We start from the raw sequence: 57,671 nt of genomic DNA, 5'->3' as shown, positions 1-57,671 counted from the left end.
TGGAAACTCACGAGTAAATGGCGCAAACTCACGAGTAAATAGTGGAAACTCACGAGTAAATGGTGCAAACTCACGAGTAAAATGCAAATTCACGAGAAAATGGTGCGAACTCACGAGTAAAACGGCGAGAATTCACGAGTAAATGGTGCAAACTCACGAGTAAGCTACAAATCTCATGAATTAAACAGAGCAAACTCCCGGTAAAACGTCTGATTTCAGATCCTAGCAGGAAAAAAGGGCATTTACATAGAAGCTAAAGGAGAAGGAGTTGATGTATGGATGCTAAAACCGTGTGAAATGCCTATGAAAATGCTCAAACTGGAGGCATTAAGCAGGAGGCTCTCAGCAAATCATCCAAAACAGGAAAGAATCAGGAACGATTTTCAGAAAATCCGTACAGGATATAACGGGGAGCGGAGAATCGGAAAAGAGCTGAAGAATCTTCCGAAAGAATATTGTGTATTTCATGATTTGAGATTAAGCCCCGATGGGAGCCGTTATTTTCAAATGGATTTCCTAATATTCACCCGGAATTACTGTATCATCATTGAAGTAAAAAATTTTGCCGGAACGCTCTATTTTGACCGCACCTATCCCCAATTGATTCGGACAAAAGATGGACAGGAACAGGCATATCTGGATCCGCTAATCCAGGTTGACGTGCAAAAATCCCGATTAAATGATTGGCTTACTTTTAACAAATTTCCCTCGCTGCCGATAGAAACGCTCATTGCCAATGCAAACTCGAATGCCATCATCAGGACTACCCCAGGTTTTACCCCCATTTTCAAAAAAATCACGGGAAAAGAAACCCTGATTACCAAAATTCACACCCTTGAAGAAAAGTATCCTTCTGAGCAATTAACCCAGAGGCAGAGCAATAGACTCTCGAATACGATTCTGCATAAAAACACTCCGCATAATCCTGATATACTCGAATTGTATCAAATTGATGAGCAAGATCTGCTCAAAAGCGTTCAATGTCCTGAATGCTCTGCACCCCATATGCAATATCACTGGGGCAAATGGTCATGCAGTCAATGTTCTTACGCCGCGAAAGATGCCCACATTCAAACTCTTCGTGATTTTGCTCTCCTCATAAAACCCAATATAACAAATAAACAAGCACGGCTCTTTTTACAAATCGATTCAATTGATATCATGCAACGGATGCTATCTGCTTTGGAATTGCCTTATTCGGGGCAATTTAAAAATAGAGCTTATAAACTTGATGGATTAATTCGCGAGTAAATGTGCAAACTCACGAGTAAATGGCGTAAACTCACGAGTAAATGGCGTAAACTCACGAGTAAATGTGCAAACTCACGAGTAAATGGCGTAAACTCACGAGTAAATGGCGTAAACTCACGAGTAAATGGTGCAAACTCACGAGTAAACTGTGCTAATTCACGAGTAAATCGTGAAAATTCACGAGTAAACACGCCAAGAGTAAACGATCCAAACTCACGAGTAGATACCCCAAACTAACGAATAAACTTCAAATATTCCTATTTAAGTAACATTCCGCATTATAGATTCGTAAATTATAGTAAGGTTGAGCAATAGTCAGCCAAGGATAGAAAGTAGTGAGGGCTTTGAAAGATTTATTGTATGCAAAGAGGATGGAAATGCTTCAATTAGTGGAGCGGCTAGTGAATATAGATAGTGGTTCTCATACGAAAAAGGGTATTGATGAAATTGGTTCGATTTTAAAAACGAAATTTGAAAGTCTGGATTTTATTGTGAATACCGTTGAGCAACAGAATTATGGCAATCAGCTGGTCATCCAGCATCGTGATGCGCATCAACCGCATATTCTGGTCGTCGCCCATATGGATACGGTTTTTCCGGAAGGCACAGCGCAAAAGCGTCCTTTTAAAGTGAAGGGAAGTCGGGCATACGGTCCTGGTGTAGCGGATATGAAGTCCAGTTTAGTTGAGCTTTTTTATGCGATCCTTTGCTTGAAACAGACGGGGCAGACAGGCTATAAGCATATCCAAATCATTCTTAATAGTGATGAGGAGATCGGGTCTCCTTCGTCTGCTTCACTCATATCGGAAAAAGCGGCCAATAAGAAGTTCGCGTTAATTCTTGAACCGGCTAGGACGGATGGTTCGCTTGTCACGGCAAGAAGGGGCTGCGGTCAGTTTAAAGTGGATATCGTCGGGGTGGCCGCCCATTCAGGAATCGAACCGGAAAAGGGGCGAAGTGCAATTGAAGAATTGGCCCATAAGATCATCGCCTTACACCAATTGAATGATCAGCAGAAAGGAATCAGCGTCAATGTCGGCATGATTGAAGGAGGTTCCGCTGTCAATACGATCGCTTCCCATGCGGCTGCTTTTGTGGATGTGCGGATTTCGGAAAAAAGGCAGGAAGGCTTCATCCTCAAGCAACTGAAAAAAATCTGTGCTGAAACCTATATTTCAGGAACGATAACGACATTAAGCGGGAAAATGGACCGGTCTCCAATGGAAAAGAATGAGAAAACGAACTTGCTTTTAGAGACGATCCGTCAGGCTGGGCAGGAAATCGGCATCGAAATCACGGATACGGCCACGGGTGGAGGTTCGGATGCTTCCATCACTTCAGATTTGGGAATCGCGACAGTGGATGGACTCGGGCCAATTGGGGGCAATGCACATAGTGAAGAGGAGTATATGGAAATTCCAAGCCTGACGGAAAGAACCCTTCTATTGGCAACCGTCATTCAAAAATTATCAAAAATGACCTAATGCACCAATTCCGATTAGACTGCTCATATTTCGCTTGTCATTAATGATGTTTATGATATATTGTTAATTGGAAAGCTAAATAAGAACAGAATTTATTGGAGTTGAATATATATGCTGCATCAGTTTTCACGAAATGAATTGGCAATTGGCAAGGAAGGAATCGATATTCTGAAAAACACGACCGTTGCTGTCCTGGGTGTAGGAGGCGTTGGTTCATTTTCAGCCGAAGCATTGGCACGTTCCGGGGTAGGCCGTATTATTCTTGTGGATAAAGACGATGTCGACATCACAAATGTAAACAGGCAGATCCATGCTCTATTATCAACAGTTGGTCAACCGAAAGCGGAATTGATGAAAAATCGCATTCAAGACATCAATCCCGACTGCGAAGTGATCGCTCTTAAAATGTTCTATACAGAAGAGACGTTTGAAGAATTCTTCAGTTATGGCTTGGACTATGTCATTGATGCATCGGATACGGTCATTTATAAGATCCATGTGATGAAGGAATGCCTGAAACGGAATATCAAGGTGATTTCAAGCATGGGGGCCGCTAATAAGATGGACCCGACGCGTTTTCAAATTGCCGATATCTCCAAAACGCATACCGATCCGCTTGCCAAGGTCATTCGTACTAGATTGCGTAAAGAGGGCATAACAAAGGGAATTCCCGTTGTTTTCTCCGACGAGAGCCCTATTGTCATTCGTGAGGATGTCCGAAAAGAAGTCGGCAATGATGAGGCAAAAATCCGTAAAGCCCAAATGCCACCGTCTTCGAATGCTTTCGTACCATCCGTTGCGGGTTTAATTGCAGCAAGCTGGGTGATCAATGATATATTGAAAGACATTGAAGTTCGCCGTGTAAATGATTGATAAAAATCAACTGACTCTATAAAGGGTCAGTTTTTTTGTGTCAAATAGTAGATATTCCTTTTAATAACTTTTTTATCCATATCATATAGACGGGGTCGAAAGAATGAGATACACTATATTTTCAGAATATTATTTTTATTCAGATATTCTATTTGTTTAAAAGAACACACAAAACAAGGGGGTTTCAAATGAAGAAGAAAAAGCTAGCAGGAGTGTTTCTATCACTTTCATTGGTTGCAGGGGCGCTGGCAGGTTGTAGCGGCGACTCGAAAACTAGCAGTTCAAGCGGGGGTTCATCAAAATCGGATGACACAATTAAAATTGGGGCCAACCTTGAATTGTCTGGAGGTACGGCATCATTCGGCCAATCGGCTGCAGATGGTTTGAAACTGGCCATCAATGAGATTAATAAAGAGGGCATCGACGGTAAAAAACTGGAAATCGTGAAGGTTGATAATAAATCAGATGCAGCAGAAGCCACAAGCGGTTCGATCAAGTTAGTCAGCCAGGACAAGGTTGTGGCTGTAGTCGGATCTGCGACAAGCACGAATACATTGGCACAGGTTCAAGTCGCACAGGATAATAAAGTTCCTCTACTCACACCAACTGCAACAAATCCCGACATTACCAACAAAGCTGGAAAATTAAATGATTATGTGTTCAGAACTTGCTTTATCGATCCATTCCAAGGTACGGTGGCAGCCAATTTCGCATCTGACGAAATAGGGGCAAAGACGGCTGCGATCTATGTGGATAGCGCAAGTGATTATTCTAAAGGACTGGCCGCAGCTTTTAAGAAAGCGTTCACTGCCAAGGGCGGTAAAATCGTGGCGGAAGAAGCTTATGTAACGAAAGATACTGATTTCCGCTCTACATTGACACGTATCAAATCCGCAAAACCGGAGTTCGTTTTCCTTCCTGGTTATTATGAAGAAGTCGGATTGATCTTAAAACAGGCACGTGAAGACGGCATAGACCTTCCATTCATGGGCGGGGACGGCTGGGATTCCCCGAAGGTCGTTGAAATTGCCGGAGCGGATGCTTTAAAAAATACTTATATCACGAATCACTATTCCCCGGAAGATGAAGATGCCAAAATCCAGGATTTCGTTGCAGCCTTCGAAAAGGAATACGATAAAACTCCGGATGCCTTTGCCGCACTTGGCTATGATACTGGGTACTACCTGGCAGATGCCATCAAGAGATCTGGAGATGCTTCTCCCGAAAAAATCAGACAAGCATTGGAAGATGTCAAAGATCTTCAATTAGTTTCCGGAACACTGAACCTTGATGAAAATCATGATCCGATCAAATCGGCGACCATCCTGGAATATGTAGATGGCAAACAAAAGTTCAAGACAAAAATCAATCCATAATACATTACGTGGATAGGGGGCAAGTTCCCCCTATTCTATATTCACTTAAAAAACACCTTAACGGGGAGAGTGCAATATGGAACTGATTCAGCAATTGGTAAATGGCATTTCACTCGGAAGCATTTATGCTTTGATCGCGCTTGGTTATACGATGGTATATGGAATCGTCAAGCTCATAAACTTCGCCCATGGAGACGTATTCATGGTCGGTTCATTTGTAGGGTTTTACGCCATTACCGTAATGGACTTATCCTTCATCCCGGCTTTATTGATTTCGATGGTCACATGTGCCATCTTTGGCGTTTTAATTGAACGCATTGCTTATAAACCCCTTCGTAATGCAACACGGATTGCCGCCTTGATAACGGCCATCGGTGTTTCCCTTCTGATAGAAAATGGGCTGATTTACATCCGGGGCGCCCAGCCGGAAGCCTATCCAAATAATGTCCTTCCAATGGATAAACTCGATATATTGGGAGTTTCCATCAGCAGTCAATCGATATTGATCTTATCTGTTTCCATCATATTAATGATCATCCTACAATTCGTTGTCCATAAAACCAAAATCGGCAAAGCGATGCGTGCCGTTTCATTCGATTCCGAAGCGGCAAAGCTGATGGGAATCAATGTGAATAATACGATTTCAGCTACGTTCGCCATAGGTTCGGCCCTTGCAGGGGCGGCTGGTGTCATTTTTGGAATCTACTATATTAAAATCGAACCGTTGATGGGTGTCCTTCCTGGCCTTAAAGCATTTGTTGCAGCCGTCTTGGGCGGCATCGGCATCATTCCGGGAGCGATGGTCGGCGGTCTGCTGCTTGGAGTGATCGAAGCTTTAGTCAGTGCAGCCGGTTACTCATTATGGCGCGATGGAGTGGCTTTCGTTGTACTTATCTTGATTTTGATTTTCTTGCCGCAGGGACTGTTCGGTAAAAATAAAAGAGAAAAAGTATAGGGGAGACATGGCGATGACTACTTTAAAGAATTCAAAGGGTTTTTGGCTCTCGATCGTGCTCGCACTTATTTTTTTCGGAATCATGCAGTACACCATTTCAAGCGGTATCCTTAATCCATTTTATATCAACACGCTCATGTTCATCGGCATCAATATCATGCTGGCGACGAGCCTTCATTTAATCATTGGAATAACCGGGCAGTTCTCGATCGGACATGCAGGTTTTTTAGCGGTTGGGGCCTATGCTTCTGCAGTCATGACAATGAAGCTGGAACTTCCTTTCATCATAGCTATATTGGCTGGGGGCGTCATCGCCGCTGTTGCGGGTATGGTGATCGGAATACCCAGCTTGCGTCTGAAGGGGGATTACTTGGCGATAGCTACCCTTGGATTCGGGGAAATTGTCCGGATCGTCCTTTTAAATATTGACTATGTAGGCGGGGCAAGCGGGATGCAGGTATCCCACCTGACCACTTGGCCATGGGTTTTTGCCTGTGTCATGATCACCGTCTTAGTCATCAGGAATTTCACGAATTCGACTCACGGGCGTGCATGCATATCCGTAAGGGAAGATGAAACGGCAGCTGATGCGATGGGAATCAATACGACCTATTATAAAGTGGCGGCTTTCGTCATCGGAGCTTTTTTTGCCGGAATTGCCGGATCGCTTTATGCCCATAATTTTTATATTATCCAGCCATCGAATTTCGGTTTCCTGAAATCGTTCGATATACTGATTTTCGTCGTACTTGGCGGTCTTGGAAGTCTTTCAGGCTCGGTGTTGGCCGCAATTCTACTGACGATCGTGACGACATTCCTTCAGGATTATCCGGAAACGAGGATGATCATCTACAGTCTAGTCCTGATCCTGATGATGATTTTCCGCCCGCAGGGTTTAATGGGAACAAGAGAAATCACATCATTGTTCACACATAAAAAAACGAAAGGGGGCAAAAAGGATGGAAGCCACAATACCGTTGCTTAAAGTAGATTCGGTGGGTATCCGTTTTGGCGGATTGAAAGCGGTGTCCGATGTGAACGTCGAATTATTTCCAGGGGAACTAGTAGGCTTGATCGGACCGAATGGAGCTGGGAAAACGACCTTCTTTAATTTATTGACGGGAGTGTATGTCCCTACAGAAGGAACGATTGCCTTGAACGGGGAAAATCTAAATAAGCAGCCGCCATATAAAATTACCCGAAAAGGGATTTCAAGGACCTTTCAAAATATTCGCCTCTTCAGTGAGCTATCCGTGATCGATAACGTGAAGGTTGCTTACCACTCGCTTGCCAAGCATGGAATTGCAAGCTCCATATTCCGGGTGCCGGGATATTTTTCCGGGGAAAAGGAAATGAATGAAAAGGCGCTGGAATTCTTGAGGATATTCAACCTTGATCATTTTAAGGATGAAAAAGCGAAGAATCTTCCATACGGACAGCAAAGGCGGCTGGAAATTGCCCGTGCTCTTGCCGCCAATCCGAAACTTCTTTTACTGGATGAACCCGCAGCCGGGATGAACCCGCATGAAACGAAAGAATTGATGAACCTCATTGCTTTTATCCGGAGGGAATTCAATCTTACCGTTTTGCTCATCGAACATGATATGTCACTGGTCATGGGGGTATGCGAACGGATTTATGTTCTTGATCATGGACAGCTTATCGCTCACGGAAAGCCGGAAGAAATCCGCAACGATCCAAAGGTTATCGAGGCCTATTTAGGGGAGGAGGTTTCCTGATGCTGAAAATAGAGGACATCAATGTTTATTATGGCAATATCCAAGCGTTAAAAGGGGTTTCCATGGAGATAAATGAGGGGGAGATCGTGACTTTGATCGGGGCGAACGGAGCTGGAAAAAGCACGTTGCTCAAAACGATATCCGGTCTGTTAAAACCAAAGCAAGGAAAAGTTCTGTTCGAAGGCAATCCGATCGGGGGAAAAGCTGCACAGTCCATTGTGAAAATGGGCATATCCCATGTACCTGAAGGGCGCCGTGTCTTTGCTAACATGACGGTTGCCGAAAACCTGGAGCTTGGGGCCTATTTGCGAAAAGACAAAGAGAACATTAATAAAGACATGAAAAAGGTCTATGAGTTATTTCCGAGACTGCTGGAGAGAATCAAACAGCAGGCTGGCACGCTTTCCGGCGGTGAACAGCAGATGCTTGCAATGGGTAGGGCTTTAATGGCGAAACCACGTTTATTATTGCTCGATGAACCTTCGATGGGCCTTGCACCGCTTCTGGTGAAGCAAATATTCAACATCATCCAGGAAATCAGTGAGTCCGGCACAACGATCCTTTTGGTCGAGCAAAACGCCAACCTTGCTTTATCCATTGCAGATCGGGCTTATGTCGTTGAAACGGGCCGAATCGTCCTCTCGGGCAATGCCGATGAACTCACTTCAAGTGAAGAAATAAAAATGGCCTATTTAGGAGGCCATTGAACCGCCGGTTGGCAGTTTGAGTTTGTAGTCAAAAGGAGTTGTATTTAAATTTTAGGCTTTGATAAGTAGCATTGTTGTTTTTTAGGTATAAAATATGGGAACATCCGATTTGGACGTTCCCGTTCTTATTCCATTAAAGCCCCCTATAATGGAATAACTGTAAAGTTAATGATGCTTTTTTAAAAGCTGCGTTTCGCTGCCCAAGCTCCTTGCATTTTACTAAGGAATACAATTTGCCCAATATGATATGCGTCGTGCATTGCTAAACTCTTCAGTTCAAGCACTAATGAATTATCTTCTCCTGGGATCTGTCTATACAAATCTTCATGTTCTGATTTTGCTAGTATTTTTCCAAGTTCACGATGAACATAAAAGTATTCTTGTTTTGTTTCCTTCCAATTTTCTAACGTCTCAGTTGGTAATCGAAATGTAGATTCATTATTTTCTGCCTGTGGTTCATTCGCTGTTTCACCAAGAAATCGCATCAGAAATCTCTTTTCATAGAAAAGTAAATGACAAACTAATTCCCAAATGGAATTCATTGCCCCATCAGCTGGTTTCCAAATTGCCTGTTCAAAAGTGATATCCTCTAGCACTTTTTCAAGTGGTGGAAACCAATCTTCTTCATCTAAGCAGCTTGCCCATTGCTGTAACAAAAGTGTCTTTACATCCATTTTCTATTCCCTCCAATTTAATCCCTTTACTAGATAATCCCGTTGGTCAAAATTCATTTGCGGCTTGTTGTAGAGAGGTCACTAATTAAGGTGTCATGCCAATTCCTTGTTCAATTAAACTGGCCCTTTAACGGAACAATGAACGTTCCGTTATTTGGAAAATTCTGATAACCTTAGTTTATCATAAGTTGTGTTAACTGAGAAAGAACAACCGTCTAAAACCATTTTGGTTATCGTAAACGCCGTTTGGCGGTTTTTTTGATTGATATGCATAATATACAGGAAGATAAAAGCAGAGGATATTCATGCATGATTTTATACATCCAGTATAGTATTATTCAATTTTGATATAGGAATTAAGACTAAAAAATAACGAAAAAACTGGGTTTAATTCCCTATCAATATACTGGTATTTTGGTAAAAATGTAAGTAATAGGATGAAAAAAACAAGAGAATGAATAAATTTTTTTGAGCAATAATTAAAGAATTTACAATATCAATATAATTAAATTATCAGTTTTTTCTGATTATATCGCCTATTTTCGCAATATTTAAAATATATAAAGATAAAAATGATATAGTACTCCCTGTGAAAAATATCCTATTTAGCGAAATCTTCTCACAATTATTGTATAGACGGAATGAAAATTATGCGGTAAACTATTTTTCGAAATATTAATTTAATTTGAAACATTTCATCTAATCAATTTTTTCTGAGGCATCTTGAATAAATATTCATGCATCAGAGCTTGATTACAAAATGGGGGGATTATTTATGAAAAAGAAAAAGTTAGCAGGTGCATTCCTTTCTCTAACACTTGCTGCAGGAGTGCTGGCTGGTTGTTCCGGCTCTGGTTCATCAGAAAAATCAAGCGGGGATGGAGATACGATCAAGATCGGTGTCAACCTTGAATTATCTGGCGGCGTAGCTTCGTATGGACAATCGATTGCAGAAGGCCTGGAGCTTGCGACTGCAGAAATCAATAAAGAAGGCATTGACGGTAAAAAAATCAAACTTATAAAAGTCGATAATAAATCTGAAGCATCTGAAGCGACAAGCGGAGCGATCAAGCTGACATCACAAGATCAGGTTGCAGCGATCGTCGGTGCAGCGACAAGCACGAACTCAATTGCACAAGTGCAGATTGCCCAAGATAATAAAGTGCCGGTCATCTCACCATCTGGTACAAGCCCTGAAATCACTTTCAGCAAGGATAAATTGAACGATTACATTTTCCGGACAAGCTTCATCGATCCGTTCCAAGGGACGGTAGCTGCGAATTTCGCCACTAAAGAAATCAAAGCGAAAAGTGCAGCCATCTATATTGACAGCGCAAGTGATTATTCAAAAGGGTTAGCCGCAGCCTTTAAAGAACAATTCGAAAAAAATGGCGGGGAAATCGTGGCTGAGGAAGCTTACATTGCGAAGGATACTGATTTCCGTTCCACATTGACTCGTTTGAAATCGGCAAAACCTGATTTCATTTTCCTTCCTGGTTACTATGAGGAAGCTGGTCTGATCGTGAAGCAGGCACGCGAAACTGGACTTGACGTTCCATTCATGGGCGGCGACGGCTGGGATTCTCCTAAGCTAGTTGAAATTGCCGGTGCAAAAGCTCTAAATAACACGTTCATCACGAACCATTATTCTTCAGGTGACCCTGATAAGAAAATTCAGAATTTTGTGTCAGCATTTAAAGCGAAGTACAAAGATAAATCCCCGGATGCATTTAACGCTCTAGGATATGACACAGGATACTTCCTTGCAGACGCGATTAAACGTGCTGGTTCAGCGGATTCAGAAAAAATCAAAGAAGCGCTGGAAAAAACGAAGGACCTTGAGCTTGTAACAGGTACATTCACATTGGATGAAAAACATAATCCAATCAAATCTGCTACCATTCTTGAATTTAAAGAGGGAAAACAAGTATTCAACACAAAAATCAATCCTTAATTTCGGAGAAAAACTCCAACCCTTTCGCCGGCCCTTCGTGAATAAGAAGGTGCTGGCGAATTCTCATTTTCAAAGCATACCAGGTCGCTGAACTTCCCCAGTGCGGAATGAAAAGAGTCTGGACTAATCACTCATAAAATTAGATTTTCAAGGAGAGTCGAACATGGAATTGATACAACAGTTAATAAACGGGATTTCACTAGGAAGTATTTATGCCCTTATCGCTCTCGGATATACGATGGTTTACGGGATTGTTAAATTGATAAACTTCGCACATGGCGATGTATTCATGGTCGGCTCATTCGTTGGGTTTTACACGATAACGGTTCTGGATCTGTCATTCATTCCCGCCCTATTAATCTCGATGACGGTCTGTGCGCTATTTGGGGTTTTGATCGAGCGTATCGCGTACAAGCCATTGCGTAACGCAACACGTATTGCTGCACTTATCACTGCCATCGGTGTTTCTCTTTTGATCGAATACGGATTCATCTACGTCCGGGGTGCACAGCCGGAAGCTTATCCGAATGATGTATTGCCGACAGACAAGTTCGATATTTTTGGAGTTTCCATCAATAGTCAATCAGTTTTGATTTTTGGAGTGGCCGTAGTTCTAATGATCATCCTTCAAATCATCGTTCATAAATCAAAAATAGGAAAAGCGATGCGTGCCGTTTCCTTCGATGCGGATGCAGCTAAGCTGATGGGAATAAATGTCGATAATACGATTTCTGCCACCTTTGCAATCGGTTCCGCATTGGCTGGGGCAGCGGGTGTCATTTTCGGTATTTACTATATTAAGATCGAGCCGCTCATGGGTGTGCTTCCGGGATTGAAGGCATTCGTTGCCGCCGTACTTGGAGGAATCGGGATTATACCGGGCGCTATGGTCGGTGGCTTATTGCTAGGTGTCATCGAAGCTTTGGTCAGTGCCGCCGGTTACTCATTATGGCGTGATGCTGTAGCCTTCATCGTACTGATTCTTATCTTGATTTTCATGCCACAAGGCTTATTCGGTAAAAACAAAAAAGAAAAAGTATAGGGGAGACAAAGCAATGACTACAATTAAGCGAGCAAAAGGTTTTTGGCTCTCGATTTCACTATCATTGATCTTTTTCGCCGTAGTTCAAGTGTTAATCGGCGGCGGATCGCTAAATCCTTTTTATCAAAATACGCTCATGTTCATCGGGATCAATATCATTCTGGCAGCGAGCCTGCACTTGATCATCGGGATAACCGGGCAGTTCTCCATCGGACATGCTGGATTCCTGGCAGTCGGTGCCTATGCTTCGGCCGTTATGACGATGAAGCTGGAAATGCCATTTTATGCGGCATTGATAGTCGGAGGTTTGGCGTCAGCGTTGGCCGGATTGATCATCGGAATTCCAAGCTTACGCTTAAAAGGTGACTACCTGGCGATTGCGACCCTCGGTTTTGGGGAAATCGTTCGGATCATGCTTTTGAATATTGATTATGTCGGCGGGGCGAGCGGCATGCAGGTTTCCCATTTGACCACTTGGCCGTGGGTATTCGCTTCCGTCCTCGTTACGATCATCGTCATCCGAAACTTTACTAGCTCGACCCACGGCAGGGCCTGCATATCGATCCGCGAGGACGAGACGGCTGCCGATTCGATGGGAGTCAACACGACGTATTACAAAGTTGTCGCGTTTGCAATCGGTGCTTTTTTTGCCGGTATTGCTGGAGGGCTTTACGCTCATAACTTCTATATCATCCAGCCATCGAACTTCGGATTCCTGAAATCATTCGATATTTTGATCTTAGTGGTACTTGGCGGTCTTGGAAGTCTTTCCGGTGCCGTATTGGCCGCGATATTACTGACGGTAGTCACGACTTTCCTGCAGGATTATCCGGAAACACGAATGATCATCTACAGCCTTGTGCTTATCGTGATGATGCTCTATCGTCCACAAGGTTTAATGGGGACAAAAGAAATAACATCCATGTTCAAACGTAAAGGAGGAAGCAGCCATGAAAAAAATAAAAACACCGCTGCTTAAAGTCGATTCAGTCGGCATCCAGTTCGGAGGGCTTAAAGCCGTTTCTGATGTTAACGTCGAGTTATATCCAGGAGAATTAATTGGCTTGATCGGGCCGAACGGCGCTGGAAAAACAACTTTCTTTAATTTGCTGACAGGAGTTTACGTCCCGACAGAGGGCACCATTTCTTTGGAAGGTGAGAACTTAAGAAAACTGCCTCCATATAAAATCACACAAAAAGGGATCAGCCGGACATTCCAGAACATTCGCTTATTCAGTGAACTATCCGTGATCGATAATGTTAAAGTGGCCTATCATTCGCTTTCGAAACATGGCATTTTAAGTTCGATCTTCCGCATGCCGATCCATTTTAAAGGCGAAAAGGAAATGGATGAAAAGGCGATTGAGTTCCTGAAGATCTTCAACCTTGATCAATATAAGGATGAAAAGGCGAAGAACCTGCCATATGGTAAACAAAGACGTTTGGAGATCGCCCGCGCACTTGCAGCCAACCCGAAACTGCTTTTACTGGATGAACCGGCTGCGGGGATGAATCCCCAGGAAACGCACGAACTCATGAACCTGATTGCCCTCATCCGTGAAAAATTTAATTTGACCGTATTATTGATAGAACATGATATGCCGCTCGTCATGGGTGTTTGCGAACGCATATACGTACTCGATCACGGACAACTGATCGCTCAAGGAAAGCCAGAGGAAATCCGTAACAATCCAAAAGTCATCGAGGCCTATCTGGGCGAGGAGGTTTCATAATGTTAAAAATCGAGGACATCAACGTCTATTACGGAAACATTCAAGCCTTGAAAGGAATCTCGCTTTCTATTAACGAAGGCGAAATCGTGACCCTTATCGGGGCGAACGGAGCCGGGAAAAGCACGATGCTGAAAAGCATTTCCGGCCTATTAAAACCAAAACAAGGGAAGATCATCTACGAAGGGCAATCCATCGGCGGAAAGGCCGTACAATCCATCGTGAAAATGGGCATATCCCATGTCCCTGAAGGCCGGCGTGTCTTTGCTAACATGTCGGTTGAAGAAAACCTTCAGCTTGGTGCTTATTTACGCAAAGATAAGGCAGGCATCAAGCAGGATATGGAGAAAGTCTATGAATTATTCCCGCGTTTGCTAGAGCGCCTGAAACAGCAATCCGGAACCCTTTCCGGCGGGGAACAGCAAATGCTCGCAATGGGCAGGGCACTCATGGCCAAGCCCCGGCTTCTGTTATTGGACGAGCCATCGATGGGACTCGCGCCATTATTGGTGAAACAAATCTTTAATATCATCGAAGAAATCAACAAAACAGGTACAACGATCCTGCTGGTCGAACAAAATGCCAACTTAGCACTATCCATCGCGGACAGAGCCTATGTTGTCGAAACCGGCCGAATTGTCCTATCAGGAAAATCAGAGGAACTGACCGCAAGCGAAGAAATCAAGAATGCCTATTTAGGTGGACATTAAGCCGTTTTATAGCAATTGACTGCAGGAGTTTGCCTGCAGTTTTTTTGTTTTAAAAAGTTCCAGTTGATATCAGAAATCCGCTCCCTTTCCGCCGACTGTCTGCCATGCCTCATCAAAGCAAGCGGTTGTGGGGTCTCGGCTAGCCAGTAATTTGGCAAGAGTGTCGCAAATTTCTTCAAACTAGTGTTTCATCCATATAAAAAGTAAAAAACATGAAGGATAAATTTAAAAAAGGATTCGAGGTGAGATACTTCGGACCCTTTTTAGACAAAATTGTTTTTATCTGAATGAGTTGATTGGAACGGAAGGTACGAGACTCCTGCGGGAAAAGTAAGTCCAGGGGAGACCCCACAGGCGCGAAGCGTCGAGGAGGCTCCCGGACCGCCCGCGGAAAGCGAGTGCCTGGAGTGGAAATCAAAGTACAAATTTTAAAATAATCAATTATTATCAAGTTTGTCTACAGTCAACCGCTTTATAGCGGTTTTTTGTTTTTTAAATAAGCTATTTTAACTAGATAAAAAGGTTAGTAAATCCAAATCAGACGGTATACAATCTAGTTAGGAATAATAGTAGAATTGGTTCATGATATAACCTCATCGATAGCTATTCTTAATCATATTTTTTGGAGTGATTGTATGCACAAACTTATTCAGGTTTTATTGCCGGTATTATTACTGTTTATGATTCTGCCAATCTACCAGCCAGATGCTGCATCTGCAGAGGAGACCCCGCAATCTGATGGTGTCATCGTCAAATATAAAGAGACGAATGATGAGCCGATCAACGAGTTGATAGAAAAGGTGGAGGTTCCTAAAGGGGAAAAGACCGACAACGTGATCGAGGAACTCGAAGAACAGAAGAATGTGGAATATGCAGAACCAAACTATCTTTTCAAGAAGATGGGAAGCCCGAACGATCCAGCCTACATAGACCAATGGCATCATAAAAGGCTTGGTACAAGTGCAGCGTGGACAAAAACAATGGGATCGAAGGAATTGATCGTGGCGATCATTGACGACGGCATCGATCGTAACCACGAAGATTTAAAAGGGAAGATCGTCAATGCCTATGATACGATAAAAAATCGGAAGCATATCGTACCAAAAGGGGCGCATGGAACGCATATCGCAGGCATCATTGCCGGTTCTGCGAACAACGGCATAGGCGGAACGGGTGTTGCCCCGAATGTTAAACTAATGCCGATCAATGTCTTTGATGGAGAGTATGCCAATACGGCCGATATCATTGAAGCGATACATTATGCCGTTCAGCAAAAGGCAAACATCATCAATATGAGTTTAGGAGACACCAGTTATTCGGAGGCCTTGAATAAGGCTGTCCAGGAAGCCTATAAAAAAGGCGTACTGATCGTCGCGGCTGCCGGGAATGAAGGGGATATGGGGAAAAATGTACAGCGTGTGTACCCAGCAGCATTCAGCCACGTCATTTCCGTTGCTGCCACTGACTCAAGGGACAGGCGTCCCAGTTATTCCAACTACCATTCAACAGTCGATATCGCGGCCCCTGGAGATGATATCCTTTCAACCTTGCCATATGGTAGATACGGCTGGATGAGCGGAACATCGATGGCCACGCCGATGGTGGCGGGTGTAGCGGCATTGATTTGGTCCAATGAGCCTAAACTTAACAAAACCGAGGTCGAATACCGCCTCTATGATTCAGCCGTGGACCTAGGTGCAAAAGGGAAAGACATTTACTATGGAAACGGGCGGGTCAATGCCAAAAAAGCACTTGAGATGAAGACGCTGACCAAACCGGCCGTGACTGCGATATCCGATAAGGACACCAAGATCAATGGGAAAATCCCGACTGATTTTAAAACGGGGACCGTCTCCATTTATACCGGTAAAAAGCAACTCGCCACAGTGAAAATCAACGGCGAAAAAACCTTTACGGCGACCATTGCAAAACAAACAGCAGGCACGACCATCTCTACTAGGCTAATCGATAAATCAGGAAATAAAAGTATTCCTGTTTCATTTAAAGTGGCAGATAAAACGGCTCCTGCAAGACCGTCCGTAAATACGGTAGGTGACAATACCGTCAAAGTAACCGGCAAAGCGGAAGCGGGCTCTTCCGTCACTGTCAAAACTGGCAGTACGGTTCTAGGCAAAGCAAATTCCAACAGCGCAGGGAATTTCACCGTAACGATGTCAAAAAAACAAAAAGCCGGAAAAGTCCTATCCGTTACAGCAACCGATAAAGCAGGAAATGTTAGCTCAATCAAAACAGTAACCGTCGCAGACAAAACAGCTCCAAGTAAACCGACGGTCAACACAGTAACGACAAAAACGACAAAAGTAACAGGCAAAGCAGAAGCCAACTCCACGGTATCCATCAAAGCATCAAGAAAAGTGATCGGCTCTGCCACTGCAACGGCTAAAGGCACATTCTCGGTTAAAATCCCAAAGCAAAAAGCCGGGCAGAACCTTTATACCTATGCCAAAGACAAAGCGAAAAACGTAAGCGAATCAAGGAAAGTAACGGTTAAAAAGTAATAGAAAAACAAGAACAGCTCCCAATACTCAAATTGGGGGCTGTTCTTTTCAATCTCTATTTCCATACATCAATTCCGTGCTTCGGCTGTAGAGTTCAATGATATTGCCGAACGGATCTTCACATTAAAAACTACCCACCACTTATCGACCTTACGGTTTGATTGAAGTGGGGAATTCCTAAGAACATTAGCGTATCGTCCATTTCTTAATTAGGCTACTCCCGTAGTTCCTACGCCTTGCTGATAGCTTCAACAGACCAAACAGAAATCAATAAATCAGATCTTATCGAAATTGCTATCCTCATTTTAAAATACAAATAAGGTGCTGCCATTACGTAGCACCTCAGCTTTTTTTAAAATTTTTATTAGCTATACAATTTCCAATGACCTCTTCTTGTTTTATTTTTTCTTTGATTGTAACCAGTCTAAAAAGTCATCCCTGAAAACCCTCTTGGACCTTTTTAAACGAATTAAAGGAAAATCAGGACTTCCCATGTATTCATCAGCAGTTCTTTCACTAACATTTAAATAATCTGCCAAATGCTCTACAGTTAATAATTCTGGTAGTTGTGATATCTCATTCGTTTCGTTCGTTATTATTTCTTCCTTCTTTTCATGATTTACGTAATTTATATGGCCTTCTCCAATGCATACTGCTACTTTCTTAGAACACTTGGGACACGTCAGTGTATCAACTCTATCTTCCATAACTGAAAAACGAGCTACTACGCCAAACAGTGTTGAACAACTTTCACATAAATAAGTATATACACCTTCCACTTTCAAATTTATCACTCCTTTGACTTATCATTTGTTACACTAACAAAATCTATAATTAGCTGATATGTATAGGTTTAAGCGCTTTTCACAAATCATTCTTCTATTATTGTGCTACCCCTAAGGTTACTCCTCCATAGTTAAAGCCCTTCTCACTGCAAACACAGCTTTGTTTTTTTTGCTATTTCGGATGTTTCCTCTATTATGGCTACAATACCCTACGACTATTAGGATGAACCGACAAAAGATAAAAGTTTTTTAAATTATAATTACATTGAAGTGTTTTACTAGTATAATATCATAGGTATATTGTCTGTTTTTCAAAATATAGGGTGTGACAAAGGTACCTGCAAAATATGTCGTAGGGTTACAAGTTCCGGAAAACATGGGGGGAAAGAATTGAAACAAGAAACAGTTTATGGTCGTCTTGAAAATGGAAATCCTGTTTTATTGGATGGCTATTGCCTTTTCAATGGCACAAAGAGTATTAGTAAAAAAAGGAAATTAAATATAAAGTATTTCGTGTATAGTCAAGAAACGAACAATACGGTTACTCTCTCAGAATATGAACCAATGACAATCTTACAAACAATCACTTTAACGAAAGGTTATGTTAATAAAGAGGGGAAATTTGAGAATGAAAGAATCATTTTCTTCGTAGATACAAACTGCAAACTTTCCTTCGTGAAAACACATCAAAAAAATCTTCAGATAGACAAAACGCTGGATAAAATAGAGAAAAGCCCGTTTTTCAAAAATTTAGTATTCCTTTTATTCTTTCGCTTCCTATTTGTTGGGGTCATGCGTTTCAGAAATTATTCGTTCAAAGAAGCATATTTATCGTTCGGTTACGATAAAAGCATAAATTTTAAAGTGCATTTTCTCTTTCCAGTCAAAATAAGAGAGAAATTTGCATTGAAGACAGGAAAGATATCCGTACTCATTCATACTTACTGGACTTTCGTGCCAATGAAAGAAATTTATCAACATTATGTAAATACTAGCGAGATAAATACGCCTATTTTTATCCAACTCAGTCACGCTGATCATAATTATTGGTATAATTTTAAGTCAGACTCTAAGCACAAATACGATAAAAATCATTATCTGTACAACACCCGTTCCTATCGTTTGGGGCAGATGAATAGTGAACTTTTTATTCGGAAGTCTATCACAGGTCAATACGTTATCGTATTGACAAGTATCATGAGCAAAAGCATTATCATAAAAGAAAGATTTGCTTATCTGATTAGCCTTTTTTCACAAAACAAAAAAAAATACGACATCTATTTTGAAAAGTTCAGTGCAGGGGCTTCGGAATCAGCCTTTGAACTGTTTAAATATGCATTCAAGATGGGGGATTCCTGCGTTTATATCTTAGAAAAAGGCCACCCCGAATACAAAAATCTTAAGCAACATTACGGCAGGGCCCTTGTTGGGAAAAATAGTTTTCTTGCCTTCTATCACATCTTTTTAGCTAGAAGTTTTCAATCTTCCGATCTTGTGGGACATATACAACGAAGATTGTACGATAACGATTACTTAATTAAGAATAAGGTACTTTCAACTGATAAAAAAATAATGTTGCAGCATGGACCATGTATGGCGACCAATATTTTTGAACGTGGTTACTTTAACCGTAAAGTGCCGATTGCACCGGATTACATGCTCGTAAATTCTAATTTCGAGAAAAACTTATTCCTTAATAATACAGGTTATACGGAAAAAGAACTGATGGTAACAGGGCTGCCTAATATTGATTTATATGTCAAGGAACAACAATGTGAAAAAAATCAAATTACATTTATGCTTACATGGCGACCATGGGATCTAACAGGAAGCATTGAAGTTGGAAGCTATTTAGACCGGTATTTTTCATTCTTAGAATTGATTCGAAAAGAGAAGTTCTACAAAGATAAAAAAATTAATGTCATACTCCATCCTAAATCAAGAATCATACTTCAAGAACAGTTCCCAGATATATATGATAAATACGAAGAATCGTTTTATATAGGGGACATAAAGGATGCTCTATTGAACAGTAAAGTTGTCATATCCGATTATTCTTCTATTACTTTTTATGCGTTTGCAGGCGGAAGTAATGTTATCTTCTATTGGGAAGACAAAGCTTTGGCAGAAGTGGAATATGGCGCGCCTAACATTCTCCAGAAAGAGATTGCTTTTGGCGGCATAGTAGAGACATTCAAGGATTTGCACTTCGAAATAGTTAACAGTTACAATAACCCACAATCTCCTTTCTATACTTCACAGTTTTCAAAATTAATGGAGTGCACAAGTGGTCACAATACTGAAAATACCTATGACTACATTCAAAACATAATTTTCGAAAGTGAACATAACCCTTTAGAGGAAGAGAGTGCATTTACTATTCCTGAAAAGCAATCTTCTGCTTCTTGATTGTTCTGAATGAAACGTCAATCTGAGACAAAGAGGGTATAAGGCCACCAATTGGTGGTCTTTTGAATGTGTGATAATTTACATCATACATTCAAATTAGAGAAAAATACCTTTGTTAGGGGCAAACGGCACCGTTTTGGACAAAAAAAAGAAGCAATAGCCAATATTGCTTCTTTTTTACATATATCGACCTCATGAAATTCTTTAAATCTCACCCTCTTCAAGCCTCCTATTATACTCAACTTTACTAATTAATCCCTTTGCACTACAGGTAAGACAATCTGTATAAATATCGTAAGCACCTGTACCTGCACAAACATGGCATTTAACATGAGTTTCCGGTATATCCTTATGCATGAATGAAAAAGCTTTTCCAATATACTGCAGAATAATCATTACCAAAACTCCTTTTTTTTCTATCATACAACGAAAAAGAGAGAAGGAAACTGGGAATACAATAACATTACTTAAAACAAATAAAACCATAACATACTTTACATAGGGTTAAAAAATGCGCTGATGCAAATGCATAAACTGTTCTGCAAAATCACTTCTGTTTTCAGAAAAAAAGAACATCCCTAAAGATGTCCTTTAATATGTAATTACTTCATTTTTCTTAAAATCCATAGGTAAGCCAATATTGAAATCCCTACAGAGACTGCTGCCATTATGTAAATGCTTATATACCCAAACAGATAGCCGATTTGTCCGAAGAGGATGGCCCCGAAACCGATTCCAAGATCAAAGAAGGAATAGAAAGTAGCATTGGCCATGCCTTTTCGATTCCGGGCAGCGTGTTCAAGAGACCACGCTTGAAGAGCCGGTTGGACAGCACCGAATCCAATGCCATAAAAAATAGCTGCCAAATACAGAATCATGTTACTTGGCATCCAGGCTAGCAATAGCATCGCGACTACGATAAAAAGAGTGGACGGAATGAAGACAGCTTGATGTCCTTTTTGATCATAGATTTTTCCAGCAAACATACGTGTGAAAATAAGCGCTAAAGCGTAAAGAAAAAAGTATCCTTGAATACCTGTCAGACCTTTTTCGATTGTATAAAGCGGTAAGAAGGTAGCAGTCCCGCCAAAAGTCACCGTAATGAAAAAAACAAGAACGGACGGAGCAACAGCGCTTTTTTCATAAATGTCAAACGTATTAGTTTTTACTGGGACAGAAGCATGATCTACTTTTTTATACGTAATTGTTGAAGCCATGATCCAAGCTGCCAGGCTTAATACACCGCAAAATAAAAACAAATGTTGCAAGGTAAAAACATCCGCTAAGAACAGCCCGAATGAAGGACCAAAAGCCATCGCCAAATTACCCGATAAAGTGAAGTATCCCATTCCCTCACCTCGACGCCTTGCTGGGATAAGATCAGAGGCAATCGTACCTGATGCCGTGGTCGTATATCCCCAGCCAATCCCTTGTACAATCCTTATGGCGCATAGAAGGAAAATACTCATCATAAATCCAAACGAACCAATCGCTACAGCCAAAAGGGCTAGACCGAACAAGAAAACAAAACGTCTACCTTTTGTTTCCAAGGCCTGTCCAGCAAAAGGGCGGACAATCAGGGCAGAAAATAAAAACATGCCAGCAACTAACCCAATATACCGTTCATTTCCGCCAAGCTCCTTTACAAAAAGCGGAAGGGTAGGCGTAGTCATCTGAAAGGATAAAAAAACAAAAAAGTTAGCCAAGAAAATCATAATAAAATCACGCGACCAGATTTTATTAACAACCGAAAGTTCTTCTTTTAACAAAGGTACACCCATAACAGCCATTCTCCTTAATTGATAGTAATTATCATTCTCATTTTACTAAAGTTATAGAGAACAATCTATACAAATTAAGTGATCACTATAAATCTAAGTAATATTGACTAATAGTTAGCCCGTTTTAATTTATTCAGAAACAAAAATTCGAAATGGAGGTCACTTTATATTCAGGACTTAACACACAGGGTCTTATAGCGGATTTTCCATTAAACCATGTTCCTGCCTATACAGAACCTTTCTGTAGAGTGGAATTAATTTGAGTGAAACAACCGTGCAGTTCCAATGGAAATTAGTTAATCGACAAGGTAATTATGGTAAAACTGTCGGATATTTGGGGGAGTTGTTAAGAAATCATGTCATTATTATGAAATTTTAATTAAGGAGCTTTTATTTACCATTTATAAGGAATATTATTTGGGAAATGAGAGATTAAAGGAGTTAATTATGGGTAGATTTACAGAGAATGTAATGGAGAGGGTAGAAGATTCTCTACATAGTAGGAAGAAACCTATGGTTGTTAAACTAAATTCCGAACAACTTGATGATTTTATACAAAAATTTCCGGATGACGGAGAGTTTTTTGGTTTAAGCTATCACATTCATGATGATAAGACGATCACTTTTAACTATAATTCAGATGGTAGACTTCTAGAAGTATTGAATTTGGTTAAGTGATTGGTACTTTGGAGTATCCAGCAGAAATGCTGGATTTTTTTTAACTTAAATAATTTTAATGAGATTTAGTGCGTATCAAAGTCGAATGATGTAGATAAAACAGCATCTGTGAAACCGACAGTAATTGGAGGCAGTACAAACGACAAAAGTAAATGACAAAATGGAATAATCGCGGCTTTTACTCCAGAAACTCAAAAAGCTCAATCCCCACTTAATTATCCGACATTAAATGAGCATTTCGCATCTTTTTAGCATGATTATCAAGAAGATCATCGTCGTATTTGTTTTTTCTCATCACCCAAACGTAAAGGACGCGCCAATAACCTGAATCCCAACACCTGTATTTTGGTACAGCCAATCCAACATGAGTTATTGCTGTCATATGTATCCCCCTCTGATAATAAAATACCCTTTAAAGGTGGGGGCCAAACGGCACCGTTTAGGGGCAAAAAAAGAAGCAATACCTAATGGTGTAAACATGTAAGTAGGTGAGGAAAATGAATTTAATGTTTAAAGCAGGCGGTAAAGGAATAACGAAATTTCTATCTCCGTTTAATAGAAAAATACAAATAAGGTGCTGCCATTTCGTAGCACCTCAGCTTATTTGAAAATTTCAATTAGCCATACTATTTCCAAACGACTTATTCTTTCTTTGATTTTAACCAGTCTAAAAAGTCATCCCTGAAAACCCTCTTGGACCTTTTTAAACGAATTAAGGGAAAATCGGGAGTTCCCATGTATTCATCAGCAGTTCTTTCACTAACATTTAAATAATCTGCCAAATGCTCTACAGTTAATAATTCAGGTAGTTGTGATACCTCATTCGTTTCGTTCGTTATTATTTCTTCCCTTTTTTCATGATTTATGTAATTTATATGACCTTCTCCCACGCATACTGCTACTTTCTTAGAACACTTGGGACAAGTAAGTGTATCAACTCTATCTTCCATAACTGAAAAACGAGCTACTACGCCAAACAGTGTTGAACAACTTTCACATAAATAAGTATATACACCTTCCACTTTCAAATTTATCACTCCTTTGACTTATCATTTGTTACATTAACAAAATATATAAGTAGCCAATTTGAAATGTGATAGGCTTAAGCACTTTTCACTAATTACGTTTCTATTTTATTTTAGGGTCTGTTAACAAGTGTTGTTGATTTTCTTGATGAACTCTCTCAGTTAATTAAGTCCTTCTTATGAATGCTCGCTTACTCGCAGGATTTCACCAATAACCTGAATCCCAACACCTGCTCATACCGCTTAATCGCAGCATCCAAATCAGGTGCAGCCAATCCAATATGAGTAATAGCTGTCATATGTATCCTCCCTGATAATAAAATACCCTTAAAAGATGGAGGACAAACGGTACCATTTTAGAACACAAAAAAGAAGCAATAGCCAATACTGCTTCTTTGATTACATATATCGACCTCACGAAATTCTTTAAATTTCACCTTCTTCAAGCCTCCTATTATACTCAACTTTACTTATTAATTCTTTTGCATTACAGGTAAGACAATCTGTATAAATATCGTAAGCACCTGTACCTGCACAAACATGGCATTTAACATGAGTTTCCGGTATATCCTTATGCATGAATGAAAAAGCTTTTCCAATATACTGCAGAATAATCATTCCCAAAACTCCTTTTTTTTCTATCATACAACGAAAAAGAGAGAAGGAAACAGGGAATACAATAACATTACTTAAAACAAATAAAACCATTACATACTTTACATAGAATCAAAAAAACTTTACCTGATACGATTTATGGCCTAGTTTATTAGGATGTAAGTAGGGGTACAGTACTTTCTCTTCATTGTATAAAAAAAGCCGCCCACGTGGAACGACCTAACTTCCTTAATCTATCAGGAAGTTTACGAATTATGTAAATTAGCCAGATTAAATTTATGGTAAGTTGTTTTTCTTTGAATTCACATTTTATTTTATTTTTTAGCAATCCTTAAATAGGATTTCATAGTAGCGTATATTAAATGTATGCCATAACTTTTTCATGTGTCTTCCCCAAAATTGTTCCCTACAAATATTATGCTGTACTATTTATATCAACATCTATATCAGCTACGATAAACCAAACAATTCATTAAGGGGAGAGGGGGGAGCTATGTTTCTTTTTTTAATCATCCTTTTTCCCGAAAATCAAAAAGTAAACCCTAAAATGCCACTTCGTGACAACGCCTTTTATTCTACATACCCTATTTTATCTTTCAATGCCTCATTCATTTTTTGTTTGTTTCCTTCAGAGATTCCACCCCCAATAGTCCATCCTTTAGCTGGATAAACCGGGGCGTCTTTCATTTTAATTTTCTGTCGATTGATGTAATTCTTTGTTGTGTCAACCACACTTGCTGGACTTCCCACCGCAACAGAATTATCAGGAATATCTCTACTGACTACGCTTCCTGCACCTATTATAACATTCTTACCTATAGTAACACCGGGAAGAATAATACTTCCGGCGCCGACAAATGTTTTTTCGCCAATTATCACTCGTCCTATTTTGGTATATCCTAAGTGCATTTTTGTACTCGCGTCATGGGCTAAAACTTGAACTCTTGGTGCAAATGTAACATTATCACCAATAGAAATTAACCAACAATGTGAGTAATCAATTAAACATCCGTCTTGCTTATTAAAATTTTTACCCACTTTAAGCCCTGCTTTTACTAATTCCTCCGTTGGAACTTCCCCTCTTAGTTTAAACTTTAATAAAGATTTAACCTTTGACATCATAAATACTCACCCTTTTCATAGTTCTAAAAATAAAATACCATAAAAGAGAATTTAGTGATAGATAGGACGAAGCTTATATCAATTTAAACTGTAATGTGGTATTTGTTTCAACAACCACAGTTATTGGTGCTAAAGTTCCTGTATATCGTGGCGTGCCTCCCTTGATACTACTGAAAAAGCGACGGAGATTGGAGAAAAAACAACATTACCTCGCGTGGTTGCAGATAGTTTGAGAGAGGTATCAAAAAAGCATGATGACTACAGGCCGATTGAGTGAATATTCCCCAGGCTCTATACAATACGATCGGTGATGAGGTAGCAGATGTTTCGCCTAAAATACAAGCAACAATCAATTTTTTATCAACTGGAGTTATAATAGTTCCGGCTGGAAACTACAAGTTACTCTCCTCTATTGTTAAGAAACCAGACGTAAATATTAAACGGAGTAAAGGAGTTAAATTAATTCATTAAGGATATTGATGTTTAAATGAAGCCTAACTCAAAGTTTCAGGGTGGAAGTAATAATGTGAATAATGTTGTCAATTTTTCTAAAGGTGCTATTTTACTTGATGGGATGACTATAAAACCATCGACCAACTATATTTAGTTTAAGAAGTTAACTTAATCGGTAAATATTCCAATCCTTCCGGAACAGCAATTCGTATGTATGTAGATAAGAAATAATAAATATATCTCTTATGTACATATTAGTAATATTAAAATAAGTAGTTTTGATAAAACTGCTCATCTTATAAAACAATAAGTAATTCACAGGTTATAATCTAGATTACAGAAAAATCATTTTCCAATTTGTTAGATACGGGATTTATTTATATGGCTATGGAGATTACGGAGAAGTTGGAGGTAACACTTTCGCAGGTCTACAATGGCAAAGTCTTGCCTTAGCTCAAAGGAATATTATACAAAAGGAGCAAGTTTTAATCAATTTCAAGGTTTATGCTAGGATCCACGACTTATGACATCATCAGCAATTGCTATAGAAATGAACGACCGGTCTAGGGAAAACTTAGTAACTATATCAAGAATATGAATAAAGGGAGAAACAACAAAATTTCAATCTCCTTATAGTTATTACACCCTAGCTAAAAACATTTCAAGACCTAGTATAGCTAATGGAGGAGATATGATTGGGGATCAAGACGATGCTTTGGTTTACGGTGATAAAAGAGGGTAACCTTTAACTCAAAAAGCAGGAGCTATTAACACAGGAGGCTCATTGAGCAATCTCTTAAATATGAAAAGTGATGCTTCATGTACGTGGGCTGACGGAGGAAGAGGAAACCCTATTGTTCTAGAGATTACCACTTTTTCTAATCATTATATTTTTTAAAACAATAGGTATTGCAAATATGTTTAACAAAATTGCAATACCTAAAAAACTAATGTATAGATTATAATAACCCATAGGTAACATTCTATCAGTCATTTAATAATTACGGGAACTATATAAACAGTGACCCTAAAATAAAAATGACTGTGCCACAAACTAAATTTAGCCTTTTACGGAACAAATGCCCTGAATGGAAATATACGAATTAACCGGGGCGAACTCTTCTGGAGCAATAGGTAAAGCATAGGTATATCTTATTGGCGGCATTTTCTATGGTGATATAGATATGAATTAAAAAAAATAAAATAGTAATTCATTTCAATTAATTAACACACCAAGTACTAATGCACTGAATAATTCTCTGATTTTAGAAAGGGTGTATAAAAAGTTTAAGGATAATGCGGAAGTTTTTAAAACGGTGACCTTAGCTTAATAAAAGTCAAATATCTATTTCTACATTTTTTATCTGCCTTTTTTTTAAAAAACTAATTACCCGAAATTAGGTGTTATTTGTTATAATTTGTTAAGATTCAATAATGGGAGGAAATCATGTTAATTAATGAGTTATTTTATTTAAGAGCTATTGCTTGTTCGGCTGTAGTTTTATTACACACTATTTCAAGTTCAATGAGATTTTTTAATTTGAGTATAGAAACAGAACTAATTTTAAATTCTATCCAATTGCTTTTATTGTTTGGGACACCAACTTTTGTAGTTATTTCTGAGTTAGTGCTCTCATATTCATATCCAGATAAGCTACCAACTAACTTTTTTAAAAAAAGAATAAATTTTATACTAATACCTTTTATTGTAATGGGGATATTTTACGCATGGTTTGATATGTGGCACTCTTCTGATGTGCAAAGTCTTAAGGTATTCTTATTAAATTCAATATCTAATGTATTTCTGGGATCTTACCACGGGTACTTTGTCTTAATAATATTCCAGTTCTATATTCTTCACATCGTTTTTCAAAAGTATATAGTAGATAGATTTTCAGTAAGGTTTGTTATTGGATGCTCTTTGGTGATTAATTTTGTCTATTTAGCAATTTTTAATGGAACACGAATGCCTGATACGAGTATTTTATTTTATTTTTGGGAAGATAAATACAAATTACCATTTTTGGGGTGGATATTTTATTTCTCAGTTGCTTTTTATTGCGGTAAAAATTTCAATTTGATGAAAAGTAAAATTAATAAACACATTGGGAAGTTAACTGTTTTTGTCTTTTTGTGCGGCTCTTTTTTGTTGTTTAATTATCACTTCATAGGATTCAGAAGCATTAATTCCAAAAGAGTTGATATGGTATTCTACACGCTTGCTGTTATCTGCATATCAGTGTATATAGTATCCAAAATTAAAAAAATACCTCCATTTATAATGTTATTAAGTAGATATTCATTTGGGATTTATCTACTGCATCCATTTATTCTGTCATTAATTGAAAGGTACGGGGTTTTTCCTGAAAGTAACTTATCGTTTTATATTGTAATGAGCTTTATATTATCTTTAACAGGATCAATAGTAATTGTACACCTATTAAATAAAATCCCAGTGGGTAAATACATTATTGGGAATGTTAAAAGCTCAAAAGAAATATTCAAGAAAACTAATAAACAAGCAGCTTAATAGCATCATAGTTGGAACAATCTGTGTGGCGAGGAAATTTCTCTCTTGTTTATTAAGGAAGAGAGGGAAAGGGGTTATAGTTTATGGAATTATGGCCTAAATAACAAATTGCAGCGCTGGCACTTTCCTAGAAGGATGGAATTGTGGACCCTTTGAAAAAGATTTTTTGTTACACACTAGATTTTCACATCGTTTACATGGCTGTTTTGATTGAAGATTAGACATATTATCAAATCCTTTATTAGTTGTCGGAGATTGCTCCGCAAGAATATCTCAACCAATTAAGGTTATTAGTCAACAAGAATTTTATTGTCCATAAATCTAAGTCGTTCCAAAAGGGCGGCTTTTTATGATTCCTTTCCACAACGCTTTGCAGAGATATGATCGGAGGCAATCGTACCTGATGCGGTGGTCGTATATCCCCAGCTAATCCCTTGAACAACCCTCATTGAAACCAGAAGTTCTTCTTTACAAAGGTACACCCATAATAGAAATTTGAAATAAATGATCACTATGAATCTAGTAATATTGTCTAATAGTTAGTCCGTATAATTAATAACAAAACAAAAAACTAGGAATTTGGTTACTTTATATTCAGAATTCACAAAAAAAATTTGTGAATATTTATAAAGGTGTTATATTTATGTAAATAAATAAGAAAATAGACTGATGAAGAGAAGAGGGGTTAATTTAGGTTATGGATATTAGCTCTATATCTTACCTTATATGAAGGTGCTAAGAGGTACAATAAGTATAGCCATGGCGAAGTTCTCTGTTTCGGTAGTGATTTGACCATTATTGGCACGCCAGATCATTTAAATGGTCTCTTTGAAAATGAGAAAACGGAATTTTGGAAAAAGTGGCTGAACTAAATGAATTGTTGAAATTGGAATCTATTTGACTTGAACGTTTTAGTGACCAGGAAATACTCAGGGATCTTATAAAGGATTATTATTGAATTGCCATTAGTTCATGTTCCTGCCTATACAGATTCCTTATGAAGATTCGAGTAACCTTTGCATAACAAGGAAACAAACGTAAGTTGTAAAATATTGTCTTTATCGTGTAGCCCTACTGGTAGCATATTCTTCTTGGAATGTATGGTAATATTCTGTCGGATATTCGGAAGAGCTGTTAATTGTTCGTATCATGTAAAATTTTTTGTTAAGGACTTTTTAATTACCATTTAAAAGTATATTAAATGGGGAAATGAGACGTTAAAGGAGTTAATTATGGAGAGATTTACAGAAGCTGTAGGGGAAAAAGAAGAAGATTCTCTAAATAGTAGGAAGAAACCGATGGTTGTTAAACTAAATTCTGAACAACTAGATGATATTATCCAAAAGTTTCTAAATACCGGGAAGTTTTTTGGTTTAACCTATCACATTCATGATGATAAGACGGTCACTTTTAACTATAATTCGGGTGGTAGAGTTCTAGAAGTGTTGAATTTGGTTAAGTGAATGGCAAATAGTTACCTTTGAAACCCAGCAGAAAGTGCTGGCTTTTTTTGAGCAAAAATGTAGGAATAAATAGTTCCGGTGATTCTCAAAGTGAGTTGTCGGAATTATTTGGTAAAATCATCCTTTATTTCTGATATTATGATAGGTATAATTAATAATAGAAAAAAATAGAAATATAAAATCAAAAGCCCGTAAATAATAATAGAGGTTAGATAATAGAGCTTGTTAAGAGTTATATTTTGTTGACTCTGTTTATTAAGGATCCATTGTCAGTTCAATAACATTAAAAATTTGGAGGTAAAGATGAAGAAATATGGTTTAGTATTTATGGCAGGGATTTGCTTAGCAGTTTTGGTTTTTGGCCATCTTCATTGGAAAAATATGAGTCAGGCAGCGGGTATAGAGGGTGAAAAAGCTGAAGAAAGAATAAAAGAAAAGGAAAAAGAAGAAAGGGAAGCTTTGATTCAAAGTTTAAAACCAGAAAATAATAAACAGCAGTCATTAATAGATTACCTACAGTATAAGTCGCTTACACAAGACAAGGTTATTGTATCCTTAGTGGGAAGTAATGGTACTTCAGGAACCGGCGCAAGTAATACTTCTAATAGTTGGGCAGGACGCTTAGAGAAGAGTATACGTTCTGAAAGGGATGATTTAGAATCAATAGGTTTTTTCAATCACGGCCATGAGGGCTATTCAACAAAGGATTTGTTAGAAGGTGAAAAAATTGATGAGGTCATTCATGATAATCCGGATCTGGTTATTTTTGAAGATTCCCTGATTAACAATCATTATCAATCTATTAGTTTGGAACAGACTGAAAAAGATTTAATAAACATAATGTTAAAATTACAAAAAGAGCTACCGAATGCAAAGATTTTAATTATTTCACCGAATCCAGTTGCCAATAGTAAAACAGAGAATAACTTAGAGCTAAATTATTTGGATTATATTAAAGCTTCTGAAAGAGTTCTTAATAAAAATAAATGGACTTATATTGATAGCATTGAAGGGATTGAAAAAAAACTAAAAGAAGAGAATATCAGATTGGCAGATATATTAACAAATGATAATGTCCATCCCAATGATCAAGGGCATTACATATGGTTCGAGGTTTTGTACGAATTTTTTATGGGGAAAGTAGTGTCATAAATATGATTGTATCGCCATTAAAGAAATCAGAAATACAAATTATGGAGTATAAGCTAATAGCTGGTGTGCTTCCATTAGTAGACAAAATGAATTTGGAGAAAAGTGATAATAATCACTTTTCCCTCTCTGGAATTAGTTTGAATGACGAATTCAAAGTGGGCTTATCTATGTTAATTAATGAAACAAATAGGGGGATGTTATCATTAATCCTCATGTTTAAAGAGCAGTACATTTCCTTTCTTCGATAAATTCCCGCATTTCCTCTTTCGATATTCCTGAACCCATAATATCCTTCATGATTTCCTTCCACTCATCATCTATGCTGTGGTCTACTTGTTCGTACAGGAGGGCATCAACAGTGATACAAAGGATACTTGCTATTTTTTCTAAAACTAAAATAGTAGGGTTTGTTTGAAGGTTTCTTTCCAGTGAACTTATATAAGATTTTGCTACTCCGGATTTTGTTGAGAGTTCACTAATTGACATCTTTTTTTCTTCTCTAAGCATTTTAACACGGTAACCTATCATATCTACCACACCTATCTATTTGATATTTATTATTGATATTTAAAATTAAAAATAATATTTTAATAGCTTCTAAACTTTATTGTTAAACTATTACTTTAAGTTTACACAGCTTTTCTCCATTTTTTAACGGTAAATAGGCACTAAAAAACTTGACTCGATCTTATGCATAAACCTATTTTCTTGTTTCTATAGGCATTTAGTTGGGTCTTTCTTTTGAAAATTGTTACTAATATCATTAGTTCATTATCAAAGCTGGATGTAGTGTTTACTAGTATTTACTGAGAGCCAGTCTAAAAACCCATTCTTTGAATGGGTTTTTAGGCTGGTTTTTAAGTGAAATCGTAATGCAGATATTTGTAGATATTTCCTTTGTATTTACTTATAAAATTATCTAGCCATTAGAAAAGTATTATTCAATGTAAATTTCATGTGAATTCACTTAAAAAAACATAAATATAGGAAATATTATGGTATAATGCAATAGGTCATTTTTAATATTTTAGGAGGATAATATGGAAGAAACTATTAGTATTAAAGATATTTTTCAAACATTAAAGAAACGTTGGAAGTTAATAACGCTCCTGACATTAATCGCCGCGTTGATTAGTGGTGCAATATCTTATTTTTTACTAACACCTGTTTACGAATCATCCACACAGATTTTAGTTAATCAGAAACAATCGAAGAACCAACTGGATTTAAATCAAATACAATCTAATATTGACATGATCAATACATACAGTGTGATCATAAAAAGCCCTGCTATATTAGAGAAGGTCATTGAGGATCTTGAACTAGAACAAAGTATGGATCAACTTAGTCAAAAAATTACGATTAACAGCCAAGAAAATTCTCAAGTCTTCTCTTTAACGGTTCAAGATAGTAATCCATCGAAGGCAGTCGAAATTGCAAACGCAGTGTCTGGAACGTTCCAAAAGGAAATCAAAGATATCATGAATGTCGACAATGTTAGCATACTTGCGAAGGCAGAAGTAAAGGGAAATCCTACTCCTGTAAAACCATCTCCATTATTAAATATCGCTATCGCGGTAGTCGTTGGGTTGATGGCTGGAATAGGCTTGGCATTCCTACTAGAGTACATGGATAATTCGATTAGAGACGAGAGGGATATTGAGGCGCTCCTTGACTTGCCATTACTTGGATCTATCCAAAAGATATCGCAACATAAATGAAGAACCATTCAGTAACATTAAGAAAGGAAGTGGGATTTTTGAGAAGTAAAGATGAAAAACAAGTGAATTTAATTGCGCAGACTAATCCTAAATCGCCAATATCTGAACAATATCGATTAATTAGGACAAACATACAATTCTCTTCGGTGGATAAAGAAATCAAAACCATTGTGATTACTTCCGCGGAGCCTAATGATGGAAAAACAACTACAGCAGCCAACCTAGCGATTGTGCTGGCACAAGAAGAGAAAAAAGTATTACTTGTGGATGCGGACTTAAGGAAACCATCCATTCATTATGCATTTAACCTTAGTAATATACATGGACTTACTAGCGTATTGACAAAGAAAATGGACTTAAGAAAAACTATCTTGAATTCAAATGTTTCAAATTTAGACATTTTAACTAGTGGACCGATACCACCTAATCCTTCAGAGTTATTAAATTCTAAAGCTATAGAAACAGCTATAAATGAACTAAAAGGTATCTATGATTATATCATTTTTGATACACCTCCAGTTCTTGTAGTTACTGATTCTCAAATTGTAGCTAATAAATGTGATGGCGTGATCATGGTAGTGGCGAGTGGCAAGACAAACAAACAAAGTGCAGTAAAAGCAAAGGAGCTTTTAGTGAAAGCTAATACATCCTTGCTTGGAGTCGTTTTGAATGGAGTTGAAACGGAGAACAACAATTATTATTACTATCAATCTTAGATCAAATAAAACAATTTTCGACAAAATAACACCCTGTTTAATGGTGGTTTTATATGCTACTATTAATCGGGGTAATAATTCCTATTTTTTATATAATGGGTCTTTTTTCCTATTTGTTTTACAAAGGAAGTGTATAAAATTTGATCGACATACATTGTCACATTCTCCCAGGGGTTGATGATGGATCCGCGGACATGAAGGAAAGTTTGAATATGGCAAGAAAAGCTGTAGAAGCAGGAATCACCCATTTATTTGCCACACCACATCACTTAAATGAGAGATATGTAAATGTGAAGGATAACATTATTGATCATGTATTTGAGTTAAATGAGTGCTTACAACAAGAAGATATTCCTCTAACTATCCATCCAGGGCAAGAAATAAGAATTCATCGGGAATTATTTGTATCACTTGAAAAGGGAGAAGTACTAACGCTTGATAATAGAGGTAAGTACTTATTGTTAGAACTTCCTTCTGGATATGTCCCCACTTACACACAAGAAGTGGTCTATGAACTGTTGTTAAAAGGGATAACCCCGATTGTGGTACATCCTGAGAGAAATCGGGAATTGATAGAGAATCATAATCTATTATTTGAAATGGTTCAGGAGGGTGCCTTAACTCAACTTACTTCTAGTAGTATTATCGGTCTCTTTGGGAAAAATATTAAGTCTTTTTCAAAAAAAATTATAGAACATAATTTGGCTCATTTTATTGCATCTGATGCCCACAACATAGGATCTAGGGGTTTTTCCCTTGAAGAGGCATATTTTACGATCACAAAAACATATGGAGTCGATCGTACACTTTATTTCAAAGAAAATGCTGAATTACTAATACAGGGGCATAGTCCCTCCGGTGAAAAACTACTACCGTTCAAAAAAAAGTTCTTGGGAATCTTTTAGAATAATATTCTTTCAGGAAACGCTTTCATCATTATAATATAACGTTCGATTAAGTGTAAAGTTTTGTAGGGGTCTTTAGAAAAAATGATGGATTAGGTGAAGATGGGAAATTATGTGTTGAGGGGTTAGAAAAGTTTGATTAGATTTGATGATTATCCAAAATCCATAAAGAAAGCTATACGTTACATAAAACAAGATGCTCCTTTAGCCCAATTAAACAATTTAGAGACAATCCTCTTGAAATCTATTAAGAAAAGAAAAGAATTAATACAAGGGAATAAAGATTAGATAAAATCTTTATACTTTTATCATAAAAGAGTAAATTAATATCAAAGATTAATGGGGGAGAATTAATTGCAAAGTAAACGTGACGATGACTTTTTTCATGAGTATGCAGCATCTCTGTCGGAAAAGCAAAGATTTATTTCTTTAGAAAAAGATAATTTGTATTTTTATTTCAAACGAATTATGGATATTTTACTTTCACTCGTGGGGTTAATTATTACTTTTCCAATTGTATTAATTTTTTCAATTCTAATAAAAGTCGAAACACCTGGACATGTTTTTTTCTTGCAAGAGCGAGTGGGATTAAATGGTAGGTATTTCAAAGTGATTAAGCTTCGTTCAATGGGTATTGATGCTGAAAAGAATGGGGCTCAGTGGGCCCAAAAGAATGATCCGAGAGTAACAAAAATTGGTGCGTTTATCAGGAAAACTCGAATAGATGAAATACCACAGTTGTGGAATGTTTTGGTTGGTGATATGAGTTTAGTAGGACCAAGGCCTGAAAGACCAATGTTTACTGCGCAATTTAATGAGGAGATACCAGGTTTTATTGAGAGGATTAAGGTTAAACCTGGAATAACTGGTTGGGCTCAAGTTAATGGTGGGTATGATATCACACCAAGAGAGAAATTTATATTAGATAGCTATTATATTAAAAATATGAGTGTTTTATTAGATTTTAAGGTCCTGTTAAAAACAATATTGGTATGTTTAACTGGTAGTGGTGCAAGATAAAGAGATATTATTTGCATTATATTTAATGTGGAGGTTAGTGTTTCTAATAGTGTTTACTTTATTGCTTACATATTGCAACATAGATGATTTTTTCTGAAATTATGAAGTTAATATTAAATAACATACTTTAGAAACAAAGATCAACAAGTTATTACTATTAATGTTGATAATCGGGAATTTTAGAAAGTGGTGTTTTTTAATGAAGGTTATGGTTTTGTCAAGTTATGCCCCTACACTATTCTTTTTTAGAGAGGATATGATGGCTGCAATGATAATGAATGGTCACGAGGTCATTGCAGCGGCTCCAGAGTCAGAAAAAGAGTGGGAAAACAAATTTAAAAAGCGTAACATTAAATATGTTTCTATTAAAGGGATTGAAAGAACCGGATCTAACCCTGTTAAAGATATTATCGGATTTATTTCTATACTTAAAACAATTTTTAAGGAAAAACCCGATAAAGTAATTGCTTATCAAGCTAAAACCATTGCTTATGGTTGTATAGCTGCGAACATTTTAAGAGTAAAAGGGATATATGCAATAATGGGGGGACTTGGGTCTATTATTCGTAATAATAGTAGAAAAAGCCTTGCAAGAGATATTTTGAAAACTGAATATAAAGTTGCATTTAGTTTCTGTGATAATGTTTTTTTTCAAAATAAAGATGATTGTAATGAGGCAATAAATAATAATCTTATAAAAAATGAAAAAATTGTTATGATTAATGGGTCAGGCGTTAACTTAAAAAAGTTTACTGAAAAACAAATAACGAAAGACCCAATATTCTTGTTTGTAGGTAGACTCTTAAAAGATAAAGGTATAAATGAATATATTCAAGCAGCAGAAATCGTAAAAGAAAAATATCCAAACGCTAGAATACAGATATTAGGGAGTTTTGATACTAATCCTACAGCAATAAAAGAAGATGATATATATAAATATGTAAAAAAAGGTATTATAGAGTATTTAGGCTCTACTGATGATGTAAGACCTTTCTTGGAAACTTGCCGTTTTTTTGTTTTGCCGTCCTATCATGAAGGAACTTCAAAAAGTATGCTAGAAGCTATGGCTACAGGAAGACCAATTTTAACTACAGATGCTCCAGGTTGTAGAGAAACGGTAATAGATGGTATTAATGGGCTTCTAGTACCAGTAGCTAACGTAGATAAATTGGCAGAAAAAATGATTTGGTTGATCGAAAATACAGAAGAAGCGGAGAGAATGGGACAAGAAGGTCTCAGAATTTGCAAAGAAAAATATGATGTGCAAAAAGTTAATGAAATAATTTTAAAAACTATGAATTTAAAAGCCTGACTCTATATGAAGAAAATACTCTAAAATTTTTTCGCTTAGTTTAAGAATTTGTAGTCACATGGGATTCTAGGTTAAAAAAGTCTGTGAATATTTAAACATAGATTAAGATTTTAAAAAGTTAATAAAAATTTAAGTGGGATTGTTATCCCCTTTATTGGAGGATTTTAAATGGGTTATGAAAGTGTGAGATTTCCAGAAGGAACAAGTTTTCTAATAACAGGTGCAGCAGGTTTCATTGGCTCAAATTTAGTGGAGGCATTAATTAATAAAGGATATAAGGTACGTGGTTTAGATAATTACTCAACCGGAAAAAAAGAAAATGTGGAAGAATTTATGAACAAAACTAATTACGAGTTCATTGAAGGGGACATTCGAGATTTTGAAACTTGTTTAAACGCATGTGAAGGAATTGACTACATCCTTCATCAAGCTGCATTAGGTTCAGTGCCAAGATCAATGAAAGAACCATTAATTTATGAAGATAATAATATAAAGGGAACTGCAAATATGATGGAAGCCGCAAGGTTAGCCGGGGTAAAACGATTTGTTTATGCATCTTCCTCATCCGTTTATGGTGATTCACCTATTTTACCAAAGGTTGAAGGTGAAGAAGGGGACGTTTTGTCACCTTATGCTTTAACAAAATTGGTAAATGAGCAGTACGGAAAACTTTATACACAGCTATACAACCTTGAGTGCATTGGGCTTAGGTATTTTAATGTATTTGGACGTAGGCAGGATCCTTATTCTCAATATGCAGCTGTTATTCCAAACTTTATTAAGGCAATCAAAAATGGAAAACAGGTTGAAATTTACGGTGATGGAGAACAGTCTCGAGATTTCACGTATATTGAAAATGTAATCGAAGCGAATCTAAAATCTTGTTTAGCATCTGAAGAAGCCTGCGGGCAGTCATATAATATAGCATTTGGTGAAAGATTTACGGTAAACCAAATGTATAACTTAATGTGTAAGCAATTAAATATTGAACTTGAACCAAAATTTCTTGAGCCTCGTGCTGGGGATATTAAACATAGTTTGGCAAGCACTCATAAAGCGGAAGAGTTTATAAAATATAGTCCTGACTGGGATTTCACAAAAGGCTTTATTGAAGCTATCAAGTGGTATAGGGCGAATATATACTAACCTCGATAGGTGTCTAATGACTTCTTATTTGAGAAAAGAAAAACTGTCGTATTTTAAGAAAAAATTAGATAGATCAATTCGAGAGTGCTTCATGTTAACAATATCGGTTTTTCGAAGGACCAGTAAAATTGCAAAAAGACAAATATATTATTTAAAGTAAAGAGGGATAATAATGAGTTTACATGAAGCAATTAAAAACAAAAAAGAAAAAATATCTGTCATAGGACTGGGATATGTAGGAATGCCACTTGCCATTGCATTTGCTAAAGTTGCAGAAGTAGTTGGTTTTGATATTTCAAAAGAAAAAGTGCACCAATATCTAAATGGACTTGATGTTACTAAAGAAGTGGGAAATGACGCGATTAATGAGACTAAAGCACAGTTTACGTATGAGGAAAAATATCTAAGAGATTGTAAGCTTCATATAGTTGCCGTGCCAACTCCTATTAACTCTGACAAAACACCAGATTTAAAGCCAATAATAGGTGCTAGTAAAACAGTTGGAAGAAATCTAACAAAAGGATCTTTAGTGGTTTATGAATCTACTGTGTATCCAGGAGTTACTGAAGATATATGTGTGCCTATATTAGAAGAAGAGTCAGGATTAAAATATGGAGTGGACTTTAAAGTTGGTTACTCTCCAGAAAGAATTAATCCAGGTGATAAAGTGCATAGGCTTGAAACCATTGTAAAAGTTGTTGCTGGTATGGATGAGGAGTCACTGGGTGAAATTGCTAATGTTTATGAAATGATAATTGAAGCTGGGGTATACAGAGCTGAGAGTATAAAAGTAGCAGAAGCGGCTAAAGTTATAGAAAATTCTCAGAGAGATATTAATATTGCCTTTATGAATGAACTATCAATTATTTTTAACAAAATGGGTATAGATACACAGGCCGTACTAGAAGCAGCTGGTACAAAGTGGAACTTTCTGAACTTTTCACCTGGACTTGTAGGTGGTCATTGTATAGGGGTTGACCCATATTATTTAACCTATAAAGCAGAAGAAATGGGTTACCATTCTCAAATCGTTCTTTCAGGAAGAAAGATAAATGATGATATGGGTAAGTATGTAGCGGAAAATACCGTAAAGAATCTTATTAAAGCTGATAAGCAAATTAAAGGTGCAAAGGTAGCTATATTTGGTGTTACATTCAAAGAAAACTGCCCAGATGTAAGAAATACAAAAGTGATAGATATTATTAAGGAGTTAGAAGAGTATGGAATTGATATTAAAGTAGTCGATCCTTTAGCTGATAAAGAAGACTTATGGAATGAATATCGAATAAATCCTTGTAATATTGAAGAAATAAAAGAAATGGACGCTTTAATATTTGCCGTACCACATGATGAATTTAAAATATTAAATTTAGAAGATATTAGAAAAATGTATTGGAATAATAAGCCGGTTTTAATAGATGTCAAAGGTATGTTTAATAGAAGAGAAGCAGAAGAAATGAATTACTTATACTGGAGACTGTAATTGGGTATACAATTTTGTTTTCCTAAAAGGGACAAAACCCTATCTTAAGAGTTCTCCATAATATCTGGAAAGTAAAAGGCACTTTCTTTACAACAGATAGATCCAAATATTATTAACAAACAATTTCCTTGAAAATATTAAGATAGGTAATAATACCTTTCTTGTAGTTAGTATTGTAAAAAAATGACTCATATAATTAGTGATGTAAGTTTAAGAAAGAAGTAGATTTAATAGAGGTATAATAGTTGTTACATTGCTGCTTTTTGTTACTAATGATAAATTTTTGGAAAAATATAAACTATTATTTTGAGGGCTAACATCGAAACAAGTATAGCAAAAAGGAGAATTTAATGGAAAGGCTCTGCTTTACTTTACTATTATTATTTGTTTTTAGCTTACCTTTTGAAAATATGTATGTAGTTGAAGGGCTAGGAACAATAACGAAATTAATAGGATTTCCCTTTTTTATATTATCCACTTTTTTAATAATTAAAAGAGGGTATGTAAAAAAGTTATCATACTATCATTTAATCATAATTTCCTTTTGTATTTTTGGCATATTAAGCTTTTTCTGGAGTATTAATCCTAGCTCTTCTGTAAAAAGTATTAGTACATTAATACAGCTAACAATTCTTTTAATTTACATTTCTCAAGTTATAAATAATTTTTCTATGTTAGTTAAATTGTTACAGGCTTATGTTTTAGGATCAACATATGTAATAATTGCAACATTTTCTAGTTATATAAATAACTTGGGAGTTAACGGAACTAGATTCAGTCCTGTGGGATTTGATCCAAATGAACTAGGAATTACAATTGTACTAGCTTTAGTAATAGCATGGTATTTATCTTTAATTATTAAGAATAAATTCTTTTTTTTATTTAATCGATTTATTGTATTAACGGGTATGTTTGCAGTCCTTTTGACTGGTTCTAGAACAGCTTTAATTGCACTATTAGTGAGTGGTATATATATGCTATTTACTACAAAGCCTACAAAAAGAAAGACTAGGATTGTTATATATATTGCAAGAATTGTTTTGATATTGATAATAATAAGAACAGCAATTCATTATTTACCAGAATCTACAGTAGAAAGATTAATGACTACCAGTAATGAAATCCAGCAGGGGGGGTTAAATAATAGGGGAATAATTTGGGAAGCAGGATTTTCTATTTTTAAAGAACATCCTTTGGTTGGAGTAGGTATCGGTGCTTTCCCGAGTGCTTTATATGAAAAAATTGGTTTAAATATGGTAGCGCATAATGTGTATGTTTCAATATCAGCGGAATTAGGTTTAGTAGGTTTTTTCATCTGGATAATGATAACTATTAGTTCCCTAATTGTAATTTATAGATTAAATTCGGCTGAAAGAAATTTTTACCTCTCTCTTTTAGTGGTTTTAATAATAGGATCTTTAACGTTGAGTTGGGAATACAGTAAAATAACTTGGCTTATATTTTCTTGTTTAGCCAGTATGAACGCCCTTCACATATGTAAACATAAGAAAGATTATTGAAATTTTAATGGGCATTTTTAAAAAGACACCTTCCTGTTTTAAGATTTTTTCAAGGCCATGAAAAAAGTGAGCCCTTTTAGTATAATATGATGGGTCAAATTAGCACGAGTTGACACCTGAATTTTATAACAAGTAGGGCTCTCCACACTTGTCCGATGTTATACATTTTCACCACCTCAAAGTAGGGTTAGATACCAACTCAGTATGTAACGGAAATCCTCCAAACATTTGTGGAAAACGAAAGGGTTATGTAGGGCACGTAAAATGCAAGACCATGGCTAGGTACGTTATCAAAAGCAACGCGAAGCGTACCCATGAATGTAGGATGATTTCATATTTTAAAGGACTATTTATTTGTGAATCGAGAAATATTTTGTGACACCCAACAAGATAGTTGCAAACTGTTGATTAATAAATATTTATAGAGGGAGTAAACTATAGTGGAAATAAAGCATGTTGCAATATTAATTCCTTCCCTAAAAGGAGGAGGAGCAGAAAGAGTTATGGTAAACTTAGCAAATTTATTTGTAGATCATGGCTTATCTGTTGATTTAGTAGTAATTAAAGCTGAAGGCCCCTATAAAAATCAGGTCTCATCAAAAGTCAATATAGTTGATCTCAAATGTAATCGGGTTGCTTTTAGTATTAAGTCATTAAAATATTATTTCGAAAAAAACAATCCAAAAAATGTTATTTCTACTATGAATCATCTAAATATTATTACTATGTTGAGTTTGAAATTTTCAAAAATAGAAACAAATGTTATTTTGACTGAACATACAACTCTAAGTAAATCTATATCCTCTTCAAAAAGTATAAAAGATAAAATAATACCTTATTTAACAAAGAAATATTATAAGAAGGCAAATAAAATAGTAGCCGTATCCACTGGTGTTGCTAATGATTTAAATCAGTTTTTAAATATTCCTTCAAATTTAATAGAAGTAATATATAATCCAATTGTTAATGATCGGTTATTATTAAACGCAAAAGAAAAAGTAGACCATCCTTGGTTTAACAATAAGAATAATCCTCTTATTGTTTCAGTTGGTAGACTAACTGAAGCAAAAGATTATCCCACTTTATTAAAAGCTATGAAAAAGGTAACTTCAGTAAAAAATGTGAATCTTGTTATCTTAGGTGAAGGGGAACTTCGAGAACAAATTGAACAAATAATTTATGACTTGAAAATAGAAGAACATGTACAATTACTAGGATTTGTAACCAATCCTTATAAATATATGGCAAAAGCTGATGGATTTGTACTTTCATCCAAGTGGGAAGGGTTACCAACAGTTTTAGTTGAAGCAATGGCTTTAGGAGTTAATCTAATATCAACTGATTGTGAAAGCGGACCAAATGAAATTTTGATGAATGGGAAATTAGGAAGATTGACAACCGTAGGAGATGTTGAAGACTTGGCTCAAGCAATTCTACAAACAATAGATGGTAGTAAGGTTGTTAGTAAGGGAGAGTTGATAGAAAGTTCGCAACGATTTAATAACAAAAGTATTTTAAATAAATATATGAGGCTGCTTGTATGATAAAAAAAAATAAAATAATGTACCTTATTACGGGTTTAGATACAGGTGGGGCAGAAATGCAGGTTTATCATCTGGCTAGAAAACTAATCGATAATGGAATTTATGAACCTGTTGTGGTTTCGATGAGAGATTTGGGCAATGTAGGAAATTTAATGGTTGAAAGTGGTATTAAAACTATACCTTTAAATATGAATTTAGGCTTGAGTAATTTAAACTTTTACAAAAAAATAAGTAGTATTATTAAAAAAGAAAAAATTTGTGTAATACATGCTCACATGTTTCATGCGATTTTGTTAGGAAGAATGTTGAAAATACTTCATCCAAAAGTGAAAATCATTTCAACAATACATAGTGTAGATGTTGGAGGGAAATTAAGAGAGAAATTATTACGAACTACTGAGTGGATGTCTGAGATAAATACAGTAATTAGTGAACTTTCAAAGAAAAGTTTAAAAAATAATAATGTAATATCAAATAAAACTATTACCATTCCAAATGGTATAGAAACTTCATTATTTCAATATAAAGAAAGTGAAAGGTTAATAAAGAGAAATGATTTAGGTTTAAACGATGAATTTATTTGGTTATCTGTAGGTAGATTCCATAAAGTTAAAAACCATGAAGGATTATTGCTCGCATTTAATCAACTTATAAAGCAAGGAATTAAAACAAAATTATTATTAGCAGGAGAAGGTCCTTTACTAGCCAGTATAAAAGAGTTGGTTAATAAGTTGGAGTTAAATGAGCATGTCCTTTTTTTAGGATTACAAAATGATATCTGCTCGATAATGAGTGCAGCAGATGGATTTGTGATGTCTTCATTATGGGAAGGTCTTCCTATGGTTCTATTGGAGGCAGCTTCAACCGAACTTCCTATTGTAGCAACAGATGTTGGTGGGAATAGGGAAATAATAAAACATAAGGAGACAGGATTATTAGTAAATGATAACACGCATGAAGAATTAGCAAAAATGATGCTTGAAATGATGTCATATAGTGAAGAGACAAGGAATGGGTTGAAACTAAAGGCTAAAAACTGGGTGGAAAATAATTACTCCTTAGATAACATTGTGAATAAGTGGGAGAATATATATGACCAATATTTACAACATGACCAAGGGAAATCAAGATATTAATTAATAATAAAATGATCATAAGAACCAGGATAATTATTTATTATATAGTTTTAAAGCCTCTAGAAAGCAGGTAAAGATAGTAGTGTTCTAACAGTTGTTGTTGTTTTCTTAAGTTATCTTATTCCATAAAGCGTGAATTTAGAGAAAGTCAGGGTTTGTATGAGAAAAACTGCTGTTGTTTTGATGGTTATTACAATTGTTTCGAAAGCACTTGGTCTTTTAAGAGATCTCGTACTTTCCAATTTTTATGGCGCTTCTACCACTAGTGATGCTTATTTAGTATCCATTACCATTACCAGCGTGTTGTTTGGATTTGTTGTGACTGGAATAGCTACTAGTTACATCCCAATGTATAGGAGTATAGAAAAAAATTTCAGTAAGGCACGGGCTGTTCTTTTTACAAGTAACCTAGCTGGTTTATTAACAGTATTGGCTACTATTATTACCATTTTAGGAATGGTTTTTACCGAGCAATTGGTCAAACTTTTCGCTTCGGGTTTTGAGGGAGGAACATTCAAACTAGCGGTGGTGTTTACACGTATTTGCTTGTTTAACTTATACTTCACAGGGCTAATTGGTTTATATAGTGGTTTTTTACAGTTACAAGGTAACTATATTATTCCTGCACTAATTGGTTTACCACTTAATATAGTTACAATTATTTTTATTTATTTAAGCACTACTATCAATATATTTTGGTTAGGGATAGGTACTGTTCTCGCAACTGTTTCACAATTTCTTTTGCTTGTTCCATTTATTTTGAAGAAAAAGTATAAACATAGATTTCGATTTGATATAAAAGATGAACATATAAAAAAGACCATTCAAATCGCATTGCCTGTTATTTTCGGGGTATCTATAAATGAAATCAATGTAGTAGTGGACAGAACTATAGCATCACAAATAACACCCGGAGGGATATCAGCACTTTATTATGCGAATCTCTTGAATAATTTTGTTCTTGGTGTTTTTGTTGTTTCTATTTCTTCTATTATGTATCCACAAGTGTCAAAAATGGCAGCAGAGCGGGATATGCTGGGGTTCAAAAAAATGGTGAGAAATGCTGTAACAGGAATTAACTTCTTAGTACTTCCAGCTGCGGTAGGTTTAATGGTTCTATCCGAACCTTTAGTAAAACTGTTATTTGGAAGAGGTGAGTTTGATAGTCGAGCTATTTCAATGACAGCATCTGCCCTTTTTTTCTCGTCAATAGGACTTATCGGGTTTAGTTTAAGGGAAATTGTGTCTCGAGCATTCTATGCTTTACAAGATACTAAAACCCCCGCAATTAACGCTGCAATTGCTGTAGTTTTAAATATTATATTGAATATAGTGTTGTCTCGATATATGGGTATAGATGGACTTGCTCTAGCAACAAGTATATCTGCTATTATTTGTCTAATTTTGCTACTTATTAGTCTGCAAAAAAAGATTGGTTCGTATGGTATTAATAATATAATAATTTCATTCATTAAAGTGTTGTTTTCCTCTGTAATAATGGGGATTGTTGTTAAATTTATTTATAAATATCTAGATCATTTCATGGGTGATAAATCTACTTTATTAATTTCAATAATAATAGGAGTTATTGTGTACGCAATCTCTGTTTATATACTGAAAATAAAAGAGATAAATTATTCGATGAAAATGATTAATAATAAGGTGAAAAAAAGTCGAGATTAATTAGTGTTAAACTTAAGTTAAAAATCTGCAATATAAGATATGAAATTATTCCTTGGGAAGAATTTCATATCTATTAAGGATGTAAGGTTTAAATAAAATTGTATTTTAGTCAATGGATAAAAAGATGTTAGATGGTGAGCCACTCAAAACAATAAAAAATGTCTCTACAACTAGTATTACGCTGGAGCATTTCTATTTGTTACAGGTTTTAATATTTCAGGCATATGACACCGATGGACGGTGTCACTTTTTTTAGCCTGCTTTTAATATGTTGTTCTACGAAATTCAAATTGTGGTGAGTACGATATAAGAGCAGATACTGTTCATTTTATTTAAAAAATAATAATGAAATATAAAAAAAGATATTGAAGAGATATAACTTTGCACTAGTTTACTTTGGCTTTATATAAAGTTGTTAGGTACCATAGGGAGAATTCATCTTAATCCTATTCTATTGTAAGAAATGGACGCTTGTTTTACCTACAAGATTCTTTAGATTTAGAACCTGTAAAGAAGTGTTATTTCAACTATAATTTTTACCCGATTTTTCAGGAAGTGAATAAGAAGAGCACCAGTCAAACTCACATACACTGATTAAACCTTAAATAAAAGTAAAACCAGATTTGCCATAAAAAATCTTGGGGTTAGTATATATATGATGGGCAGAGTGTAAAAAAAAAAGACCAATAGAATTTATTATTACTTGCTTAATTTGGTAGTGTGCAATCCTTTATAAGGGAAAGGGTAGTGTGTTTACTAGATAAAAAAGTCAAAATTCTTAAGGAGAAAATAATGGACAATAAAAATAAATTATGTCTCGATCTGTCTATAATATCTATGGAGTCCAGATTATTACTTGAAATAATTATGAAGGAATATGATGATATTTTATGGTCCGTCAATAATGAAATGTTTTTAGGCGTTGATTGGGATTTATTTCTTGAATTGGCAATCCATCATCGCGTTTATCCATTAATTTTTACAAAATTAAATAATTTTGATAAAAAACTGATTCCACATCATGTAATTTTAACTTTATCCAAGGAATACAAAAAAAACACTTTTCAAATGCTTCACTTAAGTGGTGAAATGGAACAAGTAAGTAAATTGTTTGCTGAAAATCAAATACGACTACTTTTTTTGAAAGGTCCGGTAATTGCTGCCGATATTTACGGAGATATTTCTCTAAGAACTTCCAAAGATTTAGATATTTTAATTCCGAAATCAGATATAAAAAAAGCAGAAGAACTTTTATTGAATTATGGATATGAAAAAGAGGAAGTTCAAGATATATTTGGAGAGTGGAAATGGAGGAATCACCATGTAACCTACTTCCATCCTCAAAAGAGAATACAAATTGAAATTCATTGGAGACTACACCCTCGACCTACGAAGGAACCGAGCTTTATTGAGCTATGGGAAAGAAAAAGGGTTAGTAAACTCACAAGTTATCCGGTCTTTTTTCTCGGAAAAGAGGATTTGTTTTTATTTCTTGTCTCTCATGGCGCTCGTCATGGTTGGTTTCGTCTAAGATGGTTGGTAGATATCGACCAAATCGTAAGGAAAAGCAGGAATTTTGAAAAAAGTATACTATCTAATTACTACCAAAACAATCTTTTAGTAGGACAAGCTCTTATTTTAGCTTCTCAGCTACTAAAAACTCCTATTATTAAAGAAATCAATATATTAAAATTAAGCTATCGTTCAAGAAAGTTAGCACAATTGGCGGTTTTCTACATTAAAGAAAAGGGATTTGAAGATATTAAAAAGCCCCAAAAAGCTTTCGATAAATACAATCATTCTCTATTTTCATTAAAGTCAAATCTGCGGAGGTCTTTCTACCTTAACCTTTATCAATTTTCAGTTAAGTCAAATCTGCAGAAGTTTTACTATATTATTGAATTATTTCATCCTAGTTCAGCGGATGTAGAGACACTAATATTACCTAGATATTTACATTTTTTGTATTTTCCGTTACGTCCCTTTTTATGGGCCTGGAGGAAGACAAGGAAAATTGTATGATTTTATCATTTCCTTATATTGGAATTTAAGTAAAAAGGATTTCTATTTAAAGGGGATGTGGCTCCTTCTTGGTTAAAGACTTAAATTCAGTTAAATTAAATTAATTCTGTCTTTATATTTTTAATGAAATGCTTCGATAACCTCATTATACAAACAGTTACCAAGACTAGACATTCAACTGACAAGCATGTGCTCCCTAATACAGTTTTGGTCGATATGATATGTAGATACTCCATTAGTTCAATTGAAAAATTATGCCTTTAGTATATATTACGGCCGATTAATACCTCTCTCAATTTATTAATAAGGGTGTCTGGGTAATAAAGGGTTATATATGTCGATTTCATTATTGTATGAATCAAGGATCGTTGAAAGATGAAGCGTAATTGATCATATTGAAACACTTTATACCTGTCACCCATTTTTCGTTTGTTTTGTGGCAGTAAAATTATGTTGTAATATGTTAGGAGCTTAAACCATGTATTCATCTTGTAATTTCAATTTTATTTTCTGTAACTCCTGCCATGATCTTTTCTTTGAGGAGAAAAAAGATTTACTTTGATGTAAAAAGTGGTTTTGAGGGCGATGAGGATTACAAACTTTTGATACCATAATTCCTAATAGGTATGAGAATATTAAAAATTCTGTTAAATAGAATTCCAACTGTACTATGTTTTGTAAGGTTTTAATATGGCATTTTATTAGTGTTTCTAATTTCAGACCTGTTGTAAACCCTTTTTTTTGTTGAGCCCAATAGAGGTAAACAAATTCTTGGAGGAGGGTGTTTAACCGCTCATACCCGTGGCTTGAATTCATTGGAGAACATAAGGCCTAAATATACTTCAAATTAGCTCTTTCTAACCTTCAGAATAGATAATTGTGGTACTTGATCTTCAATTATCTAAGATTACCCTTGTTTTACGATCGTCCCGGTTTCTTCAGCTAAGGACATTTTTTATCCATGTTTTTGACATAATTTTTTTTGAAAAAATTCACTGTCATCATTATGCTTAAACTTTCCAACTATATTAAGTAATGGGATAATTATTTGTTAAAGTTTTGGTAATTTTAAACCGTTGATATTCGATTTTAGGAATTATAGTACCAATGATGACATGACTATACTTCTATCGCAATTTTATTTCGAAGGTGCTTGGTCTGCTGAGGAGTATTAATCAATGGCAATTGTATCATCGATATCCTTCGTTTGGAATTGTCTTTAACAGCCTTTTTCTTCAGGCTTAATCTTGGTGCCCATCACTTTACTTTGACTGAGCCATATATCCAATGGTTCAAATTGGACTCTAGATTCATCACTTTCCTTGGTTTACAATTCAGATTCGATTGAACCGTTTGTTTATTTAGTTGGAAAAGTCTGTTTACTCTTTTAGTCATTTTTTTCTCCTCAGTAGAAGTAGCTGTAGTCTACTTGACCTTATTTTTTCTATCTGATAAATTTGAAAGAAGAATTTTGTCAAATAGCGGCCCCTAGTTTAATAGGTAACCATTATACGATTTTGAATTCCCTATTCACAACTTAAAAAGAATGAAATAGATAGTCTACATCTAACACACATCTAGTTATACTTAACTATTATACATAATTAGCAAACGCATTTATTATAGTTACATGATTCTCTCTATTTTAGAAAAATTAGTTTGCTGATATAGATTTTTTTGCAAAATAAATTAAAGTTTACACTTCTGCATTTGTCGTTTAGTCGTTATGTCTGATTTTTTTATCAAAGGTATGAAATGCTAAATGGCAGTCCATGCAGATTGTAGGTTTAAAGAAAAATTGAATATCTCTTTAATTACTTTTCTATTCACTTCCCATAATATCGCAAATAAAATCTCACATAATTTCTTTACTGATTGTATTCCCTATTTTTTTTTTATAATTTTCTTCTCTGATTTAAAGAAAGCCTTGATCAAAGGTAAATGGGGGCCTACTAATTAGTAAAGTCCTCTTCTTTTCATTTAATATCTTCTTCCTTTGAAGTTTCAAAGTGATTCATTCAACTTTGAAAAGAATAGGCTATTTGCCTGTTCATGCAAATTAAAATAAAGGCTACCTTTGTTTTTCGTTGTAGAAATTCAGAACTATTCTTACTATACTGTTCAGCGCTATGCTTATTACTCTGGCACTTTTAGTACAAAATACATTTTTCTGTTTTTATATCAAGTGAATAAATTAAATAAATCCAATTGGTATTTTTATATAGTGTGCTGGTACATTCAAATTGGCCACTTTTTTTGTTCATCGGCAGTGAGCTCCTCAGTTCTAACTGAAGACGGCTTTTGTTCCAAATTGGCAGCACTGCTTAAAGCCGTCATGATTCAAGGCTTCCCTTACAGAAATAATACTCGCTAGAAATATCACTTGTGACAACAATAATGGAAGGGTGGCGTTGGAGCCACTCCGATACCAATTCATTTTACGGTTTAAATAACTCTAAGTATTCTAGTACCAATTGATACTTTATGTTTTTTCTTCTTGATTCGGTAATCGATTCCAATCAAAATAGAATTAATATACGCTGTGACTTCTTCTTTGTGAAAAAAAGCATTTGTACAAAGGCATCACATTGAATAGATATCTTTCTAGCTGCTTCAGCGCTTAATAAAAAAGGTATATTCTATGAAATTAATCGGTGGCATGCCATGCATGAGGCTTCAAAAATTCCATTATGCCTACATTATAAATAAGCTTAAGATAGTCATGATTATCGTAAAATAGCCTTTTCAATTTTTAATAGAGATATAGTGGGGTTCCTTTAATATTCTCTAGTATCGGATTTGTATTCAAGAGGCTGAGGAACAGCGATTGAAGACTTGGCAAAAATGAAAGTACAATCTAAATCCGTTGTAGTGGGGACAATGTCAAGAATGTTCGATTCAAATGGAGCATTTGCATTTCCATTTTCAATGCCTCTGGAGGTAACGGTGTACTACAATACTTATCCCAGAAGCTCATCAACAAAATAGTGAAGGAACCAATTTAGCGCAGATTATAAATATAAATTTATAGATGGAAACTCGGAGCATCAAAAAGCTATTATAATATTAGACTCCGCCCTGAAGAAGTAAGGTATGTAAAATAATGCTATAAGATATGTAAAAGGAAATTGATATGTGAGGGAGCTAATATTTAGTATGCTCTCAGTGCATATTTTTCGAATCGAAGATATTTTAAAATTTTGAGAAGTTAAAAGGGGACAAGGAAAATGTAAATTCGTTACTTAAATAGAATTAAGTGTTTCATACATTCAAAAAAAAGTTTTTTATTTTTAATAATGAGCCCCACACGATGAGGGAATGTTAAACGCTATTTACAAATAGGGAAGATTGTTTAATGTTTGTACAGGTCCATTTTTGATTTATATATACGTGTAAAAGAGTTATTGACATAGGCATAATTACGTGGTAATTTAAGCTTATAAAATTCGTTATAAAGAACAGTGTGTTCGCAAAAAAGGTATGAGATAAGAAGTTAATAGCATGCTTAGAGGACAACTCAGTATTAGATACAAGAACACAAAACAATTAATAAGTAAAAAAATCAACGTTAAATAACACCTGAATTTTTAGAATTATATAATATAAATAGGTAATTGATATTTATTAATTGTTCTGAATTTTTTTATTAAAGGAAACATCATTAGTTATATAAATAACAAAGTAAGCAGGGGGGAAAACATGAGTGCTATAACCGGTATTTATCATTTGATTGAAGAGCCTGTAAATCTCCAGCAGTGTCGTAATTTGATGAAAGGATTACAAAAATATCCTGCTGATTATATCCAAACATGGCATTCAGATAAGGTTTTTCTCGGTTGTCACGCTCAATGGATTACTCCTGAATCTGTAGGTGAACAGCTTCCGTTTTACGACTTTGAAAGGCGATGTACAATCACCGCGGATGCTATTATTGATAATCGTGAAGATTTATTTCAGATGTTGCAAGTAAAACCATTAGATAAAAAAGGCATGACTGATAGTGAATTGATTCTACTTTCATACTATAAATGGGATGAAGATGCACCTAAGTTCTTAGTAGGAGATTTTGCTTTTGTGATATGGGATGAAAAAAGACAGAAGATGTTTGGGGCAAGAGATTTCTCAGGCAGCAGGACGCTTTATTATCACCAAAGTCATCAGAAATTTGCATTTTGTACAACGATAGATCCTCTTTTGTCACTACCATTTATTGAAAAAAAATTAAACGAGCAGTGGCTGGCTGAATATTTGGCGATATCCGGAATGGTAGATGCGGTAGACTCTACAATAACTCCTTATAAAAGTATAAATCAGATACCACCATCTCATAGCATGACGATTGAGAAGAATAAGCTGACTTTAAAAAGATATTCCTACTTAACTCAAGGGAAAAGACTAAAACTAAAGACAAATGAAGAATATATCGAGGCATTTCAAAGTGTCTTTCAGGAGGCTGTAACCTCTCGATTAAGAACACATCGAAACGTTGGCGCACAGTTGAGTGGAGGCTTAGATTCAGGAGCTGTTGTTGGCTTTGCTGTAAAGAAACTACAAAGTAAAAACAATAAATTACATACATATAGTTATATTCCTCCCGAGGATTTTAAAGACTTTACACCAAAATACTTATTAGCAGATGAGCGGCCGTTCATTAAATCAACAGTAAATCATGTTGGTGGTATTACAGATCATTACTGTGACTTTAAGGGAAAAGACTCCTATTCTGAAATGGACGACTTTCTTGACATCATGGAAATGCCTTATAAGTTTTTTGAAAATTCCTTTTGGTTGAAGGGGATGTTTGAAAAGGCAAATGAGGAAGACATAGGGGTATTACTTAATGGTGATAGAGGGAACTTTTCTATTTCCTGGGGGTTCCCTTTAGAGTATTACTCTCTCCTTTTAAAAAGATTAAAATGGGTTCGCCTTTATCAGGAATTAGACCAATATAGGAGAAATGTTGGTGGATCTAGATTACGTAAAGTGAAAACAATTGCAAGAATCGGATTTCCAATTATTGATCGCGTCTTTCCAGAAGGTGTTCCATATAAAATTCCTTCCTTAATTAATCCTGGATTTGCAGAAAAGACGGGCGTTTATGACAAATTTAAAGAACACGGAATTGATCAAACAGGATGGTATTCAAATTCTGATATGTTTAATGAAAGAAAAAAGCACTTTGAAGATGTCTTTCAGTGGAATGCAGGGAGTACACTTTCCACAAAGCTTTCCTTACGATACAAGTTGTGGAAACGGGATCCAACCAATGATATACGTGTCATTCGTTTTTGTTTATCTCTCCCTGAAAATCAATATGTACAGAATGGTGTAGATCGTGCACTTGTTCGAAACTCCACAGAAAATTACATACCAGATAAAGTGAGATTAAACCAACGTTACAGAGGTGTGCAAGGAGTTGATTGGGTTCACCGTATGCTTCCTAAATGGGGTGGATTTATAGAAGAGATAGAGCAACTTAGTACAGATAAAAAAGCATTAGAATTTCTAGATGGCCAAGCGATAAACAAAGCACTATTAAAGATTAAAGAAGGAGCTAGGGCAGAATTTGCTACTGATCCTGAATATAAGTTTTTAATGCGCAGTTTAATCGTGTATCGATTTTTAAAACAGTTTAATTAAAAGGAGGTGAATACATATGAAAAAGGAATGGAAAAAGCCTGAGCTAGAAGTTCTTGATGTTAATAAAACAATGCTTGGAAGAGATGGTGATTACACGGATGCCGCATTTCCAGCAGGTACAGGTAAAGGAGATTTGACTTTTAGTTAATATCTCCCTCACGTACATGTAGATTGCAATGTTAAAGAACTGAGCCCCTATTTATCGAGTTAATAGGGGTCTGTCTTGAAAAATCAATTAGTTATTTATAAAAGGGACTTAATTCTAGTCGTAAATAAAACAAAAATATAAAAGAGCGAATCTGTTTCGATGAAGAGAGATTACTTACTTAGATGAAATCGTTAATATTTGGGGGTGTTTATATGATTGGTATTGAAAAAAAGACTGTTTATGAAGCCTTTGGTTTAACAGTCTCAAGTGAAATCCCTCTACCAGAATTATTTCATATAAAAAAAGAGGATGATATAACGGATATTGTTATTGAAAAGGCTGACCTCTATCCATTATGGAACGAGCATTCGGATCCTAATGAAGATTTTGTTATTAAGAAAGACTGGATTATGTTCCATGTGTCAGGAACAGGCATTTTTTTGATAGAAAGCGGAAATAGAATAGTAGTTTCACCATGTAATGAGGCTTATGAAGATGAAATTCGACTTTATATCCTCGGTACTTGTATGGGAGCAATATTGATGCAAAGAAAGATTCTTCCTCTACACGGAAGTGCTGTAGCCATAGATGGAAAGGCATATGCGATTGTTGGTGATTCTGGTGCTGGGAAATCTACTCTTGCTTCAGCTTTATTAAAAAGAGGCTATCAGCTCATAAGTGATGATGTCATACCAGTAACACTTACTAATGAAAATATACCAATTGTTACACCTTCCTATCCTCAACAGAAATTGTGGTTGGAAAGTTTAAATCATTTTGAAATGGATTCAACTAATTATCAATCACTCACTGTTAGAGAAAATAAATTCGCTGTTCCTGTTCAAAATCAGTTTATTACCGAACCACTCCCACTTGCTGGTGTATTTGAATTGGTCAAGGGAGATAATGACGAGATAGAAGTGAGACCTATAGAACATCTCCAAAGATTTTATAAGTTGTACTATCATACATATCGTAATTCTTTTATTCAACAGTCTGGTTTAATGGACTGGCATTTCAATATCTCCGCTAAAATGATTAAAAAAATTGACTTTTTTCAATTACGTCGACCTACAAACCGTTTCACCGCTCCAGACCTATCGGATTTAATAGTAAACATGCTAAAAAAGGAGGAAATAGTTTATGATTAAAAACGTAAGAGTTACTAAGAACCATTTATATAGCCAAAGTCCAGGGAACATTGTTAGTGATATGGATGGAGAAAAAGTGATGTTAAGCGTTCACAAAGGTAAGTATTATAATTTAGGTGAATTGGGTGGAGAGATATGGGAGCTAATGAAGGAGCCCATTACGATTCATGAGATAGTTATAGCATTACAGGCTCAATATGATATAGCTCAAGACGAGTGTGAGGAACAAGTCACAGACTTTTTAAATCAATTGTTAGAGCAAGACTTAGTTAATATAAAAGAAAGCATTAATTCCTAGTATTATGAATTTCTAGCTCTAGGAGGAAAAAATGAATATCACAAAGAAAGCTCATACTTTTCTTCGATTGAATTATAAAACAAAGCTGCTGTTTATTGAGGCCTTTTTACATTTAGGTAGAGCCCGTTATCTTAAAAGCATCTCATTTTCAAAAGTTGCTCCTTCACTAGGTGAACAAATGAAAGAGACATCATATACCTCCAATTCATCGAATAAAGAGGTTTTAGCCAGTATATCGCGAGCTATCCATATTATGAGTCGCTATACTTTTTGGGAAAGCCAATGCCTTGTAAAAGCAATGGCTGGAATGAAAATGCTTGAGAAAAGAAATATTGGTAGTACTCTTTATTTAGGTACAGCTAAAGATGAGAATGAAGAACTCATTGCACATGCTTGGCTACGTAGCGGTCCTTTTTATATAACCGGTGCTGAAGTGATGGATAGGTTCACGGTCGTTTCTAAATTCGCTAAAGAGAACAGGGATGAAAATCTAGAAGAACAAGAATCTAGTTAACGTTCTCGATACATATTATAACAGGGGGAACGTTTAACACGATTTCCTCCAGAAACGATTGTTTATAAGTATATATCGAAACAAATCCCTAGTTCTTCGAATCACCAACCCCATTCGTTTTCTATTATATCCATTAGGTAGAAGTTCTTATAAACCTACAATGTGCCCCAATACCTTTCCTTCAAATGTCGTAATTCAGCAATATTGCAAAATGCTATGTAGACATTCGGGATAACAAAGAAACAAGCTCTGTGATAGGAGGATATGATTTTGAAGCATCTCTTGCATTTTACCAAGCGGATACATGATTATTCGGGGAAAATTCTATATATCAATCTTATTTGTATGATTTTAGTAGGTTTATTAGAGGGTGTAGGAATTTTCTTATTAATCCCGTTGATTGGATTGACCGGTATTTTAGATATTAGTACAGAGGAAGTTCCTTTTTTAAGTTGGGTTAATGAATTATTCATAGGAATTCCTGAAACGATTAGTCTTTTATTGATACTGGGAGTTTACGTGTTATTAATGGTTGGACAAAGTATTTTTAAGAGGAATCAAACAATATTAGGAGTGAAAATCCAACAAGGTTTTATTAGACATTTAAGAGATGAGGCCTATGGAGGTTTGCTGCAAGTAAATTGGGGATTTTACCTGAAAAAGAGGAAAACTGATATTATTAACATCATGACAAATGAAACTTTTAATGTGAGTGCAGGTATTAATTTATTCTTACAGTTTTTATCTTCACTTATTTTTACTTTTATTCAAATCGTTATAGCACTTTATCTATCTGTTACTATGACTAGTTTTATCATAGTTTTTGGATTGATCCTAATCTTCTTCTCCAGGAAGTTTATCAAAAAGTCTCAGTCTTTAGGAAAAGAAACTTTTCAACTAACGCAAACATATTTAGCGGGTATTACTGATCACCTTAATGGAATGAAGGATATCAAAAGTAATTCATTAGAAGATTCTCATTTAAGTTGGTTTCTTTCCTTAACTGGAAAAATGGAAAAAAATAGAATTAAGTTAACTACATTAAATACAACTTCTCAAATGATCTTCAAAATTGTTTCTTCATTTTTAATTGCGATTTTTGTGTTTTTTTCAATAAAAATGTTCATGGCCCAGCCAGCACAATTAATGTTGATAATGGTTATTTTTTCAAGGTTATGGCCAAGGTTTACAAGTATCCAATCTAATTTAGAACAAATAGGATCTACTCTTCCGTCATTTAAAGCATTGTTAGAATTACAAAATGAATGTAGGGAAGCAAGAGAGTTATATGATTCGGATTATAAAAATAGTAAGTCCATCGAAATAAAAAATGGGCTAGATTGTCGTAATGTCTACTTTAGGTATAATCAAAATGAAAGTACGTATGCACTTAAAAATATAAATGTACACATACCATCTAACCGTATGACGGCTATAGTAGGACGATCAGGGGCTGGAAAAAGTACTTTAATTGATATATTAATGGGATTAAATCAACCTGATCGGGGAGAGGTCAGTATTGATGATATTCCACTTACTAGTGATCACTTATTATCACTAAGGAAATCCATTAGTTATATACCTCAGGATCCGTTTCTATTTAATTCAACTATACGGGAAAATTTGATAATTATTGACCCTAATGCAAGCGATGAATCCATTTGGGAGTCTTTAGGGTTCGCTGCTGCTGCTGATTTCGTAAGTAAGCTTCCACAAGGTCTTGATACACTCATTGGTGATCGAGGAGTTCGACTCTCAGGAGGAGAAAGACAGCGACTAGTACTAGCTCGAGCCATTTTACGTAAACCATCTATCCTTGTCTTAGATGAGGCAACAAGTGCATTAGATACGGAAAATGAAGCGAAGATCCAAGCCGCTATCGAAAGATTAAAAGGAACCATGACCATTATTGTCATTGCTCATCGATTATCAACAATTCGTAATGCGGATCAAGTATTGGTAATGGATCAGGGAGAAATTATTCAAGTCGGTGAATATAACCAACTAGCGAGTGAAAAAAGAGGAATGTTCAGCAATTTACTAGGTATTCAAATAGAATCAAGTGTGTAACTTTTATTTTATCAACAGGAAATTCTCTGATCCCATTTTTTATAACTTTGTACAGACAATATAAATACTTGACATAATAATGAAAAAATAGTAAATTTATCTTTGTTGTACGTTATAAAGAACGAACGGTGTTTATGTACTGATGTTATGGCTAATCAGTTTATTTCTAACGAGAGGGTTATTTCAACTCCTTACATTAAAAAGAAAAGATATAAAAAATCAATTTTTATATCTATTATGGAGATAAAACATATAAATATATTGATTCTTAACTGTAATCGACAAGCTAGTAAAAGCAAAGACTAATATCAAAAGCACATACTTTATTGATTGGGTAGTTAAGAAAGGATGAATTTTAATGCCTTTATACCAAATGAGAGAAATATGGACACCCCTAAAATTAGTTGGGGTTAAGTTTTTTAAATCAGATGATAGAAGTATTTTCATCAAGGTTTTAAACCAACATCGAAGAAAGATAAAGTAATATGTATTATATATGAGTAGGCAAGCTTGTTAAGAAACGGAAAATAAGAAAAGTTTATTGAGGTCTGTAAATACAGTTTATTTCGATTTATATATGTTTGTGAGTCAGAAACATTGGATTTGAGTCAATAT

51 protein-coding genes (1 of these 51 running past the window's edge) are annotated in these 57,671 nt (G+C 35.8%); 38 read left to right on the top strand and 13 right to left on the bottom strand.

Annotated elements, in window-relative coordinates; genetic code table 11:
* Window positions 1-74: the 5' portion of a hypothetical protein gene (locus J7J00_RS18940; RefSeq protein WP_214793470.1), read on the bottom strand. Its footprint begins 109 nt before the window's first position; 74 of the gene's 183 nt are visible here — the first part of the coding sequence; the start codon lies at window positions 72-74; its stop codon lies beyond the left edge, outside the window.
* 223 nt (window positions 75-297) lie between these two features.
* Between J7J00_RS18940 and J7J00_RS18935 the strand changes: the two genes are divergently transcribed.
* Complete coding sequence (locus J7J00_RS18935) at window positions 298-1,251, top strand: NERD domain-containing protein (RefSeq protein ID WP_214793468.1); 954 nt, start codon at window positions 298-300, stop codon at window positions 1,249-1,251.
* Here J7J00_RS18935 and J7J00_RS18930 read toward each other — a convergent pair.
* On the bottom strand, window positions 1,221-1,442 hold the full coding sequence (locus tag J7J00_RS18930; protein ID WP_214793466.1) for a hypothetical protein: 222 nt from the start codon (window positions 1,440-1,442) through the stop codon (window positions 1,221-1,223). The two genes, J7J00_RS18935 and J7J00_RS18930, sit on opposite strands and share 31 nt — an antisense overlap.
* A 144-nt stretch (window positions 1,443-1,586) precedes the next feature.
* Between J7J00_RS18930 and J7J00_RS18925 the strand changes: the two genes are divergently transcribed.
* The 7 genes from J7J00_RS18925 to J7J00_RS18895 all read left to right on the top strand — a co-directional run bounded on the left by J7J00_RS18925 (window position 1,587) and on the right by J7J00_RS18895 (window position 8,385).
* On the top strand, window positions 1,587-2,735 hold the full coding sequence (locus J7J00_RS18925; RefSeq protein WP_309487205.1) for a M20 family metallopeptidase: 1,149 nt from the start codon (window positions 1,587-1,589) through the stop codon (window positions 2,733-2,735).
* Between the two features lie 111 nt (window positions 2,736-2,846).
* Window positions 2,847-3,608 carry a tRNA threonylcarbamoyladenosine dehydratase gene (locus J7J00_RS18920; RefSeq protein ID WP_034308767.1) on the top strand — a complete coding sequence of 254 codons (762 nt, stop codon included), beginning with the start codon at window positions 2,847-2,849 and terminating at the stop codon, window positions 3,606-3,608.
* 188 nt (window positions 3,609-3,796) lie between these two features.
* Window positions 3,797-4,984 carry an ABC transporter substrate-binding protein gene (locus tag J7J00_RS18915; protein WP_214793463.1) on the top strand — a complete coding sequence of 396 codons (1,188 nt, stop codon included), beginning with the start codon at window positions 3,797-3,799 and terminating at the stop codon, window positions 4,982-4,984.
* A gap of 76 nt (window positions 4,985-5,060) precedes the next feature.
* The gene (locus J7J00_RS18910; protein ID WP_098369668.1) at window positions 5,061-5,939 is read left to right on the top strand and encodes a branched-chain amino acid ABC transporter permease; all 879 of its coding nucleotides are present in this window, start codon (window positions 5,061-5,063) and stop codon (window positions 5,937-5,939) included.
* Window positions 5,940-5,952: 13 nt separating this feature from the next.
* Window positions 5,953-6,924 carry a branched-chain amino acid ABC transporter permease gene (locus J7J00_RS18905; RefSeq protein WP_214793460.1) on the top strand — a complete coding sequence of 324 codons (972 nt, stop codon included), beginning with the start codon at window positions 5,953-5,955 and terminating at the stop codon, window positions 6,922-6,924.
* Window positions 6,899-7,678 (top strand): ABC transporter ATP-binding protein, encoded by a 780-nt coding sequence (locus tag J7J00_RS18900; RefSeq protein WP_214793458.1) that lies wholly within the window; start codon window positions 6,899-6,901, stop codon window positions 7,676-7,678. The genes J7J00_RS18905 and J7J00_RS18900 overlap by 26 nt, the downstream gene beginning before the upstream one ends.
* On the top strand, window positions 7,678-8,385 hold the full coding sequence (locus J7J00_RS18895) for an ABC transporter ATP-binding protein (RefSeq protein ID WP_214793455.1): 708 nt from the start codon (window positions 7,678-7,680) through the stop codon (window positions 8,383-8,385). Before J7J00_RS18900 ends, J7J00_RS18895 begins: the two co-directional genes overlap by 1 nt.
* Before the next feature lie 179 nt (window positions 8,386-8,564).
* On the opposite strand, the gene J7J00_RS18890 is transcribed toward J7J00_RS18895, so the two are convergent.
* Complete coding sequence (locus J7J00_RS18890; protein WP_214793452.1) at window positions 8,565-9,059, bottom strand: DinB family protein; 495 nt, start codon at window positions 9,057-9,059, stop codon at window positions 8,565-8,567.
* Between the two features lie 775 nt (window positions 9,060-9,834).
* On the opposite strand from J7J00_RS18890, the gene J7J00_RS18885 reads away from it, so the two are divergent.
* The 5 genes from J7J00_RS18885 (at window position 9,835) to J7J00_RS18865 (ending at window position 14,495) form a co-directional block, all read left to right on the top strand.
* Window positions 9,835-11,013, top strand: a complete 1,179-nt coding sequence (locus J7J00_RS18885; protein ID WP_214793449.1) for an ABC transporter substrate-binding protein — start codon at window positions 9,835-9,837, stop codon at window positions 11,011-11,013.
* Window positions 11,014-11,176: 163 nt separating this feature from the next.
* Window positions 11,177-12,055 (top strand): branched-chain amino acid ABC transporter permease, encoded by an 879-nt coding sequence (locus J7J00_RS18880; protein ID WP_214793446.1) that lies wholly within the window; start codon window positions 11,177-11,179, stop codon window positions 12,053-12,055.
* A 13-nt stretch (window positions 12,056-12,068) separates the two neighbouring features.
* Window positions 12,069-13,034: a branched-chain amino acid ABC transporter permease gene (locus J7J00_RS18875; protein ID WP_214793443.1), complete on the top strand. Its 966-nt coding sequence runs from the start codon at window positions 12,069-12,071 to the stop codon at window positions 13,032-13,034.
* Window positions 13,006-13,788 (top strand): ABC transporter ATP-binding protein, encoded by a 783-nt coding sequence (locus tag J7J00_RS18870; protein WP_214793440.1) that lies wholly within the window; start codon window positions 13,006-13,008, stop codon window positions 13,786-13,788. Before J7J00_RS18875 ends, J7J00_RS18870 begins: the two co-directional genes overlap by 29 nt.
* Entirely contained in the window at window positions 13,788-14,495 is a 708-nt protein-coding gene (locus J7J00_RS18865) for an ABC transporter ATP-binding protein (protein ID WP_214793437.1), read from the top strand. Before J7J00_RS18870 ends, J7J00_RS18865 begins: the two co-directional genes overlap by 1 nt.
* On the opposite strand, the gene J7J00_RS18860 is transcribed toward J7J00_RS18865, so the two are convergent.
* Window positions 14,492-14,674, bottom strand: coding sequence for a hypothetical protein (locus J7J00_RS18860; RefSeq protein ID WP_214793434.1), 183 nt, complete (start codon window positions 14,672-14,674; stop codon window positions 14,492-14,494). The two genes, J7J00_RS18865 and J7J00_RS18860, sit on opposite strands and share 4 nt — an antisense overlap.
* 456 nt (window positions 14,675-15,130) lie before the next feature.
* On the opposite strand from J7J00_RS18860, the gene J7J00_RS18855 reads away from it, so the two are divergent.
* Window positions 15,131-17,014 (top strand): S8 family serine peptidase, encoded by a 1,884-nt coding sequence (locus J7J00_RS18855; RefSeq protein ID WP_214793431.1) that lies wholly within the window; start codon window positions 15,131-15,133, stop codon window positions 17,012-17,014.
* A gap of 398 nt (window positions 17,015-17,412) precedes the next feature.
* Here J7J00_RS18855 and J7J00_RS18850 read toward each other — a convergent pair whose 3' ends face one another.
* Complete coding sequence (locus J7J00_RS18850; RefSeq protein WP_309487208.1) at window positions 17,413-17,793, bottom strand: helix-turn-helix domain-containing protein; 381 nt, start codon at window positions 17,791-17,793, stop codon at window positions 17,413-17,415.
* 396 nt (window positions 17,794-18,189) lie between these two features.
* On the opposite strand from J7J00_RS18850, the gene J7J00_RS18845 reads away from it, so the two are divergent.
* Window positions 18,190-20,208 (top strand): CDP-glycerol glycerophosphotransferase family protein, encoded by a 2,019-nt coding sequence (locus tag J7J00_RS18845; protein WP_214793428.1) that lies wholly within the window; start codon window positions 18,190-18,192, stop codon window positions 20,206-20,208.
* Window positions 20,209-20,412: 204 nt separating this feature from the next.
* On the opposite strand, the gene J7J00_RS18840 is transcribed toward J7J00_RS18845, so the two are convergent.
* Complete coding sequence (locus J7J00_RS18840; RefSeq protein WP_214793426.1) at window positions 20,413-20,604, bottom strand: hypothetical protein; 192 nt, start codon at window positions 20,602-20,604, stop codon at window positions 20,413-20,415.
* Between the two features lie 206 nt (window positions 20,605-20,810).
* Window positions 20,811-21,989 carry an MFS transporter gene (locus tag J7J00_RS18835; protein ID WP_214793424.1) on the bottom strand — a complete coding sequence of 393 codons (1,179 nt, stop codon included), beginning with the start codon at window positions 21,987-21,989 and terminating at the stop codon, window positions 20,811-20,813.
* Between the two features lie 447 nt (window positions 21,990-22,436).
* On the opposite strand from J7J00_RS18835, the gene J7J00_RS18830 reads away from it, so the two are divergent.
* Window positions 22,437-22,667 (top strand): hypothetical protein, encoded by a 231-nt coding sequence (locus J7J00_RS18830; protein ID WP_214793422.1) that lies wholly within the window; start codon window positions 22,437-22,439, stop codon window positions 22,665-22,667.
* A 211-nt stretch (window positions 22,668-22,878) separates the two neighbouring features.
* Here J7J00_RS18830 and J7J00_RS18825 read toward each other — a convergent pair whose 3' ends face one another.
* From J7J00_RS18825 to J7J00_RS18805, 5 genes are all read right to left on the bottom strand, one after another.
* The gene (locus J7J00_RS18825; protein WP_214793420.1) at window positions 22,879-23,049 is read right to left on the bottom strand and encodes a hypothetical protein; all 171 of its coding nucleotides are present in this window, start codon (window positions 23,047-23,049) and stop codon (window positions 22,879-22,881) included.
* Window positions 23,050-23,308: 259 nt separating this feature from the next.
* Window positions 23,309-23,689 carry a helix-turn-helix domain-containing protein gene (locus J7J00_RS18820; protein ID WP_309487207.1) on the bottom strand — a complete coding sequence of 127 codons (381 nt, stop codon included), beginning with the start codon at window positions 23,687-23,689 and terminating at the stop codon, window positions 23,309-23,311.
* A gap of 194 nt (window positions 23,690-23,883) precedes the next feature.
* Window positions 23,884-23,991, bottom strand: a complete 108-nt coding sequence (locus J7J00_RS18815) for a VOC family protein (protein WP_214793416.1) — start codon at window positions 23,989-23,991, stop codon at window positions 23,884-23,886.
* Window positions 23,992-24,118: 127 nt separating this feature from the next.
* On the bottom strand, window positions 24,119-24,310 hold the full coding sequence (locus J7J00_RS18810) for a hypothetical protein (protein WP_214793414.1): 192 nt from the start codon (window positions 24,308-24,310) through the stop codon (window positions 24,119-24,121).
* Window positions 24,311-24,877: 567 nt separating this feature from the next.
* Window positions 24,878-25,426, bottom strand: a complete 549-nt coding sequence (locus tag J7J00_RS18805) for an acyltransferase (RefSeq protein ID WP_309487204.1) — start codon at window positions 25,424-25,426, stop codon at window positions 24,878-24,880.
* A gap of 1,903 nt (window positions 25,427-27,329) precedes the next feature.
* Between J7J00_RS18805 and J7J00_RS18800 the strand changes: the two genes are divergently transcribed.
* The 3 genes from J7J00_RS18800 to J7J00_RS18790 all read left to right on the top strand — a co-directional run bounded on the left by J7J00_RS18800 (window position 27,330) and on the right by J7J00_RS18790 (window position 31,027).
* Window positions 27,330-28,412, top strand: a complete 1,083-nt coding sequence (locus tag J7J00_RS18800; protein WP_214793410.1) for an acyltransferase family protein — start codon at window positions 27,330-27,332, stop codon at window positions 28,410-28,412.
* 1,232 nt (window positions 28,413-29,644) lie between these two features.
* A complete protein-coding gene (locus tag J7J00_RS18795; protein ID WP_214793408.1) occupies window positions 29,645-29,875 on the top strand; it encodes a hypothetical protein in 231 nt (76 codons plus the stop codon).
* 303 nt (window positions 29,876-30,178) lie between these two features.
* A complete protein-coding gene (locus J7J00_RS18790) occupies window positions 30,179-31,027 on the top strand; it encodes an SGNH/GDSL hydrolase family protein (protein WP_214793406.1) in 849 nt (282 codons plus the stop codon).
* A 216-nt stretch (window positions 31,028-31,243) separates the two neighbouring features.
* On the opposite strand, the gene J7J00_RS18785 is transcribed toward J7J00_RS18790, so the two are convergent.
* Complete coding sequence (locus J7J00_RS18785; protein ID WP_214793404.1) at window positions 31,244-31,555, bottom strand: helix-turn-helix domain-containing protein; 312 nt, start codon at window positions 31,553-31,555, stop codon at window positions 31,244-31,246.
* A 512-nt stretch (window positions 31,556-32,067) separates the two neighbouring features.
* On the opposite strand from J7J00_RS18785, the gene J7J00_RS18780 reads away from it, so the two are divergent.
* The 19 genes from J7J00_RS18780 (at window position 32,068) to J7J00_RS18690 (ending at window position 57,056) form a co-directional block, all read left to right on the top strand.
* Entirely contained in the window at window positions 32,068-32,748 is a 681-nt protein-coding gene (locus J7J00_RS18780) for a YveK family protein (RefSeq protein ID WP_214793402.1), read from the top strand.
* Window positions 32,749-32,786: 38 nt separating this feature from the next.
* Window positions 32,787-33,464: a CpsD/CapB family tyrosine-protein kinase gene (locus tag J7J00_RS18775; RefSeq protein WP_286201458.1), complete on the top strand. Its 678-nt coding sequence runs from the start codon at window positions 32,787-32,789 to the stop codon at window positions 33,462-33,464.
* A 140-nt stretch (window positions 33,465-33,604) separates the two neighbouring features.
* Complete coding sequence (locus J7J00_RS18770; protein WP_214793398.1) at window positions 33,605-34,369, top strand: tyrosine-protein phosphatase; 765 nt, start codon at window positions 33,605-33,607, stop codon at window positions 34,367-34,369.
* Between the two features lie 135 nt (window positions 34,370-34,504).
* Window positions 34,505-34,657, top strand: coding sequence for a hypothetical protein (locus tag J7J00_RS18765; protein WP_214793395.1), 153 nt, complete (start codon window positions 34,505-34,507; stop codon window positions 34,655-34,657).
* A 156-nt stretch (window positions 34,658-34,813) separates the two neighbouring features.
* The gene (locus J7J00_RS18760; RefSeq protein WP_396020587.1) at window positions 34,814-35,389 is read left to right on the top strand and encodes a sugar transferase; all 576 of its coding nucleotides are present in this window, start codon (window positions 34,814-34,816) and stop codon (window positions 35,387-35,389) included.
* A 199-nt stretch (window positions 35,390-35,588) separates the two neighbouring features.
* Window positions 35,589-36,701, top strand: a complete 1,113-nt coding sequence (locus J7J00_RS18755; RefSeq protein WP_214793388.1) for a glycosyltransferase family 4 protein — start codon at window positions 35,589-35,591, stop codon at window positions 36,699-36,701.
* Between the two features lie 168 nt (window positions 36,702-36,869).
* Entirely contained in the window at window positions 36,870-37,847 is a 978-nt protein-coding gene (locus J7J00_RS18750) for an SDR family oxidoreductase (protein ID WP_214793384.1), read from the top strand.
* A gap of 172 nt (window positions 37,848-38,019) precedes the next feature.
* A complete protein-coding gene (locus J7J00_RS18745) occupies window positions 38,020-39,330 on the top strand; it encodes a nucleotide sugar dehydrogenase (protein WP_214793381.1) in 1,311 nt (436 codons plus the stop codon).
* A 350-nt stretch (window positions 39,331-39,680) separates the two neighbouring features.
* Window positions 39,681-40,850: an O-antigen ligase family protein gene (locus J7J00_RS18740; RefSeq protein WP_214793378.1), complete on the top strand. Its 1,170-nt coding sequence runs from the start codon at window positions 39,681-39,683 to the stop codon at window positions 40,848-40,850.
* A 440-nt stretch (window positions 40,851-41,290) separates the two neighbouring features.
* On the top strand, window positions 41,291-42,394 hold the full coding sequence (locus J7J00_RS18735; protein WP_214793375.1) for a glycosyltransferase: 1,104 nt from the start codon (window positions 41,291-41,293) through the stop codon (window positions 42,392-42,394).
* Complete coding sequence (locus J7J00_RS18730; RefSeq protein ID WP_214793372.1) at window positions 42,391-43,530, top strand: glycosyltransferase; 1,140 nt, start codon at window positions 42,391-42,393, stop codon at window positions 43,528-43,530. Before J7J00_RS18735 ends, J7J00_RS18730 begins: the two co-directional genes overlap by 4 nt.
* Window positions 43,531-43,662: 132 nt before the next feature.
* Window positions 43,663-45,213: a murein biosynthesis integral membrane protein MurJ gene (gene murJ / locus J7J00_RS18725; protein WP_309487203.1), complete on the top strand. Its 1,551-nt coding sequence runs from the start codon at window positions 43,663-43,665 to the stop codon at window positions 45,211-45,213.
* Between the two features lie 792 nt (window positions 45,214-46,005).
* Window positions 46,006-47,235, top strand: a complete 1,230-nt coding sequence (locus J7J00_RS18720; protein ID WP_214793370.1) for a nucleotidyltransferase domain-containing protein — start codon at window positions 46,006-46,008, stop codon at window positions 47,233-47,235.
* Between the two features lie 3,699 nt (window positions 47,236-50,934).
* Complete coding sequence (locus J7J00_RS18715) at window positions 50,935-52,875, top strand: lasso peptide isopeptide bond-forming cyclase (RefSeq protein WP_214793367.1); 1,941 nt, start codon at window positions 50,935-50,937, stop codon at window positions 52,873-52,875.
* Between the two features lie 16 nt (window positions 52,876-52,891).
* On the top strand, window positions 52,892-53,023 hold the full coding sequence (locus J7J00_RS18710; RefSeq protein ID WP_155726460.1) for a paeninodin family lasso peptide: 132 nt from the start codon (window positions 52,892-52,894) through the stop codon (window positions 53,021-53,023).
* 212 nt (window positions 53,024-53,235) lie between these two features.
* Complete coding sequence (locus J7J00_RS18705; RefSeq protein WP_214793364.1) at window positions 53,236-54,174, top strand: ATP-binding cassette domain-containing protein; 939 nt, start codon at window positions 53,236-53,238, stop codon at window positions 54,172-54,174.
* Entirely contained in the window at window positions 54,167-54,472 is a 306-nt protein-coding gene (locus J7J00_RS18700) for a lasso peptide biosynthesis PqqD family chaperone (RefSeq protein ID WP_214793361.1), read from the top strand. Before J7J00_RS18705 ends, J7J00_RS18700 begins: the two co-directional genes overlap by 8 nt.
* Before the next feature lie 31 nt (window positions 54,473-54,503).
* Window positions 54,504-54,986, top strand: coding sequence for a lasso peptide biosynthesis B2 protein (locus tag J7J00_RS18695; protein WP_214793358.1), 483 nt, complete (start codon window positions 54,504-54,506; stop codon window positions 54,984-54,986).
* Window positions 54,987-55,256: 270 nt separating this feature from the next.
* The gene (locus J7J00_RS18690; protein WP_214793355.1) at window positions 55,257-57,056 is read left to right on the top strand and encodes an ABC transporter ATP-binding protein; all 1,800 of its coding nucleotides are present in this window, start codon (window positions 55,257-55,259) and stop codon (window positions 57,054-57,056) included.
* The last annotated feature ends 615 nt before the right edge of the window (window positions 57,057-57,671 follow it).

The sequence above is a fragment of the Bacillus sp. ISL-4 genome (assembly GCF_018613275.1).
GTDB classification, from domain to species: Bacteria; Bacillota; Bacilli; order Bacillales; family DSM-1321; genus Peribacillus; species Peribacillus simplex_E.
This window is presented reverse-complemented; position numbering and strand designations above follow the sequence as displayed.

Bases quoted from the DNA above. Each gene is read 5' to 3' on its own strand.
- J7J00_RS18790 (WP_214793406.1), top strand. From the start codon at position 30,179: ATGAAGAAATATGGTTTAGTATTTATGGCAGGGATTTGCTTAGCAGTT.
- J7J00_RS18920 (WP_034308767.1), top strand. From the start codon at position 2,847: ATGCTGCATCAGTTTTCACGAAATGAATTGGCAATTGGCAAGGAAGGA.
- J7J00_RS18865 (WP_214793437.1), top strand. From the start codon at position 13,788: ATGTTAAAAATCGAGGACATCAACGTCTATTACGGAAACATTCAAGCC.
- J7J00_RS18835 (WP_214793424.1), bottom strand. From the start codon at position 21,989: ATGGGTGTACCTTTGTTAAAAGAAGAACTTTCGGTTGTTAATAAAATC.
- J7J00_RS18740 (WP_214793378.1), top strand. From the start codon at position 39,681: ATGGAAAGGCTCTGCTTTACTTTACTATTATTATTTGTTTTTAGCTTA.
- J7J00_RS18795 (WP_214793408.1), top strand. From the start codon at position 29,645: ATGGAGAGATTTACAGAAGCTGTAGGGGAAAAAGAAGAAGATTCTCTA.
- J7J00_RS18805 (WP_309487204.1), bottom strand. From the start codon at position 25,426: ATGTCAAAGGTTAAATCTTTATTAAAGTTTAAACTAAGAGGGGAAGTT.
- J7J00_RS18830 (WP_214793422.1), top strand. From the start codon at position 22,437: ATGGGTAGATTTACAGAGAATGTAATGGAGAGGGTAGAAGATTCTCTA.
- J7J00_RS18910 (WP_098369668.1), top strand. From the start codon at position 5,061: ATGGAACTGATTCAGCAATTGGTAAATGGCATTTCACTCGGAAGCATT.
- J7J00_RS18890 (WP_214793452.1), bottom strand. From the start codon at position 9,059: ATGGATGTAAAGACACTTTTGTTACAGCAATGGGCAAGCTGCTTAGAT.
- J7J00_RS18900 (WP_214793458.1), top strand. From the start codon at position 6,899: ATGGAAGCCACAATACCGTTGCTTAAAGTAGATTCGGTGGGTATCCGT.
- J7J00_RS18870 (WP_214793440.1), top strand. From the start codon at position 13,006: ATGAAAAAAATAAAAACACCGCTGCTTAAAGTCGATTCAGTCGGCATC.
- J7J00_RS18695 (WP_214793358.1), top strand. From the start codon at position 54,504: ATGAATATCACAAAGAAAGCTCATACTTTTCTTCGATTGAATTATAAA.
- J7J00_RS18935 (WP_214793468.1), top strand. From the start codon at position 298: ATGCCTATGAAAATGCTCAAACTGGAGGCATTAAGCAGGAGGCTCTCA.
- J7J00_RS18800 (WP_214793410.1), top strand. From the start codon at position 27,330: ATGTTAATTAATGAGTTATTTTATTTAAGAGCTATTGCTTGTTCGGCT.
- J7J00_RS18810 (WP_214793414.1), bottom strand. From the start codon at position 24,310: ATGATTATTCTGCAGTATATTGGAAAAGCTTTTTCATTCATGCATAAG.
- J7J00_RS18745 (WP_214793381.1), top strand. From the start codon at position 38,020: ATGAGTTTACATGAAGCAATTAAAAACAAAAAAGAAAAAATATCTGTC.
- J7J00_RS18750 (WP_214793384.1), top strand. From the start codon at position 36,870: ATGGGTTATGAAAGTGTGAGATTTCCAGAAGGAACAAGTTTTCTAATA.
- J7J00_RS18815 (WP_214793416.1), bottom strand. From the start codon at position 23,991: ATGACAGCTATTACTCATATTGGATTGGCTGCACCTGATTTGGATGCT.
- J7J00_RS18755 (WP_214793388.1), top strand. From the start codon at position 35,589: ATGAAGGTTATGGTTTTGTCAAGTTATGCCCCTACACTATTCTTTTTT.
- J7J00_RS18720 (WP_214793370.1), top strand. From the start codon at position 46,006: ATGGACAATAAAAATAAATTATGTCTCGATCTGTCTATAATATCTATG.
- J7J00_RS18840 (WP_214793426.1), bottom strand. From the start codon at position 20,604: ATGATTATTCTGCAGTATATTGGAAAAGCTTTTTCATTCATGCATAAG.
- J7J00_RS18705 (WP_214793364.1), top strand. From the start codon at position 53,236: ATGATTGGTATTGAAAAAAAGACTGTTTATGAAGCCTTTGGTTTAACA.
- J7J00_RS18715 (WP_214793367.1), top strand. From the start codon at position 50,935: ATGAGTGCTATAACCGGTATTTATCATTTGATTGAAGAGCCTGTAAAT.
- J7J00_RS18700 (WP_214793361.1), top strand. From the start codon at position 54,167: ATGATTAAAAACGTAAGAGTTACTAAGAACCATTTATATAGCCAAAGT.
- J7J00_RS18915 (WP_214793463.1), top strand. From the start codon at position 3,797: ATGAAGAAGAAAAAGCTAGCAGGAGTGTTTCTATCACTTTCATTGGTT.
- J7J00_RS18895 (WP_214793455.1), top strand. From the start codon at position 7,678: ATGCTGAAAATAGAGGACATCAATGTTTATTATGGCAATATCCAAGCG.
- J7J00_RS18710 (WP_155726460.1), top strand. From the start codon at position 52,892: ATGAAAAAGGAATGGAAAAAGCCTGAGCTAGAAGTTCTTGATGTTAAT.
- J7J00_RS18825 (WP_214793420.1), bottom strand. From the start codon at position 23,049: ATGACAGCAATAACTCATGTTGGATTGGCTGTACCAAAATACAGGTGT.
- J7J00_RS18880 (WP_214793446.1), top strand. From the start codon at position 11,177: ATGGAATTGATACAACAGTTAATAAACGGGATTTCACTAGGAAGTATT.
- J7J00_RS18875 (WP_214793443.1), top strand. From the start codon at position 12,069: ATGACTACAATTAAGCGAGCAAAAGGTTTTTGGCTCTCGATTTCACTA.
- J7J00_RS18780 (WP_214793402.1), top strand. From the start codon at position 32,068: ATGGAAGAAACTATTAGTATTAAAGATATTTTTCAAACATTAAAGAAA.
- J7J00_RS18885 (WP_214793449.1), top strand. From the start codon at position 9,835: ATGAAAAAGAAAAAGTTAGCAGGTGCATTCCTTTCTCTAACACTTGCT.
- J7J00_RS18855 (WP_214793431.1), top strand. From the start codon at position 15,131: ATGCACAAACTTATTCAGGTTTTATTGCCGGTATTATTACTGTTTATG.
- J7J00_RS18785 (WP_214793404.1), bottom strand. From the start codon at position 31,555: ATGATAGGTTACCGTGTTAAAATGCTTAGAGAAGAAAAAAAGATGTCA.
- J7J00_RS18905 (WP_214793460.1), top strand. From the start codon at position 5,953: ATGACTACTTTAAAGAATTCAAAGGGTTTTTGGCTCTCGATCGTGCTC.
- J7J00_RS18730 (WP_214793372.1), top strand. From the start codon at position 42,391: ATGATAAAAAAAAATAAAATAATGTACCTTATTACGGGTTTAGATACA.